This is a genomic window from Candidatus Nitrososphaera sp. 86-2 (genome assembly GCF_056726185.1).
On record NZ_JBWZON010000001.1, the window covers coordinates 490,210 to 547,315 of the forward strand.

Below are 57,106 nucleotides of genomic sequence, written 5' to 3' on the forward strand. Positions count from 1 at the left end.
ATGGAATACCGCGTCAAAGACCTTGCGCTTGCCGAGGAAGGCAAGAGGCGAATAGACTGGGCAGAGGCGCACATGCCCGTCCTTGTTGCGCTAAGAAAGAAATACAGCGAGACCAAGCCACTGAAAGGCATCAGGGTGACAGGATGCCTGCACGTGACCAAAGAGACCGGCGTCCTTGCACGGACGCTAAAGGCGGCAGGCGCAGAGCTGTCGTGGTGCGGCTGCAATCCGCTTTCAACGCAGGACGATGTCGCGGCGTCGCTGGTCAAGCACGACGGCGTTTCAGTTTTCGCAAGCCGCGGAGTTTCCACAAAGGAATACTATGATGACATACACAACTCGATGAAGCTGAACCCGCACGTTACAATCGACGACGGGGCGGACCTGACTGTAGAGATGCACGAGGCCCTTGAGCAGGGCAAAAAGGGCGGCCTTGCCGGCCCTCTGTACGGAGGCACCGAAGAAACCACTACCGGCGTGGTGCGCCTGCGCGCGCTGCAAAAGGCCGGAAAACTGCTCTATCCTGTAATCGCGGTAAACGACGCTGAAACAAAACATGACTTTGACAACGTGTACGGCACTGGCCAGTCGGCGCTTGACGGCATAATCCGAGCCACGAACGTTCTCCTGTCTGGCAAGAGCGTCGTAGTAGCGGGGTACGGCCACGTGGGCAAGGGAGTGGCAAAAAGGGCGTCCGGCCTTGGGGCAAACGTAATAGTGACTGAAGTAGACCCAATTGCAGCGTTGAAGGCAAAGCTCGACGGCTTTTCCGTGGCTCCAATGAACAGCGCTGCAGAAGTAGGAGACGTTTTCATCACAACTACGGGCTGCAAGGACGTGATTGTGGCAGACGACATTGCCAAGATGAAGGACGGCGCGATACTTGCAAACGCTGGCCATTTTAACGTCGAGATCTCGATTCCTGACCTTGAAAAGCAGTCCACCGGCACGAAGGAAATCAACCAGCACACGATGCAGTACAGCCTAAAGAACGGAAGCCGTGTCTACCTCATCGGCGAGGGAAGGCTCGTCAATTTGGCAGCAGCAGAAGGCCACCCGTCGGAGGTCATGGACATGAGTTTTGCAAACCAGTTCCTGTCTGTGCTGCGCCTGGCGCAGTCGAAAGGCACGATGAAACCGATTGTCTATAATATCGACAAGCAGCAGGACCAGGAAATTGCGCTGGCAAAACTGCAGTCGATGGGCGTCGACATTGACAAGCTCACGCCGGAGCAAAAGGCATACCTCGACGGGTTTGCGGAAGGAACGTAGCTGAACATATATTATCGGTCAATCGAAAGCAAACACACACGCTCGCAGTGGATGGGTGGTCTAGTCTGGTTAGGATACCTGTCTCACACACAGGTGGTCGAGAGTTCGAATCTCTCCCCATCCACTTGTTTTTCGCTTGTCTCCTCCGCAGAACTTAAGACCGCCGGAGTTACCTGCTCGTTCGGCTGTATACGGTTTTGCTGTCGTTTGTGTATCTGTCTTGACTTTGACAGAAAGAGATCTAACCAATACTAGCCCGATTGCCAGAAGATGTCTTTTATGAAAACGAGCAGGCAAAACAGACGAACTTGCTCGACTATTGGTGGCAATATTGCAAATTAGACCATAGCTTGCAATTTGGCTTTTGATATTGTCTCGAAAATTGATTCTGTCGCTTTGATTGTGCTGGCCAACATTTGTAATAACTCGCGACCTTTCTCGGTAGTCTTTGCGTACCGTGTTTGCCCCAAGTCTGTCACACTTTCGCGCAGCTCGCTTTCTATTAGGCCGTTATCAAGCAAGACAGCCAAGTAGTAAATTGTCTGGTTATAACTTAGGCGCACGCTGCTCATAATTTGAGTTTGTTTCTGCGGTGACAGACACAGCGCTAGAATATCGTGTACAATCTCGAACCTGGTGCGGTTATTGGCACGCTTTTTCATCTGGCACCCCTCGTTACAAACGAAAATAGTTTGTTCATGTTGTCGTTCATAACGGCATACTAATAATCAAGAGACTCGCTTTCGTAACTAGCTAAACACAATTTGCAAGGTGGCCTCCTCCATTAGAGTTTGCACTGCGGAGGCTTGCTCGGGGGCACGCGTACAAAGGTGCGCCCCTGCTTGCTAACTTTGAAAGTAGGGGCTTGTTTCAAATATTTGGTTTAAAAATGCATGTTTGCCTGTAGACTTGTTGTATTTGCACAATGCAACAGTCCAATAACACATTTAGCGACTATATTTTGCACGATACTCATTATTATGGGACCTTCTAACTAATAGTATCGAGCATGTCTGCAATCGTGCCCGAGCATGTAATGATGTAAGCTGAATTCATGAACATGGCAAAAGCCCCTGCCGCTGCTACCTCCGATCGTTTAATCGCGGCAGGGGTAAATCATAATTAGCCCCTGCCGATACCAGACAACAACTATACCGGCAGGGGCGCGGCCGACCAAGTCAAGCACCGCGTTACGTTTGATGTTCTCAGGCACGGTTGTGCAATGCCTGATTGCGAACTATCAAAGAATATCGTTCTTGAGGATTGCTTATTGGCTGGTAAGTGTACAATGTAATACAATCATAATCGAAAAGGTATAATTCTACACTCGTGCGTTTTATGCAGTAAACATGATTGAAACGAACCATTTTACTCTACAAAATGTTTTATTCTGAAAATAATTTACTGCCCTAACCGGCGTGGCGATATAACCGTCGCCGGTTAGGTGCCGTGTGCTGTTCGATGCCTTTCTGCAAGTCACCCCGTTCTTGCTTGCGGTAAAATATTATACGATTGTCAAAATATAATGGGTTTGCAAAGCGAAAAACTTCTCGTACACAAGTCAGCTCTAAGATGAAGCTACAGCTAGCTCTTTTGAGCTAGTGAAATTTTTCTAACACCTGATCATTTACCTGTAAGCTCACGGGCCGGCATTGCTTTCAATATGTATGTGTATGTAGGTTGTTCTGTGAGAACTTGCTTTGGCATGACGTCCTGACTCATGCTTGACTAAAAATTATAGCCCCTGCCGCGATTAGGCAAAAACCGGCAGGGGTCTGGCTGAATGCAGTACGCAGGTTATGCTACGTTGTGACTTGCTCAGGCACGTTTGCTATCATGCCTGATAGCAAACCGGTAAGCAGTATCGCTCTTAAGATTTGCTTATTCATGAATAAGTGCATAGCGCAAGTACGATGGCCTAGTCGGCTAATTACTGGACGAGCCGCTATCCTATTTGTGCGCATATTTGGAGAAGCAATTACGACAATACATACGTGTGTGGGCAGCCAGGTGTATGCCGGTCTAATCACGTAGCCTGCTTGCTCAGCTACACAGCCATATTAAAAATGACTTTCTCTAAAGACATACTATCATGCAAATCGGTACTCTTGTATAATATGGCTGTGTACTTTGTTCTCATGATTAGAGAGATCGATTGCCCCAGTTGCGGTAAACCGAATGAATATTCGCTGGGTTCATGTCGTAATTGCGGCCTGGACCGCGAAAAATTCGCTCAAATCGAACAGGCCGAAGATGTTTTGAGCGAGATCGAGACCCGCACCAGACAGCCAACCATTAGGCAGCTCGATTCGGCCTTTGATTTTGTCGTTTTGTCATTGCATACGCGCTAGTCGTCTGATGTTTTGGGCGGCATGCTCGATGACGAAATGACAAATTCGATGTAATAATACCGAGATGGTTTATTTTGTCTCTGCGACAATCTTTTGCTGAGCATGGTCTATGTGCATATTTATAGATCCGATAGCTGTTTTCGACGACTGTCTTCTTTGCGATAGGAGGCTGCTACTATTTGATCGCGACCGACTGCTGCCATGACAGGTAGTCGAGGGTCCGAATCTCCCTCCCCTTCCATAATCTACTTTTTCAATAACTAGTACGAAAACCTTGAAAACGTAAAATGTGAAAAGGGTTGAACCCTTTCTTACTTCTTGGCACCCAGTGTCCTGTTCTTCAGGCGCATCTGGTCGCTGTGGCACTTTCTGCACCTTGACGCAGATATTGGGTTCTTGCCACCGCAGCGGAAGCATATCTTGAAGTAGAGCCTGCGCTGCTGAGCGATCTGTTTCTTTGTCGCATCGGCTATCGGCATGTTGTATTCTCCTTTCATTCAGGCGAGGGCTGATTTATACCTATTCCGCAAACACGTACAACACCACGAGCGTGTCTATGTTGCCGTAAAACTGGTGCGGCATGTGCGCAGGCACGAACAGCACGGAGCCTTTCTTTATCGGCATGTTCTCTTTTCCCATGCTGAGAAACCCGCTGCCCTCGACTACGAAATACAACTCGTCTGCGTCGTGCGGAGTCTGGGTGTCCTCCTCGCCGGGAAACAGCCGAAGCACGCCTGCCTCAAGGTGCCTCACCTTTATGAAATCCACCCAGTAGCCGTCCTTGTCTATTTTTCCAAGGAGATCGTCAAGGTCGAACACCCGCCCTTTTTCCTTCATTTTTCCTTGGCGCCCCTCTCTATCATGGACCTGACAAGCTGCATAAGTTGGTCGTGCGTCTCCTCGCCATGCTTTCTCATGTAGTAGTACAGTTCCTCCGTCGCGGCGTGATAGTCTATCCCTAGATTCTGGGCTACCTGCAGGGAAATGTGCGCGACTACCAGCTTGCGGATTGCCAGCTCTGCGCCAAAACTTGCAGAGTCGCTCAAAAGCTCGTCCAGCGCGTTTTTGAACTGCGAGTCGATGTAGCGGTCCTTTGCCTCCCGCGTCTTTATGGAAAACGTGACGCCCGCCATCCGCTGCTTCATGTGTATGCTCTCCACCATCTCGATAAAACGGTCGTTCAGCGCCGGCCTTTCAGTCAAGATTTCTGACAGGAGGTCAGCCGCGTCGGTCTCGCTTTGTCCCATCCTGTCTACGAGCGTAAAAAGGACATGGCACGCGGCGCAGCCGTTGCCCTTTACCCTTGCGGGGTTGGAGCCTACGGCGTCTACCTCCTGAGATATCATCTGTTCTGCGGCTTTTTGCGTCTCGGCGTCCAATGCCAGAACGTTGGTGCCCGCCGGTTAAAACGTTGGCGCCAAACCTCAAAACAGAGAGAGGAGGCTATTATTGGCCAGCCGGCTTTACCTGCACGTTTACCTGATCGCCAAACGTGATTGACGTGTTGCTACCGTTATTGCTGCTTGGGCCAACGCCTGCACTGGTTGCGCGCTCGTGCTGCGGATGGACGTCAAACGTGGCCGCAAAGCCCAGAAGTAGGCCGAGCGCGGCAAAGGCAAGCACGAATATGACGACGGTGGAAATCATCAAGAACGGTGTGTGTACGACCCTTTAAAAATTTTGCATTATCATCATCATTCTTGTCATTATCATCAGGTAAAGTAACCGCTGTAGCGGGCCTTGCCCACAAGCAATCCACTTTCCTCGTCCCTCACAAACGTCGTGTCTTTTCTGGGCACAAGCCCGTCCGGCCTGACGAGATGGGCCGTGCCGTAAACATACGCAAGCACGTATTCATAGCGCCATACGAGATACCTGTCTCTGTCCTCCATCAGGGTCTTTGCCTGCACCATCTGTTCCCTGTGGTCGCCCACCAGCTTGACATTGTCGTACCATATCGGATACTTTGACCAGGAATCGTCCTCTTCCTCCTGCCGCGGGCGGTTCCTCGCGAAAAGAAAGCCGGGCTTGTATGCAAGGGTGATGGCAAAGGCCACCATGCCCAGACCGAGGAAAAAGTGCATGGTTGAGGCGACCTGCGACGAGACCTCTGCAGATCCCCTCGTAATATCCTCGCCTCTCATCATAAAGTCGGTAAACGCCGGATTTGCGGCCGGGTAGTACGGCAGGATTACCGCGTTGTGCATGAGGACTACCCCTAGCAGGCATATCACCGCCGGCACTACTCCCTTCCACACCACGCTTGCAAAGATGAACGCTGCAAGCACTATCGCAAAGGCGTTGACGATGCTTGCAAGCGCCGGCGCAGACACCGGGACGAAAGAGCCGAACATGTGGAGGAAGAACAAGAGCGCTATGCTTACGCAGTTTACTATCAAAAGTGTCTGCTCGTGGAGCACAAACCACGCCTTGGCACGAGCAAGTACCGGGTGCTTTGGAGCAGAGGCAAGCCCCTCGGCCATGAGAAAATAGCCTCAAACTGCGCATTAAGCCTTTCCCCTGATCCGCAACAGTTTTTTGTTCATGATGCGTCAGAGATTCTCGTGCCATTTGGGTTATTCAAAAAGAAAGAGGCCGAAAAAAGCGGGACGGCCACCGTTGCGCCGGACATGCCGCAGGCCGGCACGCTCTCCATACAGGACGTTCAGTCGCTTCTTGACAGCATCGAGTCGGCCCGAGTGCAGTCGCTCTCCTCCCGGCTTGCGCCGGCGAGGGACTCTGCGGCGCGCACGCTTGCGTCCCTTGCGGCCATCGCCGACGGGATGGAGAAGGAAAAGCTGAAACTTGAGGAGCTTGAAAAGAGGTTCGGCTCCAACATCGAAAACACCAAAAAGATGGTGGTGTCCGCGCTCAGGCGCGAGGCGTCATCCGAACTGCCGCAGGTGCAGACGCTAGGAGACGCGAAAAAGTTCAAGGAGAGGATGGAGTCGATGATACATCGCTTTGGCGAGGTCACCGGCTCGCACAGCAAGATGCTCAACTATTTCCTCAAAAAGCACGCTTCCAACATGAAGGGCGAGCTTGGCGAGCTTGAAGACCTGCTGAAAGACGCCAAGGCCGCGATATCTGCGTTTGAGCAAGAGCGCGCGCCGGCGGTAAGGTGCTCAAATACGCTCAACACCGTTTTGCAAAAGATCTCGTCGGCAAGGGCGGACGAGCAGGCCGCACAGGCCACGCAGGAGCGCATTTCTGTAATTGAATCCGACCTTGCAAGGCTGAAAGAAGAGCTTGCGGCGCTCTCTAGCTCGTCCGAGTTTGCAGAGGCCAAGGCCACGGCCGAAAAACTCGCGCAGGCTGAAAAGAGGCAGGAGCAGTTCAATGCGCAGCTTGCCGAGATGTTTTCGCACGTTTCAAGGGCGCTGTCGAAATACTCGTACGGCGTGTCAAAAGAGACCGAGAGGCGTCTTCGGGTGCTGTCGGAGGAGCCGTGGTCAGCGCTTGCCGAGCAGGACATATCGCCCTACTCTGCGCTCCTTGCAGAGGTCTACAAGTCAGTCGCCTCCGGCCAGATACAGCTGAAGGACTCGGACAGGGCGCTCTCGCACCTTGCGTCCATCCAGTCATCCCTTCCGCAGCTGCAAAAGGACGCGGCCTCTATTTCCGCAGAGATTGCGACATTGCGCCAGGGCAAAATCCACGCGGTCCAGCACGCAAGGGAGGCCGAGACCATCATAGCCCAGCACGAGGAGGGTCTTGCAAGAGAGCGGCAATGGCTTGACCAGCTGAAAAAGCAGGTGGCAGAAACAAACTCTGAAGTGGACGCGCTCTTGAAGGAAGTCTCGGAAACGCTGCTCTCACTAACCGGCAAGAGGTACGCGGTCAGCCGCTAGTAGTAGTGGTGTACTTGTTCAGCACTTCTTGGAACACCTGGTAAGGCTGAGCGCCCACGATGGGCTCAGGCCGGCCGTTTGCCGGGATTATCACAAAGCTGGGCGTCGCGTTCAGCCCGACGGTCTTGGCCAGATTAAAATTGTCCTTGACTACGCTTGCATACTTGCCAGAGTCAAGACACGACTTGAACTGATCGATGTTTGAAATGCCTACCTTCTGGGCAAAGTCGGCCATGTTCTCTTTGGTTATCCATCCTGCCTTTTCGCCTCCCCAGTTGTTGTACATGAAATCGTGGAACTCCCAGAATTTGCCTTGGTCAGCGGCGCAGTACGACGCCTGCGCGCCGAGGGACGAGCCGCCGTCTAGGTGGTCGTTTATCGGAAAGTCCTTGAACACGAACTTGGCCTTGCCTGTCTGCACATAGTCGGCCATGAGCTTGTCCTTGGTGTCCTGGTGGAACCTGTGGCAAAAAGTGCACAAATAGTCGCCAAACTCTACGACCGTCACCGGGGCGTTTGCGTTGCCGAGCACGGGGGCGGCTGCAATCGTGGGCGACTGCATCTTTTGAAATACTGCCTTGGCAAATTCTTCGTCGGTCTGTGGCTTTTGCGCAGAGGAGGTTGCAAAGAACGCGCCGGCGCCTGCCGAGACTATGATGCCTACCGCTATTACCGCAATGATAATGTTCTTGCTGCGCATATGGCTATCTCCAGAATATTGAGAATATGCCTAGGCCAATTATGCAGAGGCCGCCAAACGAGATCTGCGGGATGTTGAGCGCAAGGCCCAATATGCCGAGGCCGACTCCGCAAGCTATCATGACTGCCTCGCCTAATCTTCTCTGGCTCTTCAGGATGCGCCTCTGGACCATGTGCGGAGAAAGACTTGGTTGGCTTTATAAAATTACCTGCCCATTGCAGCCTCTGATAAAGCCCTAGTGAGCACCAGCACGACCAGCCCAAAGAGCATGTTGAACGCAAGCGCGCTGTAGACAATTCTGTCCATCATTGCGAGCATGTCTGAAACCGCAATGCGGAACAGGATCCCGGTGGGCGTGTGCTGGTCTACGACAGATCGGCCGTCAAGCGACTGCAGGAGCGGCACCATCGTCCCGTATGCGACTGGCAGGAACAACGCGGCCCAGACGAGCGCGCCTGCAGCAAGGCCGTACGCCGGCGCAAACCTGCCGAGCGACGAATAAGCCTTTCTTGAAACTGCAAAGGGCGCCGAAATGACAAGGCCGATTGCGGCCCCCGCAAGCAGGTGCAGGAGCAGGCCCTGCACTATGGCGTACGTGTTATAGTCCTGCGCCTGCGAAATTGCAGAGACAAGCATCAGGTAGAACGTGCCCACCGGCAGCCCCGCGACCCTCTCTCCAAGCAGTATCAGCGCCGAGACTGCAAGCGAGCCTATGAGGCCCGAGGCGGCCCCTGCGCCAGCCACGGCAAGGCCGCGGCTCTGCAGTAAAGCATGTTTGCCCTGTATTGTCATTTTAGTGCATCATCCCTCCTTCACCAGGATGCGCCGCGCGAAACGCCTTGATGCGCAGAAACGCGCTTGTCATGTAGCCAAATATGGCGCCCCATACTAGGTGGAACACGATTGCACTGAGCGCAATTCCCCATACGAACTGGTCTGCGTTGCCAAGCGCCGCACTCTGCAGCGGCATGCTCTGCGCAAGCAGGTGGCTTATCCTTGCCATCGAGGGCTGCACCAAGAGCTCAGTCACCGGGAGGAACAGGACAAGCCACACCGCGACTCCTGCTCCAATGCCTGCGGCGACCGCCCTGTACGGGTTTAAGAATTTCATGATGGCAAACCGGGACATCGCAAACCCTATGACTGCGCCAAGCAGGGTCCCGGTCAGTAGGTGCAAGCCAAAGCCAACGTACGCGGCAGGGCCAAAGCCGCCGGCGCCAAGGCTCATACCCATCACCGCGTAGAACGTCCCTATGGGAAGACCGAGCTCCAGTTCCGACGCCGCTATCGCCGTCGATATTGACCACGTCGCTATCAGCCCTGCAATCGCGCCGTACTTGGCGCCACTCCGCAACGCCTCTCTTCTGAACGATGACTGCGGCAACATATGCCCTTTATTCGTGACTTTAATATTTCTGCTTTCTCTTTATATTTATTATAACAATTATGCTATTTCTCATCATGACAGCTTTATATCTATAATTACTATTGATTTAATATAATTTCTATAATATACCGATCCACGTCCTAGACCGGCTTTGGTATTATCACCGTGTCTTCCGTGTCAAACTCTGACATGACAGACGCCCGTATCTTGGACATCAGCTCGTTTGCCTTGTCGAGGCTCATGTTCCTGTCAAGCTCCACGTGCACCTGCGCATAGAATTCCTGCCCTGCAGGCCGGAGCAGTATCTTTTCAACCCTCACGTTGAACTTTTTCTCGATGTGGAGAATCATCTCGGCTTGCATCTCTGGGTTCTTTACCGCGTCGACAAGCACGAGCGCCGACTCTTTCAGCGCGGTAAACGCCATGTAAAAGATGTACCCTGCTATCATGATGCTGCCTATTGCGTCCATGTAGGGGATGCCAAAGAATGCCGCAACGACGCTTGCAAGACCCACGAACGACGCGGTGCCGTCCTTTATCGAGTTCTTGGCGTCGAGGTTGAGCGATATGAGGTCGTACTTTTTGGCGACGCTCCTCACCTTGAACGCACGGTGCAGCGAAACCGCGCCGGCGCCTGCAAGGGCCGCCATCGTGACAGGATAGTTGCCGACCGGCTCGGGGTGGAGGAAATGCTGGTACGCGTTGTAAACGATAAAGCCGCCGAGGAACAGGATGATGACCGCGGCGACGAACGCTGCAAAACTCTCTATCTTGGTGTATCCAAAGGGGAACAGCCTGCTCTTTGGCTTGTGGATCATCCGTATGCCAAACCACACGACAAACGAGACTAGCGCGTCAGCAAGCGAGTCGAGGCCGTCTGCAAAGAGTGTGAGGCTGCTTGTGAAAAACGAGAGCATGACCTCGGCGACGCCTATTGCTATCAGCGTCCATATGGAGACCCACGCCGCCTTCCTTGCCTCGTTGAAAACCGTAGACTTGTCCAAAAAGTGGTTATGGTTGATGCTTAAAGTAGCCTATTATACTTAGCGTGTGTGTGCGCGCACCGCAGTGCGTCGATATGTGCGCAGGATAGCCATAGTTGTCATAATCATTTTATCCTTTCAAGAGCACGCTTGCAATCGCCCTTCCGCCAATCACCGCGCCTATCGACAGGCCGACGTTGGCTGCTATGTTAAGCGCAACTAGGCCAAGCTGCCTGTTCTCAAGAAGGTTGTTCGTCTCTAGCGCAAACGATGACATGGTGGTGAGTGAGCCGCAAAAGCCGATTGCCACCAGCAATGAGTAGCGAGAGTCCAGGTTCCATACCGCGGCAAGTATCGAAAACACGCCCAGGATGAAACTGCCTGCAATGTTGATTATCAGCACGTTTAGTGGTAGCGTGCCTAGCACAACCGGCGACTCGGCCATCTTGTAGCGCAGAAACGCGCCAGCGACCGCACCTGCCGCAAGCAGCGCAAATTCTATTCCTTTCATTTTTCTCTTGTGCCCACCATTTTCTTCATGTCCTCTGTTTTCTGGTAGGCATTATCAGCACCTCTGGAAAAGGGCGGTTCAGGCTTGCGCCAAGGCTAATGCCATAGCCTGCGTATGTTTGTGTATGTATGTACGTGGGAAGAAGATGGATGTTGGAAATAAAGCTAGCTGTGGTTGCTTGACCGGCCGACCCGGCCCGGTCGCAGTCGCCGCCGTGATATTCTGACATGCTCTGTACAGCATTAGTTAGGGTTATTACTCTAGCCCGCAGACTGCATCCGGCTTGGAAATCTCTATCGAGCCGTGGAAAAAGCTGGTAGTGCACGAAGTGATAGAGTACGGCTTTGAGGATCTCGTGCGCATCGTGCTCTCGCAGTCGCGCGCTGCAGGAGGCGGCATCGCGTCGATGAACTGGTGCAACGGCCTCGTGTTCCAGCACGCGACGTTCCCTGATACCGAAAGCGTGGTTCAGGAAAAACTGAAAGGGACAATACATTATTCGTCGGTGGTGTTTGCGAGAAAGGACAAGTTCGAGCGGCAGGTGGTGAAGGAAAACGGCACGCTCAACCTTGTAGACGTGAGCGCAAACCCAATATTTTTCCAGCTGACTGAGACGCTCAAGTCGGAGCAGGCCAAGAGAAGCTAGTCTTTTAAGACGCCGTCGTTACTTTATTGCGGTTATTATTTTCCTTGGCAGTCGATGCCGCGTTTTTGCACGTCATGATCTCTCTTGGCATACTGCTCTTTGCCGCCAAGATATTTGCCGAGCTGTTTGCTCGGATAAAGCTGCCAGTCGTGCTCGGAGAGCTCGTGGCAGGCATCATAGTGGGACCGTTTGCGCTCGGCGGCCTTGTCATGTTTCAGGACAGGCCCATCGTGGACCTTGACGAGACCGTCAGGACTATTGGCGAGATGTCTGCGGTGGTCATATTGTTCATCGCAGGCTTGGAAATAACGCCGAGGGAATTCCTGAGGGGAGGCGCGTCCGCGTTCACCGTTGGCGCGATAGGAGTCGTGGTGCCCTTCTTTCTAGGCTACTTTGTGTTTTTGCAGTTTGGCCTCGCCGCGCTAGAATCGATGCTCATCGCCACTGCGCTCACCGCCACTAGCATCGCAATTTCGGTGCAGGTGCTGACGGAGCTAGGTCGTATGCGGACAAAAGAGGCCCGGCTGATACTTGGTGCGGCCATAGTCGACGACATACTTGCCATAGCCGTGCTTTCCGTAGTGACTACGATGGTGCAGACGGGCAACACTGCGCCAGACATAACGGAAATCGTGTTTCTGATACTAAAGATCCTTGGAATATTTGCCGCCCTTCTTGTGGGCGCGATATTTCTCATACCGCGGCTACTACACGTCGAAAGGCTGTGGAAGTCTAGGGGAAGCATTGAAGGCATCGCCACTGCCGCGTTCTTTGCGGCCGCCGGCATAGCCGCGTTCGTGGGCCTGTCGCCCATCGTGGGCGCTTTTGCCGTGGGCATGGCAATCGCAAGCACGCGGGTTATCCACAGGATCGAAGAGTATGTCGACAAACTGCAGATAATATTTGCACCCCTCTTTTTTGCGATAATTGGCGCTCAAGTAGACTTGCGGGGCGTCAATGCAGAGGTGATGCTCATTGCAGGTGCCATGATAGCAGTGGCGATAGTGTCAAAGATGGCCGGATGCGGCCTGCCTGCATTGCTCTTCCTGAAGAGCCGCAACAAGTCGATGAAGGTGGGGATAGGCATGATATCGCGGGGAGAAGTCGGGCTCATCGTTGCAGGAGTCGGTGTGTCTTCAGGCGCGCTCACAGGCAACATCTATACTGCCATAATCATCATGGTCGCGGCTACTACGATAATCACGCCGGTATGGCTAAAGTCGGCGTACAGAAAGGACCCGCCCGAGCCGGCGGTTCCGGCGGCAGAACAAAAGGCAGAGTGAGCCTACTCTTCTGCTGCTTCTTCTTCTGCCGGAACCGGCGCGTCTCTGTCTACCTTGTACTGAAAGACATCCTTGTAGTCGAGGCCGACGATGACGTTTCTTCCCACTGCGACTATCCTCGACTTGGGTATGTCAAAGCGCCAGTCACGGTGGCCCCAGACTATTATCGTCTCGCTTGTCTCTTTCATGACGTGGCCGACGTGTTCCTCGTCCTGCGACCTTACTCCCTTGTTAAAGAGCGATCTGGGGTACTTTTTCTCGTACGCCGCAAGGTCGACATCGCCGGCGGCTTCCTCGTGGATCTCCGCGCTTGCCGGCAGAGGCGCGTCTCTGCTGACCTTGTATTTTTTCGCTATCTCTGAGAAGGGAAGGTCAATCAACACGTTTGCTGCCGCAAACCTGACCTCTGACTTGGGTATGTCATATCTGTCGCCGCCCTCGCCGAAAACCACTATCGCCTCGTCAGCCTCGCGGACCACGTGGCCGACGTGCGGTGAATCCAGAGCCTTGACGCCCTTGTTGAAATACTTGCCCGACGACACTATGCTTCCACCTCTAGCGGCTTCTTCGCTATCTTGTCTGCCGCGTGTAAGGCGGCGAGTGTCGGCGCGAACCCCAACACTACCCAGAGTATTTGTTCAAACATTGACAGTGCTAATATTGTGCACAGTTACCATAAACGATGCTCAAATCCTATTTAGACGACTTTGCTCTGGCCTGAAATTGACTGCAACGCTTGCAAAAAATCGTGTCTGCGTCTGCCTTGTATCAAGCGCTGCTGACTAATATAACGCATTTTTTTCTATGACATTTTTGCTGAAGGCATAAAAGTAATCAGTCTCTACCCTGTGCGTGCCGCAGGTTTACTTGTCGTGTTTGCGATAGTGGTGATGGGGCTCATAGGCTATGTCCGGACTAGGACTGCAGTGCGCGGCTCCAAAGTGAGCAGGGCAAAGACGTACGGCCTTGGCATCTTTTACGTGGCGTTTGCTTCCTATCTCGTGCTCAATTCGTTTGCAGGCGGCGTTCCGATAATCTACTCCACGCCCTATGTCCTGACCTTTTTTGCTGCAGAGTATTTCTCAAACCGCTACTCTGACAAGGCGCTAAGGTTCTGGAAGACTGCCGACGGAGTCATTTATTCAAAGGGTGGCACGGCGATATACATGACGTACGTGGGCGCAATGGCCGTGCGCATCATTGTCTCGATGCTCCTGCTAGGGTCTTCGACATCGATGTTTTTTGTCTACAGCCCAGAAGGCGCGCAGGCAACCGGCTCTGCGACGGCCCTTGAGTTCATTGTCTCGGACTTTATGCTGGTGCTTGGAGCGGGACTCCTTGTGGGGCTGAACAGGCGGATATACCTCCACTACAACCTGATAAAAAAAGGCGAGGAAGCGGTGCCTGTTCTGTAGTCAGTTATGGTGGTAGTGCTGCTGCTTGTGCTGCTGCTTGTGCACCGCCGTCTTTTGCTGTTCGCTCTTCATGGCCCAGTACATGGCAGGGTATGAAACTGCAAATCCAGCCGGCAGTATTATCCCCATTCCAAGCCAGAATACCGCGTCGGCAAGCGAGGCCATCATGAAACCAGGTATCACAAAGGCAAGCAGGTTCTCGGTGACTTCCATCGCCGAGATGCTTGCAGTGTCACCGATGACCGTGACTTTTGCGGCCTGTTTCCACGGCATAGTCCTTAACATGGGTATCATGGTAAAGGCGTACCCGACTGCAAACGCAAGCCCAACTGCCAGGGCAAGAGTGGAGGCCATGTCCCAGCCGAGCAGAAAACCGATTGCGGCTCCAATGCCTTCGCCTATGTTGCATCCTATCAGGCACCTGAGGGCGTGCTTGGCAGTTGCCCATCTCAGGCTGCCGCCGTGATTATGCGCATGTGCGTGCGCGTTATGACGTTCTTGCATTGGGCCTATTAGGGAATGATGCGCATATAGCAATAATAGTTTACAATTGTAAAATTGTCGGAGCGCGAATCCTAAAAAGACCGTCAACATATAGCAGAGCTAACTATTATAACTCAACTCGATCTTTATCAAACATACATTTCCTTGAATAACAAAAAATACCTTGCAATTTCTCTGATACTAATCGCATCGTTCATAGTCTTGGCGGTGCTAGTCTCACCGAGAGTAAATCCTGACGGCAATTCCGGGGTGATGAAATACGATGCATCTGCATTTCTTGCAGTCAACAACTCTCACCTTTCCGGTCCTTTTAACCAGTTCATGATTCTCTTGACAGAGTATGGGAGAGAGGTAGTGTGGACTGTGGCAGGCGTCCTCATCTTTGTCTTTGGCGGGGGGGCTGGCAAAAAAACGGCGGTCGTGATGGCTATAACCTTGCTTGTTCTTATTCCGATTGGAAGCATTGCCAAGGAAATTGTTGCAAGACCAAGACCCGTAGTCCCGCAATCCGATCTGCTTGTTGCGGCAGAGCCGGATTTCTCCTTCCCGTCGGGCCATGCAGTGATAACATCGGCAGGCGCCGCTACCGCGCTGGCACTCTTTAGGGGCGCTGGCAGGAAAACCGCGATATCGCTAGGGTTGGCGGCAGAGGCTGCCCTAGTGTGCCTATCCAGGGTGTACGTCGGCGGGCACTATCCTCTGGATGTGCTTGGCGGGATATTCTTAGGGGTCGGAGTCGCTTTCATCTTTGTAGGTGTGGCAGGAAGAATAGAAGTCGCGATGCGGCCGGTGGCAAATGTCTTGAAGAGGAACAAAAGATAGCTAATTCTTGAATCCTTTATATGATGGCACTTCTAATGATTTTTTGAATTTTCGAAAAAAGAACTCGCCTAATAATGTACTTCGCAGCAGAATTAGAAAATGGCAGAGCGGAAGAGCGTAAGAATGCAAGATCAGACTACATATGTGTTTTCTTGAATGTAATGATGGCTACCTCTGTCTCCATCAGTCACCTTATTAACTGCTGGTTACTCTTCCGCGTTACCATTTGTACCATGTTTTGAATACTTCATAAAAAGTACTTGCTGCTTCCGCTGCTGAATTAGTGGCTAGATTTTGCTCTCTCTCTGCTTGCTCTTCGTGCATTAACTCCTTCATACGCAGTATCCTTTGTAGTTGGATCTGATTATCTACCTGTTGTCTTTTGATTGGGTCTTTAAATATCTCTTCGCAATACAGCTCCCCTGCCCTCCGCCAGAAACCTCTGAAGAATTCGTCATGGTCTAGAACGACTGGCGGCTTGCTGCGGCTTCTATTTACGTTTTCAAATTTGGGTGGTCTGCCCGGCAGCGCTGGTACAAAAACACCTGCTGCGAGTCCTGCTCTATATGATGCCTCTGAAACTGCCAATCCTCCCCCTTTCTCCACTGTGCGTACATGCCGTCGAGCTGAGTTGCCAGTTGTGAAGCCTTTGCCGCATGCTGTGCAGACATAGTTTATCTTGCCCATGTCTGCCAATTCCTGCATTTGTGGAAATTACAGCACTGTGCAGCACAGTGCTGTACATACGCACTTTTCACAAAATATTTTCAGTATATGTTTCTAATAAGGATAGCGTGCAAAGTTCTGGTGGGAATTCGGCTGATTAGATGGCTGCTTTTGCTATCGTAATAAACTCAGTCGTTTTTCCACCCGCACTATCCCGCATATTCAACAGTGTAATCGCTAGCGATATCTTGATATATCACTGGCGATATTACTAGTGATATGATAAGCGAATGGCTCGCACGCGTCGGAAGTGCCATACCGCGCGGATTTTCCCGCCACTACATCCTGACACTTCTGAAGGAAAAGCCAATGACTGGAAAAGAGATAATCGACAAGGCGACAGCGCAGACTGAAGGGCGCTGGAAGCCATCGCCCGGCCTCATCTACCCGCTGCTTGGCCGGCTCCTTGACGATGGATTAGTGACCGAAAACGATGACGGCAGGTATTCGATAACGAAAAAAGGGCTTGCAATCATTGGCGATCTTGAAACGCTAAACGGCATAGTGCACAGGCAGCTGGACGCGATGCTGCGCGTCGGGACCATAGGCGCGGCAGTTGCGACCGACCTTGTGGACCGCGTCATCACGATAGGCTCGGCAATCGGCTCGCACGCAGACGCTCTGTCAAAGGAAGAGCGCTCGAAGTACCGCCAGTTCCTGCTGTCGGAGCTAAAAAAGCTTGACGAGCACGAAAAACGTGCCTCCGATCGCGTGCAAAAGGTAGATGTGGAGTAGGCGTACAGGACTCTTTTCTAGGTTCCGCCTAGAGCAGATATTTAACTGATGACTGCAAAAACTCCAGCGTGAAGTATCGCAGCAGGATGGACATCGCTGCCGCAATTCTGGAGATAGCACAGGGCGGCGCGATAAAGACGAGGATAATGTACAAGGCTTTCCTGTCGTTCCCACAGCTGAAGGAATATCTAGAGCTGTTGCAGGACGGCGGGCTCCTCGATTATGTGGCTGAGGAAAAAGAGTACTATACAACGGAAAAGGGCCGTCAATTTCTAAAGATGTACAAGGACGTCGGGCAGATGATCTTCCCCGGCGCCAGAAAGAAAAAGATCCCGGCCTAGAGCCAAGGCCAGTACTTTATCCCTCGTATTGCGCATTGCTTGCGCACGACGGCCTTGGCTTTTTCCACCGCCTCAAGGTCTGTTGACCCAGACTTGACGTACTGCAGCATGACCTCCTCCAGCAATTTCTTTGCGCGCTCCTCCGTGAACTCTTTGTATTTTTTCTCCTCTTTCTCTTTTTCTTCTTCAACGTGTTCGCCGGCGCCCTTCATTTCCATATACTCCTGCCTGCATGCTTCGCACGAGTCGTCGAAAAAGTCCGTATGCACGTTGCAGCGGGGCATGTGTGCGTGTCTACATCTCCGGCTCGCTTGTTACCTCTGGCGCGCCGTTTTTGACTTCGATGCCCATAACCGCCAGCACAGCTTTTGCGTTTTCAAGCCCTTCGCGCTCGATGATGTTCTGCGCCATTTTTAGTCTGTAGGGCCGAGACCAGTGCTGGCCTACCTTGTACTTGCCCCGCATCTCATCGGGAATTACCTTGATTATTGCCACTTCGTGCACGACCGGCATCTCTGCTGCAAGGAGCTCGTACCTGCCCTCCTTCTGGTATTTCTCCATGAGCGCGTTGAGCGCCCTTGCCTTTTCTTCGCCGTCGCTGACGAGGACTGCCCTGCCCTTTATCACCACGGAAATGTAGAGCGTGTCGGCCTGCGACGCGTCTGTCGGGTGGAAATAGTATGACGGCAAAAAGCACACGTGCTGGTCCACTTCAAAGCCAACCCTGGAGTTACGCAGCATGTTCTCCAGCTTTTCGCCCATAGGATGCGAGTGCATGTACACCGCGGCCTCCATCCACACAAAGTTCATCGGGATGACCTGCGGGTAGCCATTCTTGTCGATTGAGGCCACCCTTCCAACCGGCTGGCTGTTTAAAAAGTCGATAATCCTGTCCTTTGACTTTATCTCAAACTTTTTCACCAGCTGCATGTGTGCCTGCGCAAGCTATGTACGCGTGCCGTTAAAAGTTATGCGCACTATGTGCCGCTAAATAGAGACTGCCGCCGGTCAGAGGCCGCGGATGCTCTACAATGCAGAGCCCTATTCAGACATTGCCTGGACCTTGTTGAAGAGCGAGTTTACGTGCCGTACCGCCTTTGCCAGGTCTTGCAGCACGTGCTTGCCTTTTTCAGTCGTCATGTAATAGACGTGCCCGCCGGGTTTGTCGCAATCCGTCGGCTCTCTGTATCCGTCACGCCTTGCAAGGAGGCCGTTGGAAAGCAGGGGAGACACATAGTCATTTAGCTGTTCAAACGACAGGCTTGCCTTGTACATGATGTGCGTGCGCTTTTTCGGCTCGTTAGCGCAGAGCCGCAATATGTCGTGAGTGATCTCTATCCTGCTGCGCATCATTCTGTTCATTTTGTTTGCGCCCTTTGCGCGCAGCTTGTTCATAAATGCTGCCAACCTAATCCCAAGCTGTCGCTTGCACTGCATCACCTATAAGGCTTCATTTTCATGCAAGAATCCTGCCGGATTTACATGGTTTGCGGTTGGCTATATCTGGCAAAACTATTTTCTGCCGGCAATTTCTGGCGAAATCTTGCGGTAAACACTTTTCCGCCATTTGCCGCAATGACTGGCCGTGATGACAGAGAGACTATGGCAGACACACTCTCGCATTTTTTGCAGCTTGTAGTGGCAATTTGCAGAGTTGCCAAAAGTTATACGCACGTTTCTCGGAGTATGGCCGTGAACAGCAGGCAGGCACGCTATGGCATCTATGCCTGCATGGCAGCCATGGTCGGGGCAGTCGCGTACGCGTTTGTCCGGCTGCACGGCCTCAACGAGCGCGCCGGCATGGACATCATTATTGTCAATATCGTGGTGTTCACGTTAAGCGCCGGGATAATGGTGTACCTGTCGTGGAAGGAGCGCGACATAGGGCAGGAAGAGATGTTCAGGGATTGATTGATATTTAGTAGCGACTTCCTCTATCTATTGAGCATGGACGATTCACCTCGGTTCAGGATAACCCAGCTGACAGACACCGGCGCAAACGTTACGCTTGCACTCACCGAAGACGTCGAACTGGAAACGGTGTCGCAGCAGCAGATGATGATAGAGGCCATCGACCGCGCCGTCATGGACAAGGAGGTAAAGGAGCAGATAAAGCCGGTACTGGAGGCGATACTTCGCGCCCAGCCCCAGACTGTCGTCAGGTCGTACTCGCAGACGGTGATACAGATAACGATGCCCAAGAGGCGCTATGAAAAGATAGGGAGGCCGCAGGTGGGCGAAAGAGTCAGCGTAGACATCAGCAGGGCCTAGCGCCGCCCTAGCTGGCGTGCCAGCTCGTTCCCCGTCGTTATCGGCAGTGAACAGGTAAAGTTCCTGCACACAAACGCCGTCTCACCTTTTTCAGAACTCCTGCCCTGGAAGAACGGGTATTTCTGCAGCGCCAGTATGTCATTATCTCCCGCCACGAACGCGGTGATGCCGTCGGGCAGGAACTGCTCTTTCAGCCACGCTGACATGCCTCCGCCTTTTCCGATGACCGTGACTTCGACCGGCTTTTTTACGTAAAGGTATATCGCGTTCAAGAGCTGCCCAAAGCCAAACGGGTTTTCTGCGGCCGGCCTTGCCCCTGACTTTATTATGCGCGTTGCCTTGTCGAGGTAGTCGTTGTTCTGCGTATAGTGGTACAGCCGGAGAAGATTCGACGCGGCCATCGAGTTGCCAGAGGGGATTGCAAGGTCGTGAAAGCTCTTGGTGCGCACTATAAGCTGCTCGTGGTCGTCGGAGGTAAAGAACAGGTTGCCCTCCTTTTCGTCCCAGAAATGCCTGATCATGAACTCTGTGTACCTTGCCGCCTTTTCCAGGTACTCTGGCTTGGATTCTACCGCAAACAGGTCGAGCAGCCCTGCCACGTAGAACGCATAGTCGTCAAGGTACGCGTTCAGCTTTGCCTGACCGTCCTTGAAAGTGCGCATCAGCCTGCCGTCCGGCGAAGAAGCAAGCCTGCTTTCGATGAACCTGACAGCGTTTTTGGCCGCGTCAAGATACCGTACGTCGCCGGTGACGAAATAGCCCTTGGCAAACCCCGATATCATCAGGCCGTTCCACGAAGTCAGGACCTTTTCGTCCCTGCCGGGCCTGACGCGCTTTTCCCGGACTGCAAACAGCTTGGTAGACGAGTCCTCGATTATCTTTGTTATCTCGTCCGGCGTCTTGCCGTACCTCTGCGCAATGCTTGCGACAGGCGACCTGACATTCAGTATGTTCTTGAACTCGAAATTGCCTCCCTCTGTCACGCCATAGCGCTCGCAAAACGCGTCTATTGCAAGCTGCTGGTCTTGCAGGATTTCCCTAATCTCCTTCTTGGTCCATAGGTAGAACTTGCCTTCTTCGCCTTCAGAGTCGGCGTCCTGCGCCGAATAAAATCCGCCTTCTTGGTGCGTCATTTCACGGATGACAAAGTCCAGCGTCTTTCTCAGGACGGCAATATGCTGCCCGTCCTTGGTTATCTGGAACAGTTCCGAATACAGCTGCGCAAGAAGCGCGTTGTCGTACAGCATCTTTTCAAAGTGCGGCACGAGCCATTTCTGGTCGGTAGAGTAGCGCGCAAATCCTCCTCCGAGCTGGTCGTGTATGCCTCCCTGCGCCATCTTGTCTGCCGTGAACACGACAAAATCGCGGAAGCGGTTGATGCCGGAAATGTCGTAATAGCGCAGAAGAAAAAGCAGGTTCGATGCATTTGGGAACTTGGGAGCCTGACCAAAGCCTCCGTATATCGTGTCACCCATCTGCAGGAGCCCCATGGCTGCCTCGTCCAGTATCGAGCGCTCTATGCCTGCCTTGGCTGTTGCTTCGCCTGCAGGCAGAGTGGCAACGTCACGTGCCGTCTGCGACAGCGCGTCCATAAACTCGGCGCTTGCCGACTCGACTTCGTTCTTTTTACTCTTGTATGCCTCTGCCAGCTGTAGCAAGATGGTCTTGAAGCCCGGCAGGCTGTATTGCCTGCCGTCCTTTGGAAAGTACGTGCCGACGTAGAATGGCTTTTGGTTCGGCGTCAGGAAAACCGAGAGTGGCCAGCCGCCAGTGCCCGTTGCAAGCTGGCACACGCGCTGGTAAATGTCGTCAATGTCTGGGCGCTCCTCTCTGTCGACCTTGATGCTGATGAAATGCTCGTTCATTATTTTCGCAGTCTCGTCGTCCTCGAACGACTCGTGGGCCATCACGTGGCACCAATGGCACGCGCTGTAGCCGACGCTCAAAAAGATGGGCTTGTTCTCCCTTTTTGCGCGCTCCAAAGCTTCTTCCCCCCACGCGTACCACTCGACCGGGTTGTAGGCGTGCTGCAAAAGGTACGGGCTGGTCTCCTGTACGAGCCTGTTTGGTTTAGTGTTGCTAGCATGATGAGGGTTATCGTGCATTGCTTGCAGGTTCTCCTGCACGCTATTTAGACTTTGTAGCGGTTTTTATTGAAGAGAAAATTTCTATGAAAAAAGCACAAAGCAGTAAAATCTTGAATTGCTTGGCGCCAAAACACATGATCAACTAGAACTATTGTTTACCCTGTAGAAATCAGGCATAGACTTTATTAGCAAGTCTATACAAGCTTTAACAAGCACTAAATCGGACGCTTGCAGTGGCCGGTAGTGATGTGGCTTCTCACGGTTGACGCTCGTTATGAAAGATTTATATCGGTGCCTTGTAAAGGAAATGAACGAACGTAACATCAAGGCGGCGTCAGTGATGATGTTGGTAATGAGCCATTTTGTGATTCACTGACCTCCAGTTGCGCTCATATCATGGGGATTCGATGTCAACATCGTTTCCGACATAGGTCACACGTGCAAACCCGTAACGACAATAGCGATCCGCACAATTACCAAGTTGTCCGGCCGTACTCTCATTAACGAGAAAAACAAAAAAATGGATTGACTCCGGTTGATCCTGCCGGACCCGACTGCTATCAGAGTGGGACTAAGCCATGCGAGTTAACGCAGCAATGCGTGGCATACGGCTCAGTAACACGTAGTCAACATGCCCAGGGGACGTGGATAACCTCGGGAAACTGAGGATAAACCGCGATAGGCCAAGGTTTCTGGAATGGATCATGGCTGAAACCTATATGGCCCCTGGATTGGACTGCGGCCGATCAGGCTGTTGGTGAGGTAATGGCCCACCAAACCTGTAACCGGTACGGGCTCTGAGAGGAGGAGCCCGGAGATGGGCACTGAGACAAGGGCCCAGGCCCTATGGGGCGCAGCAGGCGCGAAACCTCTGCAATAGGCGAAAGCTTGACAGGGTTACTCTGAGTGACGTCCGTTAAGGACGTCTTTTGGCACCTCTAAAAATGGTGCAGAATAAGGGGTGGGCAAGTCTGGTGTCAGCCGCCGCGGTAATACCAGCACCCCGAGTGGTCGGGACGATTATTGGGCCTAAAGCATCCGTAGCCGGTTCTGCAAGTCTTCCGTTAAATCCACCTGCTCAACAGATGGGCCGCGGAGGATACTACAGGGCTAGGAGGCGGGAGAGGCAAGCGGTACTCAGTGGGTAGGGGTAAAATCCTCTGATCCACTGAAGACCACCAGTGGCGAAGGCGGCTTGCCAGAACGCGCTCGACGGTGAGGGATGAAAGCTGGGGGAGCAAACCGGATTAGATACCCGGGTAGTCCCAGCTGTAAACGATGCAGACTCGGTGATGGGTTGGCTTTGGGCCAACCCAGTGCCGCAGGGAAGCCGTTAAGTCTGCCGCCTGGGGAGTACGGTCGCAAGACTGAAACTTAAAGGAATTGGCGGGGGAGCACCACAAGGGGTGAAGCCTGCGGTTCAATTGGAGTCAACGCCGGAAATCTTACCGGGGGCGACAGCAGAGTGAAGGTCAAGCTGAAGACTTTACCAGACAAGCTGAGAGGAGGTGCATGGCCGTCGCCAGCTCGTGCCGTGAGGTGTCCTGTTAAGTCAGGTAACGAGCAAGATCCCTGCCTCTAGTTGCTACTGCTGGTCTCCGGACTAGCAGGGCTAATTAGAGGGACCGCCGCCGCTGAGGCGGAGGAAGGAGGGGGCTACGGCAGGTCAGTATGCCCCGAAACCCTCGGGCCACACGCGGGCTGCAATGGTAAGGACAACGGGCTCCGATTCCGAAAGGAGGAGGCAATCCCACAAACCTTACCTCAGTTATGATTGAGGGCTGAAACTCGCCCTCATGAATCTGGAATCCCTAGTAACCGCGTGTCACTATCGCGCGGTGAATACGTCCCTGCTCCTTGCACACACCGCCCGTCGCTTCACCGAAGCTGGTTCTTGGCGAGGTGGCGCCTAATTGGCGCTATCGAACCTGGGGTCAGCAACGGGGGAGAAGTCGTAACAAGGTAGTCGTAGGGGAACCTGCGGCTGGATCACCTCCTTAGAATTTCGGCCGGACGACTTGAGTGTAAAGGACCGCCGTTGTCTGGGAACTACACGTGTGACCTATGAAAAAACATGCAACTCCATGCGTGAGCATGGGGCGAAGGACGCAGCAGGCGCTGCCTGCAATGACCGTCGTGTACAGGAAACAGAAACACGCCACGAAAACGATAGAGGAATGTAGCAAAGTGGCTTTACGGAAACGTTCGCGTAGAGTTTCCGGGGCTGCAATAGTGTTGGCCGGTGTACAAGTGCAAAGACGCCGGTTGAAGGATGACTCGGCTTGGTAAGTGATGAAGGACGTGGCAAGCTGCGATAAGCCCGGGGTAGGTGCATGCGACCGTTGATCCCGGGATTTCCGAATGAGGTCTCTCTTTACACTCCCTTGCTTTCAGCTTGGGAGGGCGAACCGTCCGAAGTGAAGCATCTGAGTAGGACGAGGAGGAGAAATCAATCGAGATTCCGCTAGTAGCGGCGAGCGAAAACGGAAGAGCCCAAACTGAACCTGCCACGGTAACGTGGTAGGGATGTGGTGTGCTATGGCGTTGGACGCAGTTCTCTAAGCAGAAATGTTCTGGAACGTACTGGCGCAGAGGGTGATACCCCCGTATGCAACGGGGAATTGGATTCTGCCATAGCGAGAGTAACTGGCCTTGGCAGTGGCCAGTGACTATGGGTGAAAGTAGCATCCAAGGCTAAATATTCACCAAGACCGATAGCACACTAGTACCGTGAGGGAAAGTTGAAAAGTACCCCGGAAGGGGGGTGAAAAGTGTCTGAAATCAACCGGTTACAGACGTGTACGGCTCAAAAGGAATCAGGTGGAGGTCCCGCAAGGGATTGAAGCCTTCCAGGGTCGTACGTTCCGTCTAGAAACACGGGCCAGGGAGATTGCTGTCATGGCGAGCCTAACCTGACGAGGGGAAGGCGAAGGGAAACCAAATCTGCGCAGCTTTGGCGAGGCAGAGGATCTGAAAGGGTCTTAAGTCATGGCAGTAAGGCTAGAAACCGGACGATCTAGTCCTGGTCAGGACGAAGGGGGGCTAACGCCCCCTGGAGGTCCGCAAGGGTCCTGACGTGCAAATCGGTCCCCAGAACTGGGATTAGGGGTCAAAAACCAATCTAGTCCGGTGATCGCTAGTTCCCACCGAAGTAGATCGCAGTCTTGTCTCGATGGAGGTTGCTTGTACTGTAGAGCACCGATCGGACGGTAAGGGCTCGAAAGGGCTCGCCGCCCATTCGAACTCCGAATGTACGGGCGCCGTAGAAGTCGGGAAGCGGGTTTATGTGGGGTAAGCCTCATAACCGAAAGGGGGACAACCCAGACTAAAGTTAAGGTCCCCAAATGTCTGCTAAGTGTCAAACAAAAAGGTGTTTTCGAGCAAAGACAGCAGGGAGGTAGGCTCAGAAGCAGCCATCCTTCAAAGAGTGCGTAACAGCTCACCTGCCGAGCTCGGAAGCCCTGAAAATGGACGGGGCTAAAGCAGACTACCGATACTTTAGGCCGCCGGCGAGGCCGGCGCGCGGTAGGTGGGCGTAGTGTTTGGGTCGAAGCTGGGCTGTGAAGTCCAGTGGACCGAACTAACTATTGCAGATCCTGGTGGCAGTAACAGCATAGCCGGGTGAGAATCTCGGCGACCGCAAGGGCAAGGGTTTCCCGGCAATGCGTCATCAGCCGGGAGTTAGCCGGTCCTAAGAGCAACCTCAACAGAGTTGCCCGAATGGGAAATTGGTTAATATTCCAATGCCATGAGGCGTCGTTATGACCTACCATGTCGCTTCAGGATAGGGCGAGCAGAACCGTCGTTCTGTTCAAGCTTACGAGTTTGGGGGAGTGCCGTAATGGCGAGATCCCAGACGAGTAGTGAATGGCCTGCCGCAAGGCGGGTTCGCTTGAATCCAGGAGACACTGAAAGCATGGCAAGGGAGATAGCTTCATGACCGTACCGAGAACCGACACTGGTGCCCTGGATGAGAAATCTAAGGTCTTTCGGGTATACCGTAAGGCGAGGGAACTCGGCAATCTAGCTCCGTACCTATGGTATAAGGAGTGCCTGAGGCTTTTGCGAGGAGCAGGAGCTTCAGGTCGCAGTGACCAGGGGGTCCCGACTGTTTAATAAAAACACAGGTGGTCGCTAGTCCGAAAGGATGAGTACGGCCTCTGTATCCTGGCCAGTGGCGGTACCTAAAACCTGAGTTCAATTGGGCTAAGGGCCGCTAAACGCCGGGAGTAACTCTGACTCTCTTAAGGTAGCCAAATGCCTTGTCGGGTAAGTTCCGACGTGCATGAATGGAACAACGAGGGCCCCGCTGTCCCCGCCTGCAGCCCGGTGAAGCCACTTAACGTGGACGAACAGTCCACGAACCTCTGTCGGGGAGAGAAGACCCTGTGGAGCTTTACTGCAGCCTGTTGTTGCGGTATGGTTGTGGATGCAGAGCGTAGCTGGGAGCCATCGAAGCCAGTCCTCCGGGATTGGTGGAGGCGCCGTTGTAACACCAGCCTTTCATTACCGTATCGCTAACCCGTTCTTACGGGGACATCGGCAGGTGGGCAGTTCGGCTGGGGCGGCACCCCCTTGAAAATGTATCGAGGGGGCCCAAAGATTGGCTCAGGCGGGACAGAACTCCGCCGGTGAGGGCAAAGCCAAAAGCCAGTCTGACTGAATTCCCAATGATACGGAATCCAGAGGCGAAAGCCGGGCTTAGCGATCCATCGTGTCCCCACTATTGGGGGCCGGTGGTGACAGAAAAGTTACCCTAGGGATAACAGGCTCGTCGCGGGCGAGAGCTCCCATCGACCCCGCGGTTTGGTACCTCGATGTCGGCTCTTCCCATCCTGGTTCTGCAGCAGGAGCCAAGGGTGGGGCTGCTCGCCCATTAAAGGGGAACGTGAGCTGGGTTTAGACCGTCGTGAGACAGGTCGGTCTCTGCCTGACAGGGGCGTGGTTGTCTGAGGGGAAGTCGCCCCTAGTACGAGAGGAACAGGGCGGCGAAGCCTCTGGTTTATCAGCTGTCCGACAGGGCATGCTGAGCAGCTAAGCTTCTTAGGATAAGTCCTGAAAGCATCTAAGGACGAAGCCTTTCCCGAGAAAAGACAGCCTTCCGTAAGGAGAAGGGCGGCCATAGAAGATGGCGTTGATGGGATGGAGGTGTAAGCACCAAGCTTCGGCGAGGTGTTCAGCCTGCCATCACCAACAGCCCAACGCACTTGAACCGGATTGTTCAAAGCAACCGGTTTTAGTTGGTGGATAGCCATCGGCACCGTTGCCATGGACGCACTATTCAGTCCCGGAACACGCAAAGAACGCGTAAGCCCATTTCGTAGTTGTGTTTCTGTTTCCTGAGCACGGCGGTCGCGTTTTCTTCTTTCTTTTTCTCTCTCGCATTTTCTCAAACTATTAATCCCGGCCAGCCACGGCTATGCTCTGTTGCCTGCTGAAGAAATCGTAGTTATGTCGCACAAGGAGGACGTCGATGGCCTCGCCTCGGCGGCGCTTGCCAAGGCCGCGTTTGACGCCCCGACCGTCATGCTTTCAGATTACCCCGCGCTGATTCCAAAACTGGAAAGGCTTGCAAATTCCGAGAAAAAGATTGACCAGCTGTTCATCTGCGACCTCGGGCTGTCGAAAAAGAACGAGCAGAGGTTTGTCGAGCTGCTTGCAAAAATAGTCGGCAAGGGCACAAAGGTGACCTACATCGACCATCATGACATCAGCAAGGAAACAGTCGCAGGGCTGAAAAAGGCCAAGGTGACTCTTGTGCACACGGTAAAAGAATGCACGAGCGTTCAGGTGTACCGCAAGTACAAGAAAAAGCTGCCCGAAGGCGCGACGTTTCTTGCAGCAATGGGCGCGCTCACCGACTATATGGAGAAAAAGCCGGCGGCGGCAAAACTTGTCCCGCGCTATGACCGGCAATTTCTGATGCTTGAAGCTACTTCACTTTCGTACATGATTTCTGCAAGCCAGAAGGATGAGGACTTTCTCGTGAGGATTGTCGACGCGCTGTCCAAGGGCAAGTACCCGCACGACGTCAAGGGTGGTTTTGAGCTTGCAGAGAGGTACGCCAAAAAGGTGGCAAACGCAGTAGAATCGATACGCTCCGGCATTGTGAAGCTGGACAACCTGGCGCACGCGCCGAGCACCGTCGAGTTATCATCGAGCATGGTGGTCAACTTTGTCCTTGGCTCGTCGGGCAAGCCTGCGGCCATGGTCTACAAACTGAAGGAGGACATTGGCTCGTATGTGGTCTCTATACGCGGCTCAAAGGACTGCAAGGTGCACCTTGGCCGGCTTGTAAACGACGTTGCAAGCAGCCTGGGTGGAAGCGGCGGAGGCCACGACAAGGCGTGCGGCGCAGTGATACCAAAGGACAGGCTGGGCGAATTCGTCAAGACGCTGGACTCAAAGATAGGCTAGCTGGAAGCGCATTCGCTGCAAATTATCTGCTAGCTGCATGACTGCAAAGACTGCCACTCTACGAGCCAACAGTGGCTGACCCTGCACGCAATATGGCTGTGACGCACTGCTTATTCGTGAATATGATGATGGAGCGTCACTGCTATGCCTGTGACGGATGCAAAAAGATATTCTCGCACGATTTTGAGCTTTTCGAGCACGAAAGGATCTCCGGCCACAGGGGAATTCTTACTCTGACAATCGACAAGGACTGAGAGCCCTATTCTTCTATCTCGGCGATAAATTCTACTTCCACCGCGCTGCCGAGGGGCAGGCTGCTTACGCCTACCGCGACGCGGGCGTGCCTGCCTGCGTCTCCGAATATCTGTACGAGAAGGTCAGATGCGCCGTTTATGATCTTGGGCTGGTCCACAAACGTCGGCTCGCAGTTGACAAACCCTGCCACCCTTACGATGCGCCTTATCCTGCCAAGAGAGCCGAGAGCGGCCTTTAGCTGCGCAAGTGCGTTTATGGTGCACAGGCGCGCGGCCTGCTGCCCTGCCTCAATCGAAACGTCCCTGCTGACCTTGCCCTTGAACTTTACCTGCCCTGCCTCCACCGGGATCTGGCCCGCTACGAACGCCAAGTTGCCGCTAATTACAACAGGCACGTACGAGCCGGCGGGCGCAGGTGGGTTAGGGAGCCTTATTCCAAGAGATGCAAGAGTCTGTTCTACTGCCGCTGCTGTAGTAGTCATACGGCCGCTATCAGCCCGATTGGAGTTATATTTGTCTTGTTCATCATCATTATCATCATCCGCAAGGCGAAATGAAATGCATAAGGCTGGCAAATCTCGCCTGCCTGGCTGCAAATAGAAAATGCATAGTCACTCTTATAGAGGCTGTCTCTTTCGCCGTTAATGTGCAATAATTTGAGTTATTTTCTCTGCAGGTGCCCCCGGCCTGACAATTCCCTTCACCTTAAAACTCGCTCAAGACGCGGTTTCTTTTAGCCATGAACAAGACAGCATTCTCAATTGTCAAGAATGGTTGATTGTAGACTGATGCCTGCACGCCGGTTTTCCAATTGGCGCTCACATCATCGTAATTGCTGCTGGAGGATTGCATAAGAAGCATGGAAGTACTCAAGCGAGGAATCGTCGCACCGCAAAAGCTCACGCCCAGAAAAAAAGCCGCAAGAGCGCTCATCATAACGGGCGCCGGCGCCCTCATCGCCACGAAACTGTACATGCTGTTTTTCTATCTCGACCCGATTCTCGGCATATACAGTTTTCTCACAACGTTTTTGGTTTTCAGTTCATTCATCGTTTCCTACACGATGTATAGGGACCCTGTCTATGGTAAAAAGAAAGACAGCAGCAAGAATGCCGGCGGCGCCCCCTTTAGCGCGCGGGAACCCCTTGTGAGCGTGATAATCCCTGCCAAGAACGACCCAGTCATGATAATCGAGGCAGCCAAGTCGTGCCTCGCCTCGACGTACAGCAATATCGAGGTGATAATGGTAAACGACGGCTCGACCGACGACACTGGCCATGCGATGGACCAACTGAGAAAGCAGTTCCCAGATAGAATAGCGGTCATACACCTAGCACAGAACGTCGGCAAGAGAAAGGCCGTCAGGGAAGGCATAGTCTCAGGCCCTGCCAAGGGAGAAATAATACTCCTCATCGACTCTGACTGCGTGATTGAAAAAACCGCCATAGAGCGCATGGTGAAGGTCTTTGACGACCCTGATGTTGGCGCCGTATCCGGGCACGGCCGCGCGGTAAACGCGGACCAGAACACCTTGACCAAGATGCAGGACACCTGGTACGACGGCCAGTTTTCCATAATGAAGGCGATGGAAAGTGCCTTTGGAACCGTGACCTGCTGCCCCGGAATCCTCTCTGCATACCGCAAGGAGGCCATAATGCTCGCCCTTGACAAATGGGCAAACGACGTGTTTCTGGGGGCCGATTTCACCCTGGGCGACGACAGGCACCTGACAAGCTACGTCATCGGCGGCAACAAGCACTACCTCGACAAAGAACAAAAAGTGTGGAAGGCCAAGTATTGCGAAAGCGCAATCGTATACACCGAGGTCCCGCACAGGTTCAAGAAATTCATGTGGCAGCAGATACGCTGGAAGAAAAGCTGGCTGCGCGTGTTCTTTTTCACCGCGCCATACTACTACAAGGACAGAAACGCGTTTGCAGCGGCCACGTACTATTTGCAGATGATATGGTCGTTCCTCTCGCCCGTCATTGCCATCAGGTCGCTCATACTGCTTCCACTCGAAGGCCAGTACTGGTCCGCAGTGGTGTACATAGCCGGGCTTCTCTTCATCGGGCTTCTCTTTGGAGCCGAGTTCAAGCTGAGAAACCCCGATACCGGCGGCAAGTGGGCGTACAGGCTCACCTGGTCGGTGATGGGCTTTTTCCTCAGCTCGCTTGAATACTACTCGTTCCTCACGGTGAGGAACAAGTCGTGGCTGACAAGGTGAGAGCAAGAGATGAAATACACCTCCATCCTCCTGTCTGCGCTCCTTGCAAGCACCTTTGGCATCGTGATATGGAACATGTACCTGCCGGTGTCAAGCAGCAGAAACGCCGAGTTCATCGACTACCTTGGCTATTCTGCCAAAGAGGCATACAACAACAATGAATTTTTGCAAAACAGCATCGCTCCCATTGCAGATCAGCTGGGGTTCGGTCCTCCTGCCCCTCCACTAAACGCAGGCCCGCGGATACTGTACGACCCCTCTATGCCAAGCACGGTGACACTGACCTTTTACGTGCAGTACGGAAACCAAGAAAACCTGCTCCCGTTGCTTGACCTGCTGCACAACTACAATGTCACAAAGGCGGTGTTTTTCATGGAAGACAGGTACCTGAAGGAACATGACTTTGTCGCCAAGAGGATTGAGGACCAGGGATACCTGATAAAGACGTGGGATGACCTGAGCGGCTACAAGGCGCCGGGATACCTGCCGACCGTGTATAGAGGCGTGCCGCTTGTCGAAAACGAGATCCTCGGCCAGACCGGCAGGGACCGCGACGCGATGGAGTTCATCAGAGTAGCGCTGCACCATTCTGACTCCTCTGTCATGGCGTTTTCACCAAAAATAATGGCGCACAAGATAGTGCTCGAAGACGTGCTAAAGCAGGCCGGAAAAGGCATAGTGTTCTCTGAACAGCCGGCAGCGCCGCCGCAAACTGCCGACTCGCAGGCTCCGCCCATCATGCTCATATCTGACGGCAACAATTCCGTGACGCGGGTAAATGAGGGGAAATGGACGATGGCGCTCCTGGCACAGCAGTACCCTTCAGCAGTAAGCTACATCAAGCAGGAATCTGCCTACCTCGTGACAAAGCCAATCATAATGGGAAACAAGACTTCGCTTGAAATAAACGGAGTAAAGGTGCTGATGCTCTCCTCGTCAGAGCGCAACCCAAACCCCAGTTACCTTGAGATCCGCGGTCAGGGCGCAATTGTAAACTCGACCGTGACTTCGTGGGACCCTGTGCGCGCCAAGCCAGAGATAGACCCGTACATCCCCCGCCCGTACATCGTGGTGAGAGGAGGCCACATGGACGTCCTAAACTCTAGCATAACGCACCTGGGTTACTCGCTTGGCGGCCTGAAGGATACCCGGTACGCGCACGCTGCGCTGGAATACTATAATTCCAAGGACTTTGTGGTGGCCAACTCTACCATCGCCTTCAACTACTACGGGTTCTACTCGGAGGATTCCAGCAACTTCAAGATACTGAACAACGAGATTTACGGGCAGACCCGCTACGGGCTTGACCCGCACACCCGGTCATCCAACTTTGTGGTCGACTCTAACAATGTGCACGACAACGGCAACCAGGGGATAATCTGCTCGCTGTGGTGCGACAACGTCACGATAACCAACAACACAGTCGAGTACAACGTCGAGGGCATAGGGCTCCACTGGCTCACCAACTCTAGCATGATAAAGGATAACGTCGTGCGCTACAACGAAAAGTATGGGGTGTTCATCCAGAAGCAGAGCTACGACAACATTGTCGAAAACAACACCATAGTCGGAAACAAGTACGGCGTCGGGATCCTTGACGGCTCATCGCGCAATACCGTCGCAAACAACGTCGTGGCAGACAACGTGCTTGAAGAGTTCAGAATCGACACCAACGCTGTCGACAATGCCGTGCGGGACAACAGGGACTCTGTCTCCGCCGGCTGACTCTGCTTTTTTCCTGCCCGATGCTACAGATAGGCTGGAAATAGCGCTTGCCCTAGAATCTTATTAGTGGAACATGATTGCATTCAAAACATAGATGATTTTTTAAGGTAATTAGCCATCCAGCGGATTGGCAAGGGAGGTCGTTGCAAGGTCGACAGACTTTTTTTTCGGTAACATGCAGTGAGCCACATTCTAGTTGCAGTTTCGCCAGGTGGACTCGACATCACACCCTAGCAGCTGACGCCTCCTGTGGGCATAATATCAAATGCGGTGAGCGAAATTATGGCCGTGAACCTCACGCCGCCTATGGTGCTTGACAATTCTGACCCGGCGTCTTGGGTGACAAATAACTTGCCCAGCACAACCGAGTCGACCGACTTTCTGCTCCGCACCACCGTTGTGACATGGGCTGTTGAGTTCTGTTCAATCTTCGGGTGGTGAAGCATGTTAAGAAAGCTCACATCGCCAGATAACTTAACAGCGCCCAACACAGAACATAGCTTGGCTCTGAATAATAACACCCAGAGCCCGTCTTGATATGGATAAATGTGTTGATGACATAACACAATACCAAAAGCGAGAAAATCAAAGGAGCATAAGAGAAACAAAATCAGGTTCGAAAATTCTCTCTTGTGCGAGGCTACCAGAAAAATCCAAAAAGAAGCGCGATCTGGTGATAATGCCACCACTTTGCGAAGCAGGTTCGCCGATGCGTGAGGAGAGACTCTTCTTGCCTAGTTACCTATGCACCGACATGCATAGCACCAGATATTATCTGGATGGCAAGTATCAAGAAGACAACAAGCAGGATGGCAGCTAATAGATGATTTTTTTCTCTCTCCCTCCTCACTCTTTTTCCTCATTATTTACCCGTGCGTCTGCTTTAGTGTCATGTACATGTCGTCTGCGGTATTGCTTGTCCATGATGTAGTGTACTGCTGCCTGTACGTGTTCGCGCCATCAAACGGGTCTGCAGCATCTTTGTCGAGCATGACTGCGACAAAGTTGGATGAATCGCCATTTGAGTATTGTATTCCTATTCTGTCGCCGGACTGGATAGCATATAGCTCGTTGTTGGACAGTGAGAAGATATAGTCCGTGTATGTCGAAGCCAGAGTTGATGCGTCCTTTGTTCCAAACAATTTTTTCACAGTCAGGTCAGAGTTGAAGACGCCTATCTGCATTGTTCCAGTAGGAGTTCCAGTCTTTCTCAGCTTGAGCGTTATCTGGTCTATACTTTTTCCAAGCAACTGCGATGTGGGCGAAACAAACTCGACGTGGGACTGCTGTGCGGAGTACGTTGCAAGTCCGGAGGACGCGGTGGTGTCATTCATCTGAGTGACTGGAAATGATGGCAGGTTTATGGTGTATGTTTCTGTACTTACAGGACTCGTGTTTCCAGCAGTATCTTTGCCAAAGAACTTTAATTGCGCGGTAGTGGAGATTTGTATCGGCGAAGAGTAGATGCTGCTTGAAGTTGTCGGCGTAGAGCCATCTATGGTGTAATAGATGGTGGCCGGCTCATTGGCGGCAAGTGTCACCGAAATGGCCGCTGTATATATACCGCCGACAGGCGTGGCAGTTACAGTCGGAGGAATGGTGTCTGTTGCGTCGTGCGTCTGCTTTAGTGTCATGTACATGTCGTCTGCGGTATTGCTTGTCCATGATGTAGTGTACTGCTGCCTGTACGTGTTCGCGCCATCAAACGGGTCTGCAGCATCTTTGTCGAGCATGACTGCGACAAAGTTGTTTGAATTGCCGCCGGCATACTTGATGCCTATTCTGTCGCCGGACTGGATGGTATAGAGGTCAGGATTCGGAAGAGAATACGTAAAGTCTGTGTACGTCGAAGTTAACGTGCTGACATCTTTGGTCCCAAATGACTTCTTTAGTGAAAGGTCGGCGTTGAATATGCCCACATCTGCTATTCCTGTCGGACTTCCCGTCTTTCTCAGCTTGAGCGTTATCTGGTCGATCTTCTTGCCTATCAGTTGGGATGTCGATGACACAAACTCGACGTGGGACTGCTGTGCGGAGTACGTTGCAAGTCCGGAGGACGCGGTGGTGTCATTCATCTGAGTGATTGGGAACGACGTTCCTGTCGAGATGGTATAAGTCTGAGTAGTTACAGCCCCTGTATTGCCAATGCTGTCGACCGCAAAGAACTTCAAGATCGTGGTGGTGCCAGGCCCGAACGTGGATATCGGTGAAGAATAGATGCTGCTTGAAGTTGTCGGCGTAGAGCCATCTATGGTGTAATATATCGTAGAGCCAGGTTTAGACGCAGTGAGGGTGATTAGCTGGGTAGAGTTGTACGTCCCACCAGGAGGAGAGGCAGTTACCGAAGGCGGTACTGTGTCAATTACGTATGTCTCGACGACTACTTGGCCGTTGTTACCTGCAGTATCTCTTCCAAAGAACTTTAGGTCTGTATTAGCGGATAGCTGTATTGGGCTGCTGTAGACAGAGCTTGCAGTAGTTGGCGTGGAGCCGTCGGTAGTGTAGTAGATGGTAGCTGATTCACTTGCCGTTAGGGCAACGGACTGGGCGGCATTGTACAGGCCACCGTGCGGGGAAGCAGTCACGGTTGGTGCAACGGTGTCAATGCTGTAGACCTCTGTAATGGTAGGAGTGGTTCCTCCAGAGCCATCAGTTCCAAAGAACTTGAGCGAAGTATTGGACGATATTATGATAGGTCCCGTGTAAGTTGCACCGTTAGTCGTGGTAGGCTGCGTGCCGTCGGTAGTGTAGTAGATTGTAAACCCTGGCTGCGAAGCGGCAAGTGTAACCGACTGGGTAGCATTGTACAGCCCTCCCGGCGGTGATGCAAATATGGTTGCGCCCGCAGTATTTACCGTAAAGGTCTGCACACTACTGTAAGCACTTTTGTTGTTTGACGCATCGGAGGACCTGACTTTCCAGTAGTATATTCCACTCGCCAGCGTATTTGAAGGAGTAGTGTAGGATGATTGAGTCAAGCCGGATTGACTGATGATAGGGGATGCAAAGTCAGAGGTACTGGCTGCTAACAGATCATACGTTACACTGGAAGACACTGTATCCGTTACGTTAGACCAGACAAACGAAATTGTGGCATTATCTGTTATTGTAGCTCCATTGGTAGGGCTGAGTGGCTGAGGCGTTGGCGGCGCCGTAGTGTCGACCACATTTATGACTTGGCTTGACGAAGCCGAGTTGCCTGATATATCAGTCGCGGTCCATGTCACAGTTGTCGTCCCAAGCGGGAATCCCGTGGCTTCAGATGCCCCCGGAGAATTGTTCGTCACCTTCGGCGATGGGTCGCTGTTGTCAAACACAAAGGGCTTACCAAGGCTTACCGGAGTCAGCTCGCCCGTCGCTTCGACTGTCATAGGCGGAGGCGTCGTGATGGTTGGCGGGGTCGTGTCAGGACCACTAAGGCTGACAGTAACAGGAGTAGATGCCCACTGCTGGTTCCCAAAGAAGTCTGTCGCCCTGCTGACGATTGTAGTACTTCCCTGCGTCTTGATGTTTAGTATGTAGTACCAGTTAGCCCAGCTATTGCCGTTGGTTTGTACAGCTTTTTGATAAGCTGTATTCGATGTCCTTACTTCCACTATTTTTACACCGGATTGACTGTCCGATGCAGTACCCGTAACCAAGACGTTTACACCTGCGGCAGGTCCTGAAATTGCAGCATTAGCTGACGGTGTCGCCGTATTGACTGCCGGCTTTGTCGAGTCGTTGGTAGCAGCAACCGTTACATATTGTATGGCCCATCCGACGTTGCCGTTGGCATCAGTAGCAGTCCACTTGACGGCAGTAGTGCCTCGTGAATAGAGGTTTGAGGCCGTCCCGTTATTGGCGATGACAGGGTGCGGATCGACATTGTCAGTTACTGTCGGAGTTCCAAGCGAGCTTATGGTTGCAGGGTTGTCAGATGAAACTAGCGCGATATCTGCCGGCGGAACTATTGTGGGGGGAACGTTATCGATTACGGGTGGAAGTGGTATCTTGGCCACTGCGGAGAATGTTGTTATCCTGTATCCTTTAGTCTGGATGGCCGTTATGAGCGTGTTCAGGTCGTTCAGCTCGTTCTGGTCAGCGACGTTCGAGGGCACGCCTGATGAATCCTTGACCGCAAAGTCCTGAGGGTGCAAAGTGACAACTGCGTAGCCGTAGTTGGCAATCGTGTTGTCTATCTGACTTTCGATAGTAGAAAGCGGGGCCTTGCGCGGCGGTTCAAAATCATAGTTGTAATAGCCCACCACCTGAGGGAGGTGGTAGACGCCAAACTGGTCTTTTAGATCGGAGCCAGTTGCCGACTTGTAGACCTTGTTGCTTGGGCTGTTTGGATTATCTGGATTGTATATGCTTGGGAGTTCCTGGTCAAACTCGGAGCTTATTATCTTCAAGCTCAGCTGGCTTGTCGCATTGAGAGTATCCAAGTTGTACGAGTTGTACGGCGGTATGAATATGTTGGATTTTCTTCCCCAGATATCCTGAATTTTCTGGTTTGCCATCTGTAGGGTGTTCTTTTGGTCTTGGAAACTCAGCTGGCTATAGTCTACGTGGTTCCATCCATGGAGGTCCAGTTCAAATACGTTGGACATTACACCCTGCCTTACTTTATTTACGACAAGCGGGTCATTACCGACGAAATTCATGATCACGCCGAACGTGGCATTCACGTTTCTATTGATGAACTGGTTCATCACTGCCACTTGGACGGAATTTATCCAGTAATCCTGAATGTCGTCTACTCGGAGGATCACACAGTTACATGCGCCCGGCAGGGCTGCCCTTGCTTGTAGTGGGGCAGTCGCAAAACCAGAAACAAGAATAACCATGGAAAGGAGTGCAACTGAATATCGAAATGCGTTCTTGCTACTGTAACTTTTCTGTCGCTGCCTGCCTCCTACTATTGACATCATTGCATCTGCGCGTTCCACACGTTAGAGACTGAATCTCTTGGATATACCTGCGATTGTCATTATGAGGATATGTTATGGAATGTAATACCGTTTGTAGATTATATCATAATTAAATCATTCAAGTCAGCATAAAATTTTAATAGAGTAATCTTCTATTTTGGCTCTATTCAATCTCCGGGTTGTCGTGTTTTTTGAGATTTTCGTCAACATTCGATAACTTGACTGCGCCCGGAGAGGATGCAAGCAACTTTGTCGCGGTGATGTTTGATCGTGATGCGGTAGACCCATTCGACGGCACAAACACGTACCTACAAGTCTACACCTACCCTTGTGACTCAGTTCAACATCTGAAGACCTGTACAGGGTACCGGAGCGGACACCCGGATGAGCAAAGCCGAGTTTTTGAAGCCTTTTCTCCTTAGGAGTCCTCCACGCATCTGCTCTGTAATTTTCTAGTGCAGTCCTAATGGCAATGTCCTCCTTGCAAAAACCAATTTCTTGCCACGATGTTGCGAAACAGGATTACTAGTAGGTTCTAAATGCAATGCCTGCTCCACATCCTTAATCTTTATACTATATCTGAAAAGTGTTAAGGGAGCGGGTTGATTTCCCTTATGGTAAAGTCTGCGTATTCCATAGTCCCATACTCGTTTCTTGCATAGACTGAAAGCATCGGCCTCTTTGTCTCGCTGGTCAAGTCTATCTGCGAATGCGTGAGTGGAAGCGCAGGGTTCACGCCGGGCTTGCAAGGGCCGTAACCTGCGCCAAAGTTCGTGCCGTTGTCCACAAACTCGTACAGCTTTTCCCACTTGCCGCCGTTTGCGCCGGCAGTCATGTCGCGGTATATCTCCAGTTTCACCTTGGTGTCGTTGTTCATGTTGCGCAGGACAAACTTTACCCCTACCCACGTGTCCTTTGGAAGCCCGCTCCAGGGCTTTTTGCCTGGCAGGTCGACGTAGCCGTTGGCCAAGTGGTGGGCCGTCTCTTTTTCAAGCTTCCACCTGCCGTCAGTGAGCACCAGGACGCCGTAACCCCTGTCGTCGCAAAAGTTCCTGTTCTCGTTGCCATTCGTGCCGTGGTTCGTGCGGGCAAACAGCTGCAGGCCGGAATAGTCCACAAGCTGGGTCTCGTTCATCCTCTTTACGTACACCGTTATCTCTAGGTTCTCCGACCATTGCCTCACGTTGGCAGGGTCGTGCACGTACATCCTGGTATAGTTGCCCGAAGCAGTCAGCGTGCCCGTGCCGTCGACGGTGTAGGTCCCGATGCCATGCGTCGTCTCGAACCAGCTGTCGTCCGGGTCGACAGTGTTGCCAAACTGCCGGCGCTGCCCGTTGTCCCAGCTTGACGACCATTCAATCCCACTGGTGGCAGTCGGGTACAACTCTGTTATTCCAAACCTGTCTGCAGGCGTCAGGAGGCTTGACGCCGGTATGGTAGAGTCTGGCTCCTTGGAAACTTTGACGGCCATGACGCTCCACTGCTGGTTTCCTGCCTTGTCAGTTGCGCGGGCGACAATGTCGTGCGTGCCTGCAGAGAGCGTGCGGGACTGGGTCCAAGTCGACCAGTCTCCCGGGGATGCAGGAGTCGCAGGCGTGTACTCTGTGCCCTCAGTCCTGACCTCGACTACCTTTATTCCACTTCCAAAATCCATCGCCTTGCCTCTGATGTTGACGGTGGCCGCAGAAGGGCCGACTATTTTGCTGTTGTTTGCAGGCTGGTCTATGGATATGGACGGGCTGGTGCTGTCCTTGACTGCAGAAACGTCGCCGTACACCTTGATCTCTGCAATGGCCGCCCAGTCGTTGTCCGTGTTGCCGTTCACGGTAATCCTGACGTACCTCGCGTCGACACCTGCAAGAGCATACCTCTCAAAACTGGACGTGTTTCCAGAGGTCTGGCCGGAAAAAGCCTGTGTGTACGTCGCACCGTCATCATCCTGCGAATATAATATGGAAAACGTGCTCCTCCTCGTGTCGCCTTTGTACCATGCTACGTCAACGTGGCAGACGCTTGCAAGCGTGCCGAGGTCGACCGACACCCACGAGCCCTTTCCAAAGTTCGACCACTTCGTGACAGGCTGACCGTCGGCGACGTTGCTTGGGACGCTTCCGACCTCGTTTCCTGATGCCACAGTCCCTGCTATTGGCAGCGCCGCGCAGGACGATGACTGGGCCGCGCTTGGAGGAACCCCTACGCCTGCCGCCAGGGAAAGCATTAGGATTGCGGCAAAAGCGGCGAGAATGAGCCGCTTGCGCATTTGTCGTTTTTTTCCTTCACCTCCTTCTCCTCCTTCCGTAACCAACAATAATGACAGCAGTACCCCTATCTTCTTCATCTCATCTCTTTCCCAAGACTTTTACCTGCAGCACAACGCCCGGTTGTCACAGACACACGCAAAATATATCAATGAACACGTCAGTGGCACAGGAAATACCAGAAACTTTGCATCACCTTCTATCCCCATAATGTACACCTCTCTCACTCTGATGCCGCCTCTGGCATTACGCCTCATTTTATCACTGCAAACCGGTCATAATGATAAAGAGCGTTTTGTGGCTACTTTATCTCATGCAGGAGTTCGCAGACTCGGTAAGGCGCCTCATTTTGGAATGCCGCAACGACAACGACATCGACAGGCAGGTCTCCTTACTGATAAGGGCAAACGCGATGCTTCCTGCACCAATGCAGCTGAAAATACCGTCGCTTATCACCGCCGACTATATTCGAAAAGCGCTCTCTGACATTGAAGAACGGATAGATGCCATGCCGACATGATGCTGGGCGACCACGCGCACAGGTGCATGCATTGCAACGAGCTGTACCCGTGCCCTCTTGACAAGCGGGACTGCAAGATTTCCTGGAAGACCGACCACAACGATCATTTCCTTGCGCTGGCAAACTGACCTTTCTTCTTCTTTTTTTGCAGCAGCGTTTACGCTGCAGTTTGGATTCGATTTGATCTGATTTGCAATACGCGCCTGCTTTTACTTAACCGTCACTGACTTTGCCAGGTTGCGCGGATAGTCCGGGTCGACCTTTTTCCCGACTGCCATGCAGTAGGCAAGGATCTGCAGTGGAATAGCCTCGACGATAGGATAGAACACGTCTTGTACCTTTGGAAGCTGTATCCAATAGTCGTACAGCTCGTTGTTCTGGTCAGAAAGACCGACGATTGTGGCTCCTCTTGCCTTCATTTCGTGCGCGTTGGCAAGCGTGTCGGAAAACGTGTTGTCTGTAGGGTTTATCAGGACCACGAGGGTCCCCTTGTCCATGAGCGCAAGCGGGCCGTGCTTGAGCTCACCGGCGGCAATCCCTTCGGCGTGCACGTAGACAAGCTCTTTCAGTTTCAGAGCGCCTTCAAGCGCAATCGGATAATGCAGGAACCTTCCAAGCAGGTAGATGTCGTTGGCCGCGCCGAGGACCTCCGCCACATGCGCCACCGCAGGGTACAGTGCAAGGGCCTTATCTATGGCAGAAGCTAGGTTGGCACTCTGGAATGTTTCCTTGCTTTCTGCCAGCTGACCCGCAATGGAATAGAGCACTGCAAGCTGTGCAGTAAAGCTCTTTGTTGCTGCCACGCCTATTTCCGGCCCGCAGCCGACTTCGAGGAACAGATCGCTTGCCCGCGCAAGCGACGATGTGGAGACATTGACTATTGAAAGGATCTTGGCGCCCCTTTGCCTTGCGTTCTTGACCGACTGGAGGACGTCCGCGGACTCGCCGCTCTGCGAAATGGCAACCAGCACAGAGCCCGAGTCTATCATGTCAAGCGCGTACTGGAACTCGCTAGAGATTATCACATCGGACTTTATCTTTGCATATTTCAAAAGCAGCTGCTTGCCGACCATCGCGGCGTGGCTGCTCGTGCCGCTTCCAGTCAGGTACACGTGCCTAGCAGCAGAGATGATGCCTGCAAACTCTTGCAGCTTTTGCTTGTTTGCAGCCAGCGCGCCAGTTATCGTCCTGCCCTGCTCGTTTATCTCCTTGAGGGTGTGGTGCGCGTATATCCCCTTGTCTGCCGCGCCTAGTTCCCACGCTATAGGGGACACTGCCCTGCTCACAGGCTTGCCGTCGACATCATAAAGCTGGAGGTTCTTGCCGCCGTCGATTACCGCAATGTCGCCGTTTTCAAGGAACACTGCTCTGTCCGTGAACTTGATGAATCCAAGAACGTCGCTTGACAGGAAATATTCGGAATCTGCGATGCCGACTATCAGGGGCTCCTCCCACCTTGCTCCAGCTATGGTCCCGTCCTTGAACACCGCGACAAAAGCATAAGACCCGCGCAGCCTGCTGCACACGGAGAGCATGACCTGCCTGGTGTCGCCCTTGGTGCCTTCAAACAGGTGGGCAATGACCTCACTGTCCGTCTCGCTCTTGAAGACGTGGCCTGCTGCTACCAGCTCCTCTTTCAGCTCCTTGTAGTTCTCTATTATGCCGTTATGCACCACCGCAACCCTGCCATCGCAGGACGTATGCGGGTGGGCGTTTTTGTCAGTCACGCCGCCGTGCGTGGCCCACCTGGTATGCCCCACGCCTGTGGTGCCCTGCATACTTTCCATGGAAAGGCTCTTGTTGACCTCGATGACCCTGCCGACTCCCTTTGCAACGTCTATCCTGTCGTCATGAAGAGTCGCTATCCCGACGCTGTCGTACCCGCGATATTCCATGAGTTTGAGGCCGTTTACGAGAAGCGAGGCAGCATCTTTGCTTCCCTTGTATCCAAGTATGGAGCACATGTGGTATGACTCTCATAATGTACTATGAATGCAATGTTTTCAACCGGGATAATTAGCTAGCATTAATCTGTCATGGCCGTGCATGTTGGTGAATGTACGCGCCAACTTTGGCGCCTCGGGATGACGTATCGGTTCTGCAATGAGGGGTTTATGATTAATCTAGGCTGGAAATCTATATCCGGAATTCATGCATTACTACTGCAGCCCGCCTCTCTGTCAGCTGTTTGTTGCCGCAAGCTCGCCAGCTGAAACCTGTGGCGCCACGACGTCAATTCTGCACGACGAGAACTCGTATTCTTCATCGCCGTCAAAAAATACGAATACTGCCGGCTTTTCTTTGCTAAATTTCGACAAATCAAGCGACATGCTGGCCTGCCCTGACTCGTCGGTAGGCAGTATGCCTACGGGGTTCCCTGGCAGGATTGTAAATATCATCTGCTTGCCCGGGATGCCTCTGCCACTGGACTGATCGGCAAGCTTGGCAGAAACTACTACCGTCGTCCCAGAAGACGAATCGTCGTGGCATTCAAGGCTGGTAGCTACTGCAGCCGTCTTGAAACCAGTGAAGGTGCTGCTAGTATTGGTGCTGGTGTTCGTGACGTTGCCGGCGGCGCTGCTACTGCCGCCTTGTTCGGCAACCGGCGATACCGCCGGTTTGGCTCCCTGCATGAAAAACACTAGAGCAAACGCCGCAATCGCTACTGCCGCTACAGATCCTATTATTGCAACGACGTACAAGTTTTTCTGGGCCAATACGTGTACGGACATGGCGTGTCAGATTGATAAGCAAAGGTTCCATTCCTGCAGATAACATGGTTCCTGCTACTACAACCGAACCTGCACCCAGTGGTTTTTCGTGTAAATTAAGCAACCAGAATTGAAAGGGTAAATGTCGCAAAGACGGCGACACCGATGCGCTGTTATTCTGGCCTGGGTATTTCAAGAAGGAACGACTGGATGTTCCGGCACGTCGCGCACATGTAGACGACGGTTCTGGCAAATCGCCTGTCTTTGTTTATTGTGTAAACCAGCGTGCTTGACAGCGGTGCTTTATCAAGATTCATTTCGCCCATTTTGCTGTTGCAGATTGGACACTTTATCTCGCTAGATGCGCGCACGCAAGCATCTATGCCTTGTGGGTATTAAAGCAGGTTGCCTATTTTGCACAAGCGTTTCCGGCAATGAGAACCATTGTTTGCAAGAAAAATGAATGTCCTCGCTTTGCCTCTGGAAAGGTCGGTGCATTTTCGAATTATTTTCTATGAAACAAGAACAACATAATCTAAGGTAACGAAGTTACTTGGCAGAATTTATACTACGTATACTACATTGCTTTTAGCCGAAAGAAAGGCATAGGCGGTGTGTTACTTACTCCCTCCCCCCGTTCTGCACCGCCCATGCCGTTATTATCCTCCCTGTCTGTGCATTTCCGGGACAGCGCAGCTGACGCGCTACTCTGGCTCGGGTACAAACATGATGTTGCTATTGCCGGGGCTATGCTGCAGCGGAAAAGGACTGGGCCTCATTATCTGCCTGAGGCGCTCTTTTCCCTTGCGCGTGCGAGGCTTTGTCCGCAGTTGAGCCCTGCAGCATGGGCAAAAGTTCCCGCCGACTCTCATCCAGATGGCGCAGACCATGCAATATTTGCATCCCGTCTCATAACGTCCTCTTTTCTTCTCCTTCCTGACAGAGAGCGCGTTGCACGTGTCCCTACACGTGTGTGTCATGAGCCATGAAATTCTCTATAATTATAACAGCGCACTGGTCATCGGTGGAGAGTTTCCCGGGAAAAGATTCCAGTAAAATCGTCTACTTGCAGTTTTTTTCTGTGCGAAACAGCGTGCTAGGGCGGGCGCTTTGTTGGATAAAATTTGGGGCAGCCGCCGTGCCTGCTCATATCTTGTCGAGTATGTACGAGATCAAGCCGCTGTTGTGGCCTATCGCCCTTATCTGCTCGCTCCACGATACTTTTTCGACGCCCTCTGTCGCCTTGATGCGCCCTATCATCTCCACAAGCTCCTCGTTGTCTTTGAATACGATGTCCGCCTTGAGGTCTATAGAGTTCTCGCCCATCGTCCGGCTGACGCATGAAACGCTGTCTTTCCAGGAGAGTATCTCCTTTCCTACCGCGGCAGTCATCCCATTCCTGGTGGATATGAACAAAGTAGCCGTCCTCCATCCGAACCTTTCCACTTTTAGCGTGTACGACATTTCAAGCAGGTTTGCCTCCAGCCGCTTGCGCCTGCGCTGCACCGTGCTGAGCGGTATGTCCAGCTCTTTTGAGAGTGTGAGCGACGACACGCCGCCGGTGGACGACAGCAGCGCCTTGAGGATTTTCTTGTCCGCAGGGGAAACGACTCTGGCAAGTTCGTGCGACTTGCGTCTTCCTGGCCTGCTCTGGGTAGGGCTGGAACTTGCGGCTTTCTGGAGCGTCTTTAGCAGGTGATTCAGCGCGGGAATCGACAGCTGGTCGAGCATCTCTGGATTTACGCCAAGTTTTTCGAGGTTCTCTAATATCTCGAACCTCGAACTCGGTTCAACCTGTGCTTCATGTTGAACTATCAATTCTGCTCAAAACCTCCTGCAATTCTGCATTGAATTTGCATCTGTGCTTCGTGCCGGCACCTGTTGGCTAGTATCATATTACGGAAGGTATTTCTATAGAAAGTATATTCCCCTGTAGCCCATCAAGCCTCAAGTTTGTGGTTATTTCGCATCAATTCTAGGCTGGTATGCGGTTAAACTATTCTGTCAGTCAAAAACATCAGGCGTGCAGGTTTTCCGGAGCATGAACAAGCTTGTATTTTCCGGAACAAGTTTTTATTAGTCGCTATATGTTGATACTTTGAGGGCAAATCCCGCGAAATAGTGTCATAATGAATAATCCCGTCTATGCACCAATTCTATTTAACATAGCACTTACTGGACAACCATAAAAGTAAATACAAAATGGTTTTTTTCTCTGCCAAAATTAAAGATGCTGGTTATTTTACTCATTCAGGCCGCTTGAAAAGGAAGTCTGACTTTTATCTACAGCCGGCTACTGGTAGGACATGAAGCGTGAAAACGACTCGTCGGCTATCCTAAAGAACCCTTTCGTGAACCAGGGGATGCTAGAGAGTCGCGAGGAGGATGTTGCTGAAATGATAAAGCACGAGGCTTCGCCATTCAATAACAACAAAAAGACTTCCAGAGATGAGATCCTTGCAGAATTCCGAGAGATGGGCGTCACGGACAATGTATTCAGCTCCGTGCCCACAAATACACTGGCGCGTCTGCTTGAGAACATCAAGACAGCCGCCACAGAGCAAAGGTACCCCAAAGTCCACAGCGGAAGCCCTGGCAGCGCGCCCATCCTCTCCACAGTGGACAAGAAAATCCTCAAGGCGCTGCTGTCGTCCACCGGCGGCGTGTCGTCGCTCACACTCTCAAAAGAGCTGGACATACCGCTCAGCACGGTGCAGCGCAGGCGCAAGCGGCTGGAGGCAAACCTGCTTGAAATGTCGTACACGCTAAAAGTGGAAAGGTTCGGATGGAGGACGGCTACTTTGTTCATATCCACCAGGAATGGGATGACTGCCGCGGTAGGAAAGGAGATACTTTCGCTATCGGATGGCGTCAAGTCTGTCAACCGAATCCTCGGCGAGAACTCGGCTGACCTGATGGTGGAGATAATCTTTCGAAACAACGCCGAGCTTCTCAATATGGTAGAAAAAATGAAATCCATTAACGGCGTCGGAAACGTATTCTGGATAGAGCTCATAGAGCCGATGGGCAAGAACACTGATTTTGCCGAACGCGTTATTGAAGCCGACTGACTGACAGGCAAGTACATGCTGCGTACACCACACGCGCATGTGTACTTCTGTCGTTTCTATTTCTGATTGTTCATGCACAATCGTCTTTCTGCATCGTTATTGCACGTGAAGACCAGAAAATGCGCGCTTCTATGAGTTTTTTACCAAACTTTGTTATGCTATCCGGTTCATAATTTCAATCAATTTCGCGGTTCCGGCTCCAACGCTTATCATGAGAATCTAGAAACAATATGACTATGGCACTCGCAAATGGTGACAAAGCAGCGATATGCTCAGTTGTCGTGGCTGTCAGTGTCGTACTTGGGCTGATTGTATACGGACCTTATATGAAGGACAAGGCACCGATCCCTGTATTATCTTCAAGCAATAATAATAATTCCACACCTGTTCTCATCAACGAAACGCCCGGCGTGCCGCAAGAAGGCTCCGCCCGTGAGCAGAACAATATAACGCAGGAAAGCACAACGACGCCGATTGCGCAGACAGGAGAGAATGAAGAACCCGCAATCAACGACGGCCTGACTCTTGTCGACATGGTTGACAGCTCTGTAGCCAGTTTGCCTCAGCCAGACCCAGACGCTGCTGTTGAGCCGAAAACAATCCTGCCTGCACAGCCGGTCCTCGATTGCTCGGTGCCGGCAAGCGTCCCGCAAGATTCGCAGCTAAACTGGTCGGCAATCCTTCTTGACTCTAGTCTGCAGCCTGCGGCTGGTCAGACAATCGCGTGGCAAGTGTCGCCCGGTGGCTATTCTTTTTCTTCCGTGACTCAGACTGATGGGACCACCGCGACTGCTGTCAACTTGTCTGGCATTGCACCGGGAATATATAACGTCACCGCGACCTTTGACGGAAACCTCGGCAAAGCCATGTGCACGGTGCCTCTTGAAATCACTAAAATCCACTCTAGTTCAAACATGATGCCCGGGTCGTCATCGGCGCCGGGAGGCGATATCATTGGACCGGAACTGAAAATCACCTCTCCAATCGGACCGAAAGCATCCGGCTCTTCGTCAGGCGTGTTTGTCAAGGTTACGGGCACCGCTTCTGACGCAAGCAACATTGCACGCGTCGAGGTAAGGTGGACAGCCACGTGGGGCCTGACCGGTTACCGCATGGCCACGCCGACAGAACCAAACAACTGGTCTAGCTGGAGCTACGATGGCATCAAGTTCACCACCGAGGGAGAGAAAACCATCCTAGTAAAAGCCACGGATGGCATGGGGAATAGCAAGTGGAAGGTGGTGACGTTTACCATCGAGTTCACGGAGGACAAGATAAGCACGAGCATTACTGAAGGCGCGATAGTCGGAGCCACACTTCATGTGACAGGCACTGCCACCCACTTTGAAGCAGGAGGAGGGGTGCAGAAGGTGGAAGTGAGGACCGACCTCTCTGGATACGGCCAAGCCGACCCGAAAGCGCCCGGCGACTGGTCTGCGTGGTCGCACGATCTGACGTTTACGACCAACGGCCCCCACCAGGTGATCGTGCGAGTCACGGACAACGCAGGCAAGATGTACTGGCTGACTACAAACGTGACCGTCCAGCTCTGACCATGGCACCGTCTGGCTGGACGGGCCTGCGAGCTTCAACACTGCTTGATTGTGGTGTGCAGTCCTGCTCTGTATGCAACACCGCGATTTGCCTTCTGCAAGTAAAAAAGACACCGCAGCTTGCAGCTCTTTTTACTGCACGCTGATTACAAAAGCCGCGTCCATTATTGTACTACAAAAATGGTATCTGCAGTCATTATACGTATTACCGGCGTTTATTTCGTCAATTCTTGGCGACAAAAATGACCATATCACTTAGAATCGACCTATTCATAATCTGATTAGAAACATGTACATGAAAAACCGCAGCAGAGATGAAATACTGATGGAGATCCTCTCCGGCCTCGATGAACCAGAAAGCAGGACTGCGATAATGTACAAATCCCGTCTCAGTTACGCTCAGTTGCAGTTCTACCACAAGTACCTCCTTGAAAAGAAACTCATACGGGAAGAAGACAGGAGATGGGTCTCGACAGACAAGGGCAAGGCGTTCCTCAAGGCGTCCCTGGCGGCCAGCCAGATCCTGAACGACGACACCAGCAGTTAAACCAGCGGCTGCTTGGCCGACTGCCCGACAGACGATCCCTTGCGGACTATCCCGCCGGTTTTTTTCGTATTTCTGTTCTAGAGCGATGTTAAACATGTGTCATTTGGGCTTTATCTTTGGGCATTTCTCGGGTTTTCTTTATAGCAATCTGACAAAAACAGTCACATGCTTGGGCGCCTTTGACTGCAAAGAGCACCATTGTGTGAAAATCCGGTCATCAGTCTTTCATACGAAAATCGACTAGTAGTCGCGAAGCTACATGCATCATGAGAGCAACAACAACAACGACATCAACAACGGTCACGACAAAAACAAAAAGATACTCGTCATAGGTCTAGGGCAAATAGGGTACAGCAACGCGGAATACCTACACTCGATTGGACTGCGCGTGGACGGCTTTGACATTTCGGAAAAAGCAGTCGAGCGTGCCATGAACGCTGGCATAATCGACAAAAAAGCCAAAGACTTTTCCGGTTATGATTATTACGTTATCTGCATCTCCACCCACCAGCCAAACGACATGTTCACACCGTACCAGGACGGCATAATGGAAGTCGCGTACAGGATAGCAACGGAAGGCAAGCAGGGCGCGCTCGTGGGAATAGACAGCACCGTTCCGAAAGGCACTTCGAGAAAGGTGCTTGCGCTTCTGAACCATAGGATGCACGTTGTGCACGTGCCCCACAGGTACTACGGTCCCGAAAGGCAGGACCACGGCGTGAACCAGACACGTGTCATCGGCGGGTGCGAGCCCTGCTGCGTGGCCGAAGGGAAAAAGTTCTACGGCGGGATGCTTGGAATATCCCTTCACGAAGTGAGCTCCATCGAGGTCGCCGAGATGACCAAGATAGTGGAAAATTCCTACAGGTTCCTTGAAATCGCATTTGCAGAAGAGCTCAGGATGGTGAGCGACTCTGCCGGTGTCGACTTTGAGGAGTTGAGAAAGGCGGTCAATACAAAGTGGAACATCAAGATCCTCGAAGCCCGGGAAGGGATAGGCGGCCACTGCCTGCCGAAAGACACAGAAATGTTCCTGTCAGTGGCCAAGAACGCGCTGGATTCCAGCATAGTATCGGCTGCCAAGATGGTCGACCACAAATACAGGTTCTACCTGAGCCAAAAGCCGTTGGCTCCTCAGATGGAACTGGGCAAGTCCAAGAAAGAAACGTAGCTGCACGTACAGCTGGACCTACAGTTGCGACATGATGGAGTCCGGGATCTGGTCCTTTTTTCCGATGACCTGGACGGTTTCCGTCCACACGGCGTCCTTGACCCCCTCAATGCCCTTTATCGTCTCAAGGAGGCTTGCAATTTCCGCGTTTGTCCTGACTATCGTCTTGACCCTCAGGTCTATCGTGCGCTCGCCTATGTTCCTGCTGACGTACATAACTTCATCCCTTTGAAGTAGGATATTGGCAATGTCCATCGTCTTGCCGCTGTTGGTAGAAAGGAGAAATTCCACCTTTCTCCAGCCAAACTTGCTCAGGTTGAGAAAGCACTGCTTGCTGGTAAACTCCTCAAGCCTCTTCCTCCGCCGTTGCAAGGTCGTCTGCGGAATCCCTAGCTGCTCCGACATCATCCTTGACGATGATGCCCTGCCGTCCGGGGCAACCAGACTCTTTAGGATCTTGCGGTCTATTTCGCTTAGAGCTATAGGAGACTTCATACTGATCTCCTTTACAGAAGAGTCTTAACTTATTATTAAAGCAATATCTTTATAGTAAATTCGGATATAAAGGAGATTATATAAAATATCTACACAAATAGCGCTATTTCCGTATTCTGAATCATTTGTAATTGAAAAAAGTAATAGAATTTGCGCAGTATAGTTCTTATATAAGACTATACTTTAATTATAGTAGTGCGCCAGCCTCGTCTGTCTGGAGGGCCTGCCGACCCCATTAGTCTAGGGTCTGAAGAAAACCCCTTTTACCACTTTTCCAAGAAAACCAAGGTCATAGAAGATTCGGCGTTTAACTGCCGTGCAATACTGGTAAACGAAAGGTTCTGGAACAAGATACGTTCTTCTATCCTAGACCTGCTGAAGGACGCCGGGCCCCTGGTAATGTACGAGCTGGGGCTGGAATACGGTTTTGACATGGGATATCAGGGCAAGAGCCAGACCGGGGCCCATGGAAACGTCATCGACCTCTTTACCTATTATGTCATGGTGTCCGGCTGGGGCAGGTTTGAGGTGTCTGAACTGAAATTAAAGGACGGCGCGCCTGCGCGCAAGGCAACAGTCCGAGTCTATAATAGTTTCTTTGCAAAGGCGGCCAAGAGCGAGACCGGCAACCCTGGCTGCTTTTTTTTGTCCGGGCTGCTTGCAGGGCTGGCAGAAGGGGCGTTTTCAACGGGCTATAACTGCCTGGAAACAAAATGCGTGACTGCCGGCGACGACTACTGCGAGTTTGTCCTCACGCGAAGGCCCGGCGACTGACCTGCAACAATATTGGAAAAAAAGTCGAGCCACGACATGACAATGACGTGGCTGTGACTATGCTTTGCATTTCTGGTACTCTGCGCTCTGGGCTTGAAAGGATACACAAGAGCCGATCAAGCCCGGACAGCGTTATGTTCCTCGTCAGCTGAACGCGGACCAAGATATTCTCGTGTCGTCTCCTACATTCTCCTTGGCAAGTACAGCTGCCCTTCAAAGGTTGCAAGGGCGGGCGCATCCTCTGTGGCAGTGCCGTCCAATATCTCCGGTTCAGACCAGCCAGAAGACGCGTAGGGTCTTTGCCAGTTAGCGCCTACAGCAGGCACTATTGCCGACGCAATCACAGTGGCTGCCAAGAAAAAATCACTGCATTGTATCCACTAAAATTCTTTATTTCGAGAGAAATTCTCTGCTGCAATTTTATAACAACATTAAATTTCTATTAAGGAATTGTTCCATAGCAGTTAAACCTTAAAGTTTCCAATAAATCTCAAAGTTCTTGGATTAGTATAGCAGATTCTATAATTATTTTTTGTAATGAAGTATCTGGCGAGCAGGTGCGGGTATGGAAAAAAGAAAAAAGAGAAAAGGAACAGAAACCCTGTAATTTTTTCTAGCTCTTTTCTCCTTCTTCTATCTGGGTATGCTATTGCTGCCTCGCCAGTGGAGGTGATATGCCTCCTATCTTTTCTATGCTAAAGGTAAGTATGTAGTCACCGGTGCTCGAACGTACGCTGATGTTTCCCGCAGGATAGTTTGGCGCTGTGTATGCCACATTTACAACTCCCAGCTTCTCATTTGAGTTTAGGTGAGCGCCAATCCACGAAGCTACCTTTGATATTTGAGGCCAGTAATCACAGACATAATGGGCACCCGGTATGGGTTTGCAGGCAGTCTCTGCCCAGGTAGGCAACTTTGGTGGCGTCCAGCCTTCCCAATCTTCCTCTATTCCGTATGCGCCAACGTTAATTGCTCCGCCAGGTGCTACATTGATGTCTACATACTTTGATGCCGGAAGTTTCACGATTTCGCCAGGGGACACGTCGTTCATTTGTCCATCGCAGTCACTTTTGCCGGCCGCAGGAGTACAAGTATCTATGAAGATTTGTTTGCCATTGGCTCCTCCAAACATTTTGAATTCGCCGTCGCCACTCAGTATGCCCTCGTGGTCGTTGAGAACCTTCACTTGGATGAATTTCACACGATACGTATCTTGAAAGATTGGTTTCACAATGATGCGCTGCGCATTGGCCTGTGCGGTCATACCAAATGACAGGAGGGCCGTTACAGTTGCTGCGGTCAGCACCACGACTGCTACTACGACTACTGTTGCTGTCATCGCTGGATAGTGTCTATGTTTACGTGGTTTGTTATCCAATGTCATTTCTCACAATCAGTCCTGTTTTGCATACGCAATATAACAAAACTGGCAATTATTTAAGGAAAATGTAAATATCTTCAGAACATCTGATGCGTTTGCGATTATATAACAAATCCATGCAAATTCTTGTATGCAAGTTATTTGCCACCATTCAGCAGTCATTATAGAGTTATCAAGCGTCAGACGGTGAACATTTGGTTCAAATTGTGATTTTCTAACTCAAGAATAATCCTGATTATTGTTAGGTAATTGCAAAACTGCAATTTTTCCTGACCGGCAATCTATTACAGATCTAAACCCTATAACATTCTGTCGGGCTTCCTCTAATCTTGGGGTCTGACAAGGTCATGTACCCCGCTGCCCCGGACATCCTGTTGCACGCTTCTGGTCTCACGGGGCAGCGGGGCCTCCTTCGCAAGTTCTGTTCAAACAGCGGGTGATGTGAGGGTACTGCATTATTATCATCGGATAATGTTTCATTCCTTTGCTGAACCAGCCGACGCGAGCGATACAGCGCTCTTTTCTATACGGGTCTATTAGCTCCAATAAAGACTGCAACATTGAGATGCGAAAGTTATATCCGGAAGAGATGGGGTCAGGGGACAAGACATCTAAAATATAACATATGCAGAATGAACTTATGACATCGTCCTCATCTTCATCATCATCGGCCAAATCGATGGCGACATCGACAGCTGAAGCACCATTAAAAAAGAATAAACCTTCTTCTAGACCTCACAGGGTTCTAGTCCTTCAAGGAGGTGGAGCGCTTGCAGCATATGAAGCGGGCGTTTTTGCATCGCTGGCAGAGCGATTGTCCAAGAAGGACAAAGAAGATGGCAGAACCGGAAACATGTTTGATGTAGTGGCCGGGACTTCTGGTGGCGCGATTAACGCGGCCCTTATAGTCGACCATGTCGTCAGAAACAAAACTTGGGACGGCGTGGCCAAAGTGCCTTTGGCTTTCTGGCGCGCTACTGCAAGCGACATCGCCTTGTGGCCAAATAATGTATTCTTTAAGGAGTCCTGGAAATCGTGGGAAAAGGCAAGAGAATATGGTATTGAATTTTGGAAAGGGATAGCCGAGTCTGACATGCTCAAGCCATTCTCTTCTCAGAGAGAACAGGAGCCGTTTCTCCCAGCATATTTTCTCTGGCCCGACACGTGGGGGCCATTGGCTTCGGAGGAGGCAGCCAGGCGTTACTGGTCGTGGTATCTCTATTCGTTTGGTCTTTTTGGAATACCCGGTGTTCTGACTCCTGCCATCTACCAGCCAGACTTCAAATTCGGCTGGAACCCTTCTAACTATCTTGTACGTTACGGTAACCATCCCATAGTACAGACTATCAAGAAATTTTGGAATTTCGAGAGAGACCGGGTAAAGACAACGGAGGATGAGCCGCGGTTAATGTTTGTAAGCGTCGACATTCGCGATGGCATGACTGCGACATTTGATAGCTATCCCAAAAAAGGCGACGACGATGATGATAACAAGCTGAAAACCGTGTACGAACACGAGCTTCCGAACGGCAAGAGGGAAAGGCATACTATCTACTATCAGGATGGACTGGGAATGGAGCACCTGCTAACCAGCATGTCCTCCGCTTTGAGGTATGTGCCTCCCTCCTTGGAAGCAGTCACCGAAACTATCTCCCAAGAAGAAGTGAACGGTGAAACAAAAGATAAAGTCCTTTCAAGCAAAAAGGAGGCAAGATTCTTTTGGGATGGATTCTACCTCAGCAACACTCCTCTCAGAGAGGTGTTACAGGCCCACAGGGATTACTGGTCGCCGAAAAAGAAGAATGATGATGGGTCTTCTCCTGGGGCAGGCGGGCCGCACGAGCGTCGTACCCTGAAGGAAATAATTGAATCCAGTGTACCTGACTTGGAAGTCTATATTGTCAACATGTTTCCAACCCTTGATAAGACCGACGGCTACCCTAGAGACCCTGATGCGGTAAACAACAGAGTTAACGATGTAGTGTACCACGACAGAACTCAATTCGACGAAAAAATTGCAGGCATAGTTTCGGATTATGTCGGGCTGGCAAAGGAACTTGCCAAGATCGCTACTAACGACTCAAGTGATAGGGCACGTACGGAGAAAAAGATTCTTCAACTTCTCGGCGAGCGAACCCTAAGTAAGAACAGGGGTGGAAAGCAGAGGACCTTTGACCACCTGTTGGACGGAAGATTCAGGATAACCAAGCTGGTACGCATAGAATTATCAGACGATGACCGTTCCGATATTTCCGGCAAAGTATTTGATTTCTCTTCTCCAACTATAGAGTATCTTATCAAGCAGGGCATGGAGGACGCAAGAAGACTGCCGTCGATATGATGTTGAGAGGTACTGTTGACTATTCATCGGATAGGTTGGCGCGTATGTGAGATGATCTGCAGAGAACCGACGGTAAGTGAACAGTATCCCTTCGCAGACATTGACATTATCGGTTGATACAAGATGTCTTGCTCATGACCCTCAGTCGCAGCCAATGCGACACTATTGACAATATGTCTGTGGAGCAAGAAATATCCGTTTCACCTTGCAACGCTCTAGCTAGGAATAATAATACTACTGCTGGCTGCTCCTTCCCCGCCTAACCTCTTCCTAATAGCCGCAATAGGCGCTGCCAAATCGCCTCTTAGTGGATCAGATGGGCTTACGTGTCGTTCAAGTAGGCTTAGGACGTATACTGCTGCAATAGCTAATTCTTCGAGTTTGGGTAGAGAACCCCCGTTTTCTGACGATATTATTGGCAGCAGTGGGGACTTGGTCGCGCGGAGGGTCAGTCCAAGTACAAGTGCCTTTTTGGCTGTCTCTTGAATCACATCCAGGACCATCTTTTCAAGGAGCTGCTGCTCCGCCTTCTCTAATTCCTCTCGTTTGGATTTGTGATGCTGTAGTTCCACGCTTGCAGTCTTTCTCAGCTTTTCTAGTTCTTCTGCAGCACGTGCCTTATCTTTTTGTAAAGCTTCGATATCAATCCTTAAGGAATCCCGCTTGGATTCAAGATCCTTTCTTACATTTTCCAAGGAGATGACTGCTTCTTTAAGGTCTCCATAGTCTCTTAGGCAATTGGTAAGCATTTCTGGTAACAACTTGGGATGGTCCTGGAGCACCTTGTGCCAGTAGATGAGGTCTTTCTCTTGCACGCCTTTTTTGGCAAGAGTTTTCAAAGAATCTACTGCATCCTTGTAATCTGCAAATTGAGTCTGTTCTTTAACATATTCTCCGTTCGTTCTTGCAAGTTTATCTTCTAGATCTGTCAACGTCTTTCTGAAACCTAGGACAGCATTATAGCCAAACTCCATTTCAACGAGAAAATGACCTGCCATAACATGGACCGGAATACCTCGTTCTACAGCAACGTCGTTCAAAATCTGCAAGAGCTTTTCCAGTAATTCTTGATTAAATCCTGTAGCTACAAATTTGTCGAGAGCTTTCTTTAGGCCATCAAGGGCCGATAACTCGGCCTGAAGCTTCCTCGTCGATTCGGTTAATTTCCCAAGACTGTCTTCGGTTGATTTAATCTCTGATTCAAGCATATCCTTCTCTTTCACAAGAGAATCTGTTGAAGCAAATGCCGCGGCAACTTTTGCTGGGTCATAGCCTAGACCTTCGATATTTTGTACCACTTTTATGACGTCATCAATTTTGGACATTGATAGCCCAAGCCCTTTGAGCTTGTCCTCTACTTCAACACACATACAGAGGTTTTCCTCTGTAGTATGCATTGCGTCAAGAGTCGATTGCAATCTTTTTTTCACCTCCTCGTACTTATTAGAGGCCTCCAATAGTTTGGATTTAGTTTCGTCCAGTCTTTCCAAGGCCTCTTTCAGTAGATCGGGTACTTTCTCTGGCCGCACGCCAAACCCTTGAGCCAGCTCTGTAATTTGTGCTACAGAATCGGCAACCTCCTTTGCCGGTATGCCTTTTGCAATTAGTCCCTCGCTCAACCCAGCGACGAATTTCTTTACATCTTCCGGCTTTGCGCCCAATTGCTTCAGAATTATGGCTGTCTCTAGCCCTTCAGCACAATCCGCTGGCCCTCTACCAAGCTTCTTCATCATCTTGGCGAGGTCAAGAACTGCGTTGGCATCAGTTACTCCTAGCTCCTTTCTCCATTGCTTTTCTATTTCCACCGCAGCGCCGTGTGAAATCCCCAAGTCAGAAGCTATCTTTTCAAACGTTTGCTGCAGGATTCTTCGTCTTATGACCTCTTCGCGGACGTTGTCGGGTATTCGTGCCGGCATGGCCTACGGTTATAGGATTGTTCTATATAATAATAGGCAGACAACGGTCAAATGATAGTCAGATGGCAGTCATATAGTCTGAACAGTTAGTCAAAATCCGTGTTTGGATGAAGATGGCTATGCGAGATTGCACGAAATGTCGACATCAATCCCATTTGCATTTGACTTTTTTCTCTTTCTTTTTGACTATTTGGGATGGCTATTTGACTATCTTGACACCCCATTTGATTATTGGGACAGTGTTCTCGAAAATCTGGGCAAATACAAATAGCTTTCCGTTCTATGGACGACCAGACGCGCTTTTGGATAGCGCAGCAAGTAGCAAATAGTAACACACAGGATGCATGGTCGATACTCAAAGAAGGCACGCAAATCGCGGGAAAGAAACCCGACATTTTGATTGCAGACGGTGCACCCAATTTCCACAACGCGTACATGAAGGAATACTTTACCCACGCGGTACCAAGGACACAGCACATTCAGCACATACACCTAGCAGGCGGCCATAACAATAACAAGATGGAAAGGATGAACGGGGAAATTCGCGACAGGGAAAAGATAACCCGCAACTTCAAAAAGATGGACACTCCATTGCTGACGGGCTTGCAGCTCTTTCACAACTACTTCCGCCCGCATGAAGGACTGAAGGAAAGGACACCCGCGGAGATAGCTGGTATTAAAATAGAAGGCAGCAACAAGTGGGTCACAGTCATACAGAATGCCAGCAGAGCAGTTAATTGAACAGGGATTTGCACTCCCTCCCGGCTTTTGGAACATATCCATTGCTGACGTTCTGATAGCATTAGGAACGATTGCTGCCATAGTCATCAGTATCGCCGCTTATCGGCATGAGAGCAAAAAGGCAAACAAAGCTGACATAATACACGTACGCGATGAGCTGGAAAAAGCTCTTAAAATGATCAATAATGAGACACAGACTAAAGCCC

Annotated in this window: 56 protein-coding genes, 1 tRNA gene, 2 rRNA genes and 1 riboswitch (1 of these 60 cut by a window edge); of the genes, 27 read left to right on the top strand and 32 right to left on the bottom strand. The window is 51.7% G+C overall.

Annotation, left to right across the window (positions count from 1 at the left end; all coding sequences use genetic code 11):
- Both ahcY and ACYOR7_RS03015 read left to right on the top strand, forming a co-directional pair.
- Window positions 1-1,272 (top strand): adenosylhomocysteinase, encoded by a 1,272-nt coding sequence (gene ahcY, locus ACYOR7_RS03010; protein WP_479913069.1) that lies wholly within the window; start codon window positions 1-3, stop codon window positions 1,270-1,272.
- A gap of 49 nt (window positions 1,273-1,321) precedes the next feature.
- Window positions 1,322-1,396 (top strand) — tRNA-Val (locus ACYOR7_RS03015).
- Between the two features lie 214 nt (window positions 1,397-1,610).
- Here ACYOR7_RS03015 and sso10a (ACYOR7_RS03020) read toward each other — a convergent pair.
- The 6 genes from sso10a (ACYOR7_RS03020) to ACYOR7_RS03045 form a co-directional block, all read right to left on the bottom strand.
- The gene (sso10a, locus tag ACYOR7_RS03020; protein ID WP_366137587.1) at window positions 1,611-1,934 is read right to left on the bottom strand and encodes an Sso10a family chromatin protein; all 324 of its coding nucleotides are present in this window, start codon (window positions 1,932-1,934) and stop codon (window positions 1,611-1,613) included.
- A 2,000-nt stretch (window positions 1,935-3,934) separates the two neighbouring features.
- On the bottom strand, window positions 3,935-4,102 hold the full coding sequence (locus tag ACYOR7_RS03025; protein ID WP_294805679.1) for a 50S ribosomal protein L40e: 168 nt from the start codon (window positions 4,100-4,102) through the stop codon (window positions 3,935-3,937).
- Between the two features lie 40 nt (window positions 4,103-4,142).
- The gene (locus ACYOR7_RS03030) at window positions 4,143-4,460 is read right to left on the bottom strand and encodes a cupin domain-containing protein (RefSeq protein WP_479913070.1); all 318 of its coding nucleotides are present in this window, start codon (window positions 4,458-4,460) and stop codon (window positions 4,143-4,145) included.
- Window positions 4,457-5,002 (bottom strand): hypothetical protein, encoded by a 546-nt coding sequence (locus ACYOR7_RS03035; protein ID WP_479913071.1) that lies wholly within the window; start codon window positions 5,000-5,002, stop codon window positions 4,457-4,459. Before ACYOR7_RS03035 ends, ACYOR7_RS03030 begins: the two co-directional genes overlap by 4 nt.
- Before the next feature lie 67 nt (window positions 5,003-5,069).
- The gene (locus ACYOR7_RS03040) at window positions 5,070-5,273 is read right to left on the bottom strand and encodes a hypothetical protein (protein WP_479913072.1); all 204 of its coding nucleotides are present in this window, start codon (window positions 5,271-5,273) and stop codon (window positions 5,070-5,072) included.
- 62 nt (window positions 5,274-5,335) lie between these two features.
- Complete coding sequence (locus ACYOR7_RS03045) at window positions 5,336-6,106, bottom strand: hypothetical protein (protein WP_479913073.1); 771 nt, start codon at window positions 6,104-6,106, stop codon at window positions 5,336-5,338.
- An 81-nt stretch (window positions 6,107-6,187) separates the two neighbouring features.
- Between ACYOR7_RS03045 and ACYOR7_RS03050 the strand changes: the two genes are divergently transcribed.
- A complete protein-coding gene (locus ACYOR7_RS03050; protein ID WP_479913074.1) occupies window positions 6,188-7,474 on the top strand; it encodes a hypothetical protein in 1,287 nt (428 codons plus the stop codon).
- On the opposite strand, the gene ACYOR7_RS03055 is transcribed toward ACYOR7_RS03050, so the two are convergent.
- The 6 genes from ACYOR7_RS03055 to crcB all read right to left on the bottom strand — a co-directional run bounded on the left by ACYOR7_RS03055 (window position 7,464) and on the right by crcB (window position 11,055).
- Window positions 7,464-8,174: a DsbA family protein gene (locus tag ACYOR7_RS03055; RefSeq protein WP_294805673.1), complete on the bottom strand. Its 711-nt coding sequence runs from the start codon at window positions 8,172-8,174 to the stop codon at window positions 7,464-7,466. The genes ACYOR7_RS03050 and ACYOR7_RS03055 overlap by 11 nt on opposite strands.
- A 4-nt stretch (window positions 8,175-8,178) precedes the next feature.
- On the bottom strand, window positions 8,179-8,346 hold the full coding sequence (locus ACYOR7_RS03060) for a hypothetical protein (RefSeq protein ID WP_294805672.1): 168 nt from the start codon (window positions 8,344-8,346) through the stop codon (window positions 8,179-8,181).
- 32 nt (window positions 8,347-8,378) lie between these two features.
- On the bottom strand, window positions 8,379-8,966 hold the full coding sequence (locus tag ACYOR7_RS03065; RefSeq protein ID WP_479913075.1) for a hypothetical protein: 588 nt from the start codon (window positions 8,964-8,966) through the stop codon (window positions 8,379-8,381).
- Between the two features lies 1 nt (window position 8,967).
- On the bottom strand, window positions 8,968-9,561 hold the full coding sequence (locus tag ACYOR7_RS03070) for a hypothetical protein (protein ID WP_294805670.1): 594 nt from the start codon (window positions 9,559-9,561) through the stop codon (window positions 8,968-8,970).
- 140 nt (window positions 9,562-9,701) lie between these two features.
- Window positions 9,702-10,565, bottom strand: coding sequence for a cation diffusion facilitator family transporter (locus ACYOR7_RS03075; protein WP_294805669.1), 864 nt, complete (start codon window positions 10,563-10,565; stop codon window positions 9,702-9,704).
- 109 nt (window positions 10,566-10,674) lie between these two features.
- Window positions 10,675-11,055 (bottom strand): fluoride efflux transporter CrcB, encoded by a 381-nt coding sequence (gene crcB, locus ACYOR7_RS03080; protein ID WP_479913076.1) that lies wholly within the window; start codon window positions 11,053-11,055, stop codon window positions 10,675-10,677.
- A gap of 38 nt (window positions 11,056-11,093) precedes the next feature.
- Window positions 11,094-11,173, bottom strand: a riboswitch (Fluoride riboswitch).
- Between the two features lie 165 nt (window positions 11,174-11,338).
- Here crcB and ACYOR7_RS03085 point away from each other — a divergent pair.
- Entirely contained in the window at window positions 11,339-11,701 is a 363-nt protein-coding gene (locus tag ACYOR7_RS03085) for a hypothetical protein (protein ID WP_294805667.1), read from the top strand.
- A 44-nt stretch (window positions 11,702-11,745) separates the two neighbouring features.
- Window positions 11,746-12,984, top strand: coding sequence for a cation:proton antiporter (locus tag ACYOR7_RS03090; protein ID WP_479913077.1), 1,239 nt, complete (start codon window positions 11,746-11,748; stop codon window positions 12,982-12,984).
- A 2-nt stretch (window positions 12,985-12,986) separates the two neighbouring features.
- On the opposite strand, the gene ACYOR7_RS03095 is transcribed toward ACYOR7_RS03090, so the two are convergent.
- Window positions 12,987-13,526, bottom strand: coding sequence for a hypothetical protein (locus tag ACYOR7_RS03095; RefSeq protein ID WP_479913078.1), 540 nt, complete (start codon window positions 13,524-13,526; stop codon window positions 12,987-12,989).
- A 330-nt stretch (window positions 13,527-13,856) separates the two neighbouring features.
- Between ACYOR7_RS03095 and ACYOR7_RS03100 the strand changes: the two genes are divergently transcribed.
- The gene (locus ACYOR7_RS03100) at window positions 13,857-14,399 is read left to right on the top strand and encodes a hypothetical protein (protein ID WP_479913079.1); all 543 of its coding nucleotides are present in this window, start codon (window positions 13,857-13,859) and stop codon (window positions 14,397-14,399) included.
- Here the strand turns inward: ACYOR7_RS03100 and ACYOR7_RS03105 are convergent, their stop codons facing one another.
- Window positions 14,400-14,903 carry a DUF4396 domain-containing protein gene (locus ACYOR7_RS03105; protein ID WP_479913080.1) on the bottom strand — a complete coding sequence of 168 codons (504 nt, stop codon included), beginning with the start codon at window positions 14,901-14,903 and terminating at the stop codon, window positions 14,400-14,402.
- 144 nt (window positions 14,904-15,047) lie between these two features.
- On the opposite strand from ACYOR7_RS03105, the gene ACYOR7_RS03110 reads away from it, so the two are divergent.
- A complete protein-coding gene (locus ACYOR7_RS03110) occupies window positions 15,048-15,725 on the top strand; it encodes a phosphatase PAP2 family protein (RefSeq protein WP_479913081.1) in 678 nt (225 codons plus the stop codon).
- Window positions 15,726-15,944: 219 nt separating this feature from the next.
- Here the strand turns inward: ACYOR7_RS03110 and ACYOR7_RS03115 are convergent, their stop codons facing one another.
- A complete protein-coding gene (locus ACYOR7_RS03115; protein WP_479913082.1) occupies window positions 15,945-16,412 on the bottom strand; it encodes an immunoglobulin domain-containing family protein in 468 nt (155 codons plus the stop codon).
- Between the two features lie 258 nt (window positions 16,413-16,670).
- Between ACYOR7_RS03115 and ACYOR7_RS03120 the strand changes: the two genes are divergently transcribed.
- On the top strand, window positions 16,671-17,186 hold the full coding sequence (locus ACYOR7_RS03120) for a PadR family transcriptional regulator (protein ID WP_479913083.1): 516 nt from the start codon (window positions 16,671-16,673) through the stop codon (window positions 17,184-17,186).
- Between the two features lie 68 nt (window positions 17,187-17,254).
- Window positions 17,255-17,527 carry an Sso10a family chromatin protein gene (gene sso10a, locus ACYOR7_RS03125; RefSeq protein ID WP_075054325.1) on the top strand — a complete coding sequence of 91 codons (273 nt, stop codon included), beginning with the start codon at window positions 17,255-17,257 and terminating at the stop codon, window positions 17,525-17,527.
- Here the strand turns inward: sso10a (ACYOR7_RS03125) and ACYOR7_RS03130 are convergent.
- The 3 genes from ACYOR7_RS03130 to sso10a (ACYOR7_RS03140) form a co-directional block, all read right to left on the bottom strand.
- A complete protein-coding gene (locus tag ACYOR7_RS03130; RefSeq protein ID WP_294806085.1) occupies window positions 17,524-17,811 on the bottom strand; it encodes a hypothetical protein in 288 nt (95 codons plus the stop codon). The two genes, sso10a (ACYOR7_RS03125) and ACYOR7_RS03130, sit on opposite strands and share 4 nt — an antisense overlap.
- Before the next feature lie 10 nt (window positions 17,812-17,821).
- Window positions 17,822-18,457, bottom strand: a complete 636-nt coding sequence (locus tag ACYOR7_RS03135; RefSeq protein ID WP_479913084.1) for a pyridoxamine 5'-phosphate oxidase family protein — start codon at window positions 18,455-18,457, stop codon at window positions 17,822-17,824.
- A gap of 111 nt (window positions 18,458-18,568) precedes the next feature.
- A complete protein-coding gene (gene sso10a, locus ACYOR7_RS03140) occupies window positions 18,569-18,922 on the bottom strand; it encodes an Sso10a family chromatin protein (RefSeq protein WP_294806088.1) in 354 nt (117 codons plus the stop codon).
- A 297-nt stretch (window positions 18,923-19,219) separates the two neighbouring features.
- On the opposite strand from sso10a (ACYOR7_RS03140), the gene ACYOR7_RS03145 reads away from it, so the two are divergent.
- The gene (locus tag ACYOR7_RS03145; RefSeq protein WP_479913085.1) at window positions 19,220-19,438 is read left to right on the top strand and encodes a hypothetical protein; all 219 of its coding nucleotides are present in this window, start codon (window positions 19,220-19,222) and stop codon (window positions 19,436-19,438) included.
- Between the two features lie 36 nt (window positions 19,439-19,474).
- On the top strand, window positions 19,475-19,798 hold the full coding sequence (locus tag ACYOR7_RS03150) for a hypothetical protein (RefSeq protein ID WP_294806092.1): 324 nt from the start codon (window positions 19,475-19,477) through the stop codon (window positions 19,796-19,798).
- On the opposite strand, the gene ACYOR7_RS03155 is transcribed toward ACYOR7_RS03150, so the two are convergent.
- Window positions 19,795-21,903 (bottom strand): thioredoxin domain-containing protein, encoded by a 2,109-nt coding sequence (locus ACYOR7_RS03155; protein WP_479913086.1) that lies wholly within the window; start codon window positions 21,901-21,903, stop codon window positions 19,795-19,797. The genes ACYOR7_RS03150 and ACYOR7_RS03155 overlap by 4 nt on opposite strands.
- Window positions 21,904-22,413: 510 nt before the next feature.
- Between ACYOR7_RS03155 and ACYOR7_RS03160 the strand changes: the two genes are divergently transcribed.
- The 4 genes from ACYOR7_RS03160 to ACYOR7_RS03175 all read left to right on the top strand — a co-directional run bounded on the left by ACYOR7_RS03160 (window position 22,414) and on the right by ACYOR7_RS03175 (window position 28,556).
- A 16S ribosomal RNA gene (locus ACYOR7_RS03160) occupies window positions 22,414-23,883 on the top strand.
- A gap of 245 nt (window positions 23,884-24,128) precedes the next feature.
- Window positions 24,129-27,099 (top strand): 23S ribosomal RNA (locus tag ACYOR7_RS03165).
- The 16S and 23S rRNA genes sit together here, the layout of an rRNA operon.
- A gap of 213 nt (window positions 27,100-27,312) precedes the next feature.
- A complete protein-coding gene (locus tag ACYOR7_RS03170) occupies window positions 27,313-28,302 on the top strand; it encodes a DHHA1 domain-containing protein (protein ID WP_479913087.1) in 990 nt (329 codons plus the stop codon).
- A gap of 122 nt (window positions 28,303-28,424) precedes the next feature.
- Window positions 28,425-28,556: a hypothetical protein gene (locus ACYOR7_RS03175; RefSeq protein ID WP_479913088.1), complete on the top strand. Its 132-nt coding sequence runs from the start codon at window positions 28,425-28,427 to the stop codon at window positions 28,554-28,556.
- 5 nt (window positions 28,557-28,561) lie between these two features.
- Here ACYOR7_RS03175 and ACYOR7_RS03180 read toward each other — a convergent pair whose 3' ends face one another.
- The gene (locus tag ACYOR7_RS03180) at window positions 28,562-29,038 is read right to left on the bottom strand and encodes a RidA family protein (protein ID WP_479913089.1); all 477 of its coding nucleotides are present in this window, start codon (window positions 29,036-29,038) and stop codon (window positions 28,562-28,564) included.
- Window positions 29,039-29,415: 377 nt separating this feature from the next.
- Between ACYOR7_RS03180 and ACYOR7_RS03185 the strand changes: the two genes are divergently transcribed.
- Both ACYOR7_RS03185 and ACYOR7_RS03190 read left to right on the top strand, forming a co-directional pair.
- Window positions 29,416-30,783, top strand: a complete 1,368-nt coding sequence (locus tag ACYOR7_RS03185) for a glycosyltransferase family 2 protein (protein WP_479913090.1) — start codon at window positions 29,416-29,418, stop codon at window positions 30,781-30,783.
- Window positions 30,784-30,792: 9 nt separating this feature from the next.
- Window positions 30,793-32,508, top strand: a complete 1,716-nt coding sequence (locus tag ACYOR7_RS03190) for a right-handed parallel beta-helix repeat-containing protein (RefSeq protein WP_479913091.1) — start codon at window positions 30,793-30,795, stop codon at window positions 32,506-32,508.
- A 230-nt stretch (window positions 32,509-32,738) separates the two neighbouring features.
- Here ACYOR7_RS03190 and ACYOR7_RS03195 read toward each other — a convergent pair whose 3' ends face one another.
- From ACYOR7_RS03195 to ACYOR7_RS03205, 3 genes are all read right to left on the bottom strand, one after another.
- A complete protein-coding gene (locus tag ACYOR7_RS03195) occupies window positions 32,739-32,954 on the bottom strand; it encodes a hypothetical protein (RefSeq protein ID WP_294806105.1) in 216 nt (71 codons plus the stop codon).
- 420 nt (window positions 32,955-33,374) lie between these two features.
- Entirely contained in the window at window positions 33,375-37,262 is a 3,888-nt protein-coding gene (locus tag ACYOR7_RS03200) for a chitobiase/beta-hexosaminidase C-terminal domain-containing protein (protein ID WP_479913092.1), read from the bottom strand.
- Window positions 37,263-38,010: 748 nt separating this feature from the next.
- Window positions 38,011-39,681 carry a discoidin domain-containing protein gene (locus ACYOR7_RS03205; RefSeq protein WP_479913093.1) on the bottom strand — a complete coding sequence of 557 codons (1,671 nt, stop codon included), beginning with the start codon at window positions 39,679-39,681 and terminating at the stop codon, window positions 38,011-38,013.
- Between the two features lie 311 nt (window positions 39,682-39,992).
- Between ACYOR7_RS03205 and ACYOR7_RS03210 the strand changes: the two genes are divergently transcribed.
- A complete protein-coding gene (locus ACYOR7_RS03210; protein ID WP_294806827.1) occupies window positions 39,993-40,199 on the top strand; it encodes a hypothetical protein in 207 nt (68 codons plus the stop codon).
- Window positions 40,196-40,327 (top strand): hypothetical protein, encoded by a 132-nt coding sequence (locus tag ACYOR7_RS03215; protein WP_294806829.1) that lies wholly within the window; start codon window positions 40,196-40,198, stop codon window positions 40,325-40,327. The genes ACYOR7_RS03210 and ACYOR7_RS03215 overlap by 4 nt, the downstream gene beginning before the upstream one ends.
- Before the next feature lie 81 nt (window positions 40,328-40,408).
- Here ACYOR7_RS03215 and glmS read toward each other — a convergent pair whose 3' ends face one another.
- From glmS to ACYOR7_RS03240, 5 genes are all read right to left on the bottom strand, one after another.
- Window positions 40,409-42,163, bottom strand: a complete 1,755-nt coding sequence (gene glmS / locus ACYOR7_RS03220) for a glutamine--fructose-6-phosphate transaminase (isomerizing) (protein WP_294806832.1) — start codon at window positions 42,161-42,163, stop codon at window positions 40,409-40,411.
- 216 nt (window positions 42,164-42,379) lie between these two features.
- Entirely contained in the window at window positions 42,380-42,916 is a 537-nt protein-coding gene (locus ACYOR7_RS03225) for a hypothetical protein (protein ID WP_479913094.1), read from the bottom strand.
- Between the two features lie 167 nt (window positions 42,917-43,083).
- Window positions 43,084-43,281: a hypothetical protein gene (locus ACYOR7_RS03230; RefSeq protein WP_294806835.1), complete on the bottom strand. Its 198-nt coding sequence runs from the start codon at window positions 43,279-43,281 to the stop codon at window positions 43,084-43,086.
- A gap of 333 nt (window positions 43,282-43,614) precedes the next feature.
- Window positions 43,615-43,890, bottom strand: coding sequence for a hypothetical protein (locus ACYOR7_RS03235; RefSeq protein ID WP_479913095.1), 276 nt, complete (start codon window positions 43,888-43,890; stop codon window positions 43,615-43,617).
- Between the two features lie 166 nt (window positions 43,891-44,056).
- Window positions 44,057-44,728, bottom strand: coding sequence for an Lrp/AsnC family transcriptional regulator (locus ACYOR7_RS03240; RefSeq protein ID WP_294806837.1), 672 nt, complete (start codon window positions 44,726-44,728; stop codon window positions 44,057-44,059).
- Between the two features lie 488 nt (window positions 44,729-45,216).
- Between ACYOR7_RS03240 and ACYOR7_RS03245 the strand changes: the two genes are divergently transcribed.
- From ACYOR7_RS03245 to ACYOR7_RS03260, 4 genes are all read left to right on the top strand, one after another.
- Window positions 45,217-45,981, top strand: a complete 765-nt coding sequence (locus ACYOR7_RS03245) for an Lrp/AsnC family transcriptional regulator (protein ID WP_294806839.1) — start codon at window positions 45,217-45,219, stop codon at window positions 45,979-45,981.
- A 326-nt stretch (window positions 45,982-46,307) separates the two neighbouring features.
- Window positions 46,308-47,534, top strand: a complete 1,227-nt coding sequence (locus tag ACYOR7_RS03250) for a hypothetical protein (protein WP_479913096.1) — start codon at window positions 46,308-46,310, stop codon at window positions 47,532-47,534.
- Between the two features lie 295 nt (window positions 47,535-47,829).
- The gene (gene sso10a, locus ACYOR7_RS03255) at window positions 47,830-48,081 is read left to right on the top strand and encodes an Sso10a family chromatin protein (protein WP_294806845.1); all 252 of its coding nucleotides are present in this window, start codon (window positions 47,830-47,832) and stop codon (window positions 48,079-48,081) included.
- Window positions 48,082-48,340: 259 nt separating this feature from the next.
- The gene (locus ACYOR7_RS03260) at window positions 48,341-49,252 is read left to right on the top strand and encodes an NAD(P)-binding domain-containing protein (RefSeq protein WP_479913097.1); all 912 of its coding nucleotides are present in this window, start codon (window positions 48,341-48,343) and stop codon (window positions 49,250-49,252) included.
- 18 nt (window positions 49,253-49,270) lie between these two features.
- Here ACYOR7_RS03260 and ACYOR7_RS03265 read toward each other — a convergent pair whose 3' ends face one another.
- Window positions 49,271-49,747: an Lrp/AsnC family transcriptional regulator gene (locus ACYOR7_RS03265; protein ID WP_479913098.1), complete on the bottom strand. Its 477-nt coding sequence runs from the start codon at window positions 49,745-49,747 to the stop codon at window positions 49,271-49,273.
- 195 nt (window positions 49,748-49,942) lie between these two features.
- Between ACYOR7_RS03265 and ACYOR7_RS03270 the strand changes: the two genes are divergently transcribed.
- Window positions 49,943-50,521: a V4R domain-containing protein gene (locus ACYOR7_RS03270; protein ID WP_294806853.1), complete on the top strand. Its 579-nt coding sequence runs from the start codon at window positions 49,943-49,945 to the stop codon at window positions 50,519-50,521.
- Window positions 50,522-50,703: 182 nt separating this feature from the next.
- Here ACYOR7_RS03270 and ACYOR7_RS03275 read toward each other — a convergent pair whose 3' ends face one another.
- Window positions 50,704-50,877, bottom strand: a complete 174-nt coding sequence (locus tag ACYOR7_RS03275; protein ID WP_479913099.1) for a hypothetical protein — start codon at window positions 50,875-50,877, stop codon at window positions 50,704-50,706.
- Between the two features lie 290 nt (window positions 50,878-51,167).
- Window positions 51,168-51,860 (bottom strand): hypothetical protein, encoded by a 693-nt coding sequence (locus ACYOR7_RS03280; protein WP_479913100.1) that lies wholly within the window; start codon window positions 51,858-51,860, stop codon window positions 51,168-51,170.
- Between the two features lie 682 nt (window positions 51,861-52,542).
- On the opposite strand from ACYOR7_RS03280, the gene ACYOR7_RS03285 reads away from it, so the two are divergent.
- Window positions 52,543-54,243: a patatin-like phospholipase family protein gene (locus ACYOR7_RS03285; RefSeq protein ID WP_479913101.1), complete on the top strand. Its 1,701-nt coding sequence runs from the start codon at window positions 52,543-52,545 to the stop codon at window positions 54,241-54,243.
- 215 nt (window positions 54,244-54,458) lie between these two features.
- Here the strand turns inward: ACYOR7_RS03285 and ACYOR7_RS03290 are convergent, their stop codons facing one another.
- Window positions 54,459-56,159, bottom strand: coding sequence for a hypothetical protein (locus ACYOR7_RS03290; protein WP_479913102.1), 1,701 nt, complete (start codon window positions 56,157-56,159; stop codon window positions 54,459-54,461).
- A gap of 231 nt (window positions 56,160-56,390) precedes the next feature.
- On the opposite strand from ACYOR7_RS03290, the gene ACYOR7_RS03295 reads away from it, so the two are divergent.
- Window positions 56,391-56,900, top strand: a complete 510-nt coding sequence (locus ACYOR7_RS03295; protein ID WP_479913103.1) for a DDE-type integrase/transposase/recombinase — start codon at window positions 56,391-56,393, stop codon at window positions 56,898-56,900.
- Window positions 56,878-57,106, top strand: the start of a protein-coding gene (locus ACYOR7_RS03300; protein ID WP_479913104.1) for a hypothetical protein. 335 nt of this gene lie beyond the right edge of the window; 229 of the gene's 564 nt are visible here — the first part of the coding sequence; it begins with the start codon at window positions 56,878-56,880; its stop codon lies off the right edge, out of view. The genes ACYOR7_RS03295 and ACYOR7_RS03300 overlap by 23 nt, the downstream gene beginning before the upstream one ends.

Bases quoted from the DNA above. Each gene is read 5' to 3' on its own strand.
- ACYOR7_RS03060 (WP_294805672.1), bottom strand. From the start codon at position 8,346: ATGGTCCAGAGGCGCATCCTGAAGAGCCAGAGAAGATTAGGCGAGGCA.
- ACYOR7_RS03195 (WP_294806105.1), bottom strand. From the start codon at position 32,954: ATGCTTCACCACCCGAAGATTGAACAGAACTCAACAGCCCATGTCACA.
- ACYOR7_RS03030 (WP_479913070.1), bottom strand. From the start codon at position 4,460: ATGAAGGAAAAAGGGCGGGTGTTCGACCTTGACGATCTCCTTGGAAAA.
- ahcY (WP_479913069.1), top strand. From the start codon at position 1: ATGGAATACCGCGTCAAAGACCTTGCGCTTGCCGAGGAAGGCAAGAGG.
- ACYOR7_RS03215 (WP_294806829.1), top strand. From the start codon at position 40,196: ATGATGCTGGGCGACCACGCGCACAGGTGCATGCATTGCAACGAGCTG.
- ACYOR7_RS03285 (WP_479913101.1), top strand. From the start codon at position 52,543: ATGACATCGTCCTCATCTTCATCATCATCGGCCAAATCGATGGCGACA.
- sso10a (WP_366137587.1), bottom strand. From the start codon at position 1,934: ATGAAAAAGCGTGCCAATAACCGCACCAGGTTCGAGATTGTACACGAT.
- ACYOR7_RS03290 (WP_479913102.1), bottom strand. From the start codon at position 56,159: ATGCCGGCACGAATACCCGACAACGTCCGCGAAGAGGTCATAAGACGA.
- ACYOR7_RS03260 (WP_479913097.1), top strand. From the start codon at position 48,341: ATGCATCATGAGAGCAACAACAACAACGACATCAACAACGGTCACGAC.
- ACYOR7_RS03205 (WP_479913093.1), bottom strand. From the start codon at position 39,681: ATGCGCAAGCGGCTCATTCTCGCCGCTTTTGCCGCAATCCTAATGCTT.
- glmS (WP_294806832.1), bottom strand. From the start codon at position 42,163: ATGTGCTCCATACTTGGATACAAGGGAAGCAAAGATGCTGCCTCGCTT.
- ACYOR7_RS03120 (WP_479913083.1), top strand. From the start codon at position 16,671: ATGATAAGCGAATGGCTCGCACGCGTCGGAAGTGCCATACCGCGCGGA.
- ACYOR7_RS03065 (WP_479913075.1), bottom strand. From the start codon at position 8,966: ATGACAATACAGGGCAAACATGCTTTACTGCAGAGCCGCGGCCTTGCC.
- ACYOR7_RS03115 (WP_479913082.1), bottom strand. From the start codon at position 16,412: ATGGGCAAGATAAACTATGTCTGCACAGCATGCGGCAAAGGCTTCACA.
- ACYOR7_RS03210 (WP_294806827.1), top strand. From the start codon at position 39,993: ATGCAGGAGTTCGCAGACTCGGTAAGGCGCCTCATTTTGGAATGCCGC.
- ACYOR7_RS03235 (WP_479913095.1), bottom strand. From the start codon at position 43,890: ATGACACACACGTGTAGGGACACGTGCAACGCGCTCTCTGTCAGGAAG.
- ACYOR7_RS03250 (WP_479913096.1), top strand. From the start codon at position 46,308: ATGAAGGACAAGGCACCGATCCCTGTATTATCTTCAAGCAATAATAAT.
- ACYOR7_RS03155 (WP_479913086.1), bottom strand. From the start codon at position 21,903: ATGCACGATAACCCTCATCATGCTAGCAACACTAAACCAAACAGGCTC.
- ACYOR7_RS03280 (WP_479913100.1), bottom strand. From the start codon at position 51,860: ATGACAGCAACAGTAGTCGTAGTAGCAGTCGTGGTGCTGACCGCAGCA.
- ACYOR7_RS03045 (WP_479913073.1), bottom strand. From the start codon at position 6,106: ATGGCCGAGGGGCTTGCCTCTGCTCCAAAGCACCCGGTACTTGCTCGT.
- ACYOR7_RS03190 (WP_479913091.1), top strand. From the start codon at position 30,793: ATGAAATACACCTCCATCCTCCTGTCTGCGCTCCTTGCAAGCACCTTT.
- ACYOR7_RS03130 (WP_294806085.1), bottom strand. From the start codon at position 17,811: ATGCCCCGCTGCAACGTGCATACGGACTTTTTCGACGACTCGTGCGAA.
- crcB (WP_479913076.1), bottom strand. From the start codon at position 11,055: ATGAAAGGAATAGAATTTGCGCTGCTTGCGGCAGGTGCGGTCGCTGGC.
- sso10a (WP_294806845.1), top strand. From the start codon at position 47,830: ATGAAAAACCGCAGCAGAGATGAAATACTGATGGAGATCCTCTCCGGC.
- ACYOR7_RS03055 (WP_294805673.1), bottom strand. From the start codon at position 8,174: ATGCGCAGCAAGAACATTATCATTGCGGTAATAGCGGTAGGCATCATA.
- ACYOR7_RS03175 (WP_479913088.1), top strand. From the start codon at position 28,425: ATGATGATGGAGCGTCACTGCTATGCCTGTGACGGATGCAAAAAGATA.
- ACYOR7_RS03180 (WP_479913089.1), bottom strand. From the start codon at position 29,038: ATGACTACTACAGCAGCGGCAGTAGAACAGACTCTTGCATCTCTTGGA.
- ACYOR7_RS03185 (WP_479913090.1), top strand. From the start codon at position 29,416: ATGGAAGTACTCAAGCGAGGAATCGTCGCACCGCAAAAGCTCACGCCC.
- ACYOR7_RS03025 (WP_294805679.1), bottom strand. From the start codon at position 4,102: ATGCCGATAGCCGATGCGACAAAGAAACAGATCGCTCAGCAGCGCAGG.
- ACYOR7_RS03150 (WP_294806092.1), top strand. From the start codon at position 19,475: ATGGACGATTCACCTCGGTTCAGGATAACCCAGCTGACAGACACCGGC.
- ACYOR7_RS03070 (WP_294805670.1), bottom strand. From the start codon at position 9,561: ATGTTGCCGCAGTCATCGTTCAGAAGAGAGGCGTTGCGGAGTGGCGCC.
- sso10a (WP_294806088.1), bottom strand. From the start codon at position 18,922: ATGAACAAGCTGCGCGCAAAGGGCGCAAACAAAATGAACAGAATGATG.
- ACYOR7_RS03245 (WP_294806839.1), top strand. From the start codon at position 45,217: ATGAAGCGTGAAAACGACTCGTCGGCTATCCTAAAGAACCCTTTCGTG.
- ACYOR7_RS03105 (WP_479913080.1), bottom strand. From the start codon at position 14,903: ATGCAAGAACGTCATAACGCGCACGCACATGCGCATAATCACGGCGGC.
- ACYOR7_RS03265 (WP_479913098.1), bottom strand. From the start codon at position 49,747: ATGAAGTCTCCTATAGCTCTAAGCGAAATAGACCGCAAGATCCTAAAG.
- ACYOR7_RS03135 (WP_479913084.1), bottom strand. From the start codon at position 18,457: ATGCAGCTGGTGAAAAAGTTTGAGATAAAGTCAAAGGACAGGATTATC.